The sequence below is a fragment of the Roseateles sp. FW305-36 genome, assembly GCF_058787015.1.
The window spans coordinates 1-56,399 of sequence record NZ_JBYSZK010000014.1 but is presented as its reverse complement, the minus strand read 5'-3'; the positions used below and the strand labels follow the sequence as shown (position 1 = coordinate 56,399).

At 68.0% G+C, this 56,399-nt stretch carries 53 protein-coding genes and 1 tRNA gene (1 of these 54 running past the window's edge); 49 read left to right on the top strand and 5 right to left on the bottom strand.

The features are described 5' to 3' along the window. A protein-coding gene (locus AC3WOE_RS22745; protein ID WP_492693672.1) for a hypothetical protein crosses the window boundary here: on the top strand, positions 1-304 show its 3' portion. The gene continues 284 nt to the left of window position 1, outside the view; the window shows 304 of its 588 coding nt (coding positions 285-588); the start codon falls outside the window, past its left edge; it ends in the stop codon at positions 302-304. On the opposite strand, the gene AC3WOE_RS22740 is transcribed toward AC3WOE_RS22745, so the two are convergent. Next, on the bottom strand, positions 301-1,071 hold the full coding sequence (locus tag AC3WOE_RS22740; RefSeq protein WP_492693671.1) for a PP2C family protein-serine/threonine phosphatase: 771 nt from the start codon (positions 1,069-1,071) through the stop codon (positions 301-303). The two genes, AC3WOE_RS22745 and AC3WOE_RS22740, sit on opposite strands and share 4 nt — an antisense overlap. A 63-nt stretch (positions 1,072-1,134) precedes the next feature. On the opposite strand from AC3WOE_RS22740, the gene AC3WOE_RS22735 reads away from it, so the two are divergent. Both AC3WOE_RS22735 and yoaA read left to right on the top strand, forming a co-directional pair. Next, the gene (locus AC3WOE_RS22735; protein ID WP_492693670.1) at positions 1,135-1,338 is read left to right on the top strand and encodes a YdcH family protein; all 204 of its coding nucleotides are present in this window, start codon (positions 1,135-1,137) and stop codon (positions 1,336-1,338) included. Then, positions 1,325-3,376, top strand: a complete 2,052-nt coding sequence (gene yoaA, locus AC3WOE_RS22730) for a DNA repair helicase YoaA (protein WP_492693669.1) — start codon at positions 1,325-1,327, stop codon at positions 3,374-3,376. The genes AC3WOE_RS22735 and yoaA overlap by 14 nt, the downstream gene beginning before the upstream one ends. A 158-nt stretch (positions 3,377-3,534) precedes the next feature. Here the strand turns inward: yoaA and AC3WOE_RS22725 are convergent, their stop codons facing one another. Further along, complete coding sequence (locus tag AC3WOE_RS22725) at positions 3,535-4,350, bottom strand: outer membrane protein assembly factor BamD (RefSeq protein WP_492693668.1); 816 nt, start codon at positions 4,348-4,350, stop codon at positions 3,535-3,537. Positions 4,351-4,393: 43 nt separating this feature from the next. Here AC3WOE_RS22725 and AC3WOE_RS22720 point away from each other — a divergent pair, with 43 nt between their 5' ends. The 20 genes from AC3WOE_RS22720 (at position 4,394) to AC3WOE_RS22625 (ending at position 24,609) form a co-directional block, all read left to right on the top strand. Further along, on the top strand, positions 4,394-5,392 hold the full coding sequence (locus tag AC3WOE_RS22720) for an RluA family pseudouridine synthase (protein WP_492693782.1): 999 nt from the start codon (positions 4,394-4,396) through the stop codon (positions 5,390-5,392). Positions 5,393-5,627: 235 nt separating this feature from the next. Continuing rightward, positions 5,628-6,359, top strand: coding sequence for an SMC-Scp complex subunit ScpB (gene scpB / locus AC3WOE_RS22715; RefSeq protein WP_492693667.1), 732 nt, complete (start codon positions 5,628-5,630; stop codon positions 6,357-6,359). Next, positions 6,356-8,365, top strand: coding sequence for a pseudouridine synthase (locus tag AC3WOE_RS22710; protein ID WP_492693666.1), 2,010 nt, complete (start codon positions 6,356-6,358; stop codon positions 8,363-8,365). The genes scpB and AC3WOE_RS22710 overlap by 4 nt, the downstream gene beginning before the upstream one ends. A gap of 81 nt (positions 8,366-8,446) precedes the next feature. Then, positions 8,447-8,875: a nucleoside-diphosphate kinase gene (gene ndk, locus AC3WOE_RS22705; RefSeq protein ID WP_119045420.1), complete on the top strand. Its 429-nt coding sequence runs from the start codon at positions 8,447-8,449 to the stop codon at positions 8,873-8,875. Positions 8,876-8,915: 40 nt separating this feature from the next. Continuing rightward, positions 8,916-10,025 (top strand): dual-specificity RNA methyltransferase RlmN, encoded by a 1,110-nt coding sequence (gene rlmN / locus AC3WOE_RS22700; RefSeq protein WP_492693665.1) that lies wholly within the window; start codon positions 8,916-8,918, stop codon positions 10,023-10,025. Positions 10,026-10,054: 29 nt separating this feature from the next. Further along, positions 10,055-10,831, top strand: coding sequence for a type IV pilus biogenesis/stability protein PilW (gene pilW, locus AC3WOE_RS22695; RefSeq protein ID WP_492693664.1), 777 nt, complete (start codon positions 10,055-10,057; stop codon positions 10,829-10,831). 31 nt (positions 10,832-10,862) lie between these two features. Then, positions 10,863-11,762, top strand: coding sequence for a helix-turn-helix domain-containing protein (locus AC3WOE_RS22690; RefSeq protein ID WP_492693663.1), 900 nt, complete (start codon positions 10,863-10,865; stop codon positions 11,760-11,762). Further along, entirely contained in the window at positions 11,762-13,024 is a 1,263-nt protein-coding gene (ispG, locus tag AC3WOE_RS22685; RefSeq protein ID WP_492693662.1) for a flavodoxin-dependent (E)-4-hydroxy-3-methylbut-2-enyl-diphosphate synthase, read from the top strand. Before AC3WOE_RS22690 ends, ispG begins: the two co-directional genes overlap by 1 nt. Next, positions 13,021-14,328, top strand: coding sequence for a histidine--tRNA ligase (gene hisS, locus AC3WOE_RS22680; RefSeq protein ID WP_492693661.1), 1,308 nt, complete (start codon positions 13,021-13,023; stop codon positions 14,326-14,328). The genes ispG and hisS overlap by 4 nt, the downstream gene beginning before the upstream one ends. 42 nt (positions 14,329-14,370) lie before the next feature. Continuing rightward, positions 14,371-15,042 carry a YfgM family protein gene (locus AC3WOE_RS22675; RefSeq protein WP_492693660.1) on the top strand — a complete coding sequence of 224 codons (672 nt, stop codon included), beginning with the start codon at positions 14,371-14,373 and terminating at the stop codon, positions 15,040-15,042. Further along, on the top strand, positions 15,039-16,184 hold the full coding sequence (bamB, locus tag AC3WOE_RS22670) for an outer membrane protein assembly factor BamB (RefSeq protein ID WP_492693659.1): 1,146 nt from the start codon (positions 15,039-15,041) through the stop codon (positions 16,182-16,184). The genes AC3WOE_RS22675 and bamB overlap by 4 nt, the downstream gene beginning before the upstream one ends. Then, positions 16,181-17,518: a ribosome biogenesis GTPase Der gene (der, locus tag AC3WOE_RS22665; RefSeq protein WP_492693658.1), complete on the top strand. Its 1,338-nt coding sequence runs from the start codon at positions 16,181-16,183 to the stop codon at positions 17,516-17,518. Before bamB ends, der begins: the two co-directional genes overlap by 4 nt. Positions 17,519-17,600: 82 nt before the next feature. Further along, the gene (hfq, locus tag AC3WOE_RS22660) at positions 17,601-17,843 is read left to right on the top strand and encodes an RNA chaperone Hfq (protein WP_056198163.1); all 243 of its coding nucleotides are present in this window, start codon (positions 17,601-17,603) and stop codon (positions 17,841-17,843) included. A gap of 10 nt (positions 17,844-17,853) precedes the next feature. Then, positions 17,854-19,095, top strand: a complete 1,242-nt coding sequence (gene hflX / locus AC3WOE_RS22655; protein ID WP_492693657.1) for a GTPase HflX — start codon at positions 17,854-17,856, stop codon at positions 19,093-19,095. After that, positions 19,092-20,339 carry an FtsH protease activity modulator HflK gene (hflK, locus tag AC3WOE_RS22650; RefSeq protein ID WP_492693656.1) on the top strand — a complete coding sequence of 416 codons (1,248 nt, stop codon included), beginning with the start codon at positions 19,092-19,094 and terminating at the stop codon, positions 20,337-20,339. The genes hflX and hflK overlap by 4 nt, the downstream gene beginning before the upstream one ends. A 15-nt stretch (positions 20,340-20,354) precedes the next feature. Continuing rightward, positions 20,355-21,260 (top strand): protease modulator HflC, encoded by a 906-nt coding sequence (gene hflC / locus AC3WOE_RS22645; RefSeq protein WP_492693655.1) that lies wholly within the window; start codon positions 20,355-20,357, stop codon positions 21,258-21,260. Next, on the top strand, positions 21,257-21,439 hold the full coding sequence (locus AC3WOE_RS22640) for a DUF2065 domain-containing protein (RefSeq protein ID WP_492693654.1): 183 nt from the start codon (positions 21,257-21,259) through the stop codon (positions 21,437-21,439). The genes hflC and AC3WOE_RS22640 overlap by 4 nt, the downstream gene beginning before the upstream one ends. A gap of 74 nt (positions 21,440-21,513) precedes the next feature. Then, positions 21,514-22,677: an ATP phosphoribosyltransferase regulatory subunit gene (locus AC3WOE_RS22635; protein WP_492693653.1), complete on the top strand. Its 1,164-nt coding sequence runs from the start codon at positions 21,514-21,516 to the stop codon at positions 22,675-22,677. 47 nt (positions 22,678-22,724) lie between these two features. Continuing rightward, positions 22,725-24,056: an adenylosuccinate synthase gene (locus AC3WOE_RS22630; protein WP_492693652.1), complete on the top strand. Its 1,332-nt coding sequence runs from the start codon at positions 22,725-22,727 to the stop codon at positions 24,054-24,056. A gap of 31 nt (positions 24,057-24,087) precedes the next feature. Beyond that, the gene (locus AC3WOE_RS22625; RefSeq protein WP_415656970.1) at positions 24,088-24,609 is read left to right on the top strand and encodes a phosphoribosyltransferase; all 522 of its coding nucleotides are present in this window, start codon (positions 24,088-24,090) and stop codon (positions 24,607-24,609) included. A 218-nt stretch (positions 24,610-24,827) separates the two neighbouring features. On the opposite strand, the gene AC3WOE_RS22620 is transcribed toward AC3WOE_RS22625, so the two are convergent. Further along, positions 24,828-24,912 (bottom strand) — tRNA-Leu (locus AC3WOE_RS22620). A 68-nt stretch (positions 24,913-24,980) separates the two neighbouring features. Between AC3WOE_RS22620 and rnr the strand changes: the two genes are divergently transcribed. After that, the gene (gene rnr, locus AC3WOE_RS22615) at positions 24,981-27,293 is read left to right on the top strand and encodes a ribonuclease R (protein WP_492693651.1); all 2,313 of its coding nucleotides are present in this window, start codon (positions 24,981-24,983) and stop codon (positions 27,291-27,293) included. A gap of 3 nt (positions 27,294-27,296) precedes the next feature. On the opposite strand, the gene AC3WOE_RS22610 is transcribed toward rnr, so the two are convergent. Together AC3WOE_RS22610 and AC3WOE_RS22605 are read right to left on the bottom strand one after the other, a co-directional pair. After that, positions 27,297-28,649: an NAD(P)H-hydrate dehydratase gene (locus AC3WOE_RS22610; RefSeq protein ID WP_492693650.1), complete on the bottom strand. Its 1,353-nt coding sequence runs from the start codon at positions 28,647-28,649 to the stop codon at positions 27,297-27,299. Positions 28,650-28,659: 10 nt separating this feature from the next. Then, on the bottom strand, positions 28,660-29,910 hold the full coding sequence (locus AC3WOE_RS22605) for an NAD(P)/FAD-dependent oxidoreductase (RefSeq protein ID WP_492693649.1): 1,251 nt from the start codon (positions 29,908-29,910) through the stop codon (positions 28,660-28,662). A gap of 322 nt (positions 29,911-30,232) precedes the next feature. Between AC3WOE_RS22605 and rpsB the strand changes: the two genes are divergently transcribed. The 25 genes from rpsB to AC3WOE_RS22480 all read left to right on the top strand — a co-directional run bounded on the left by rpsB (position 30,233) and on the right by AC3WOE_RS22480 (position 56,326). Beyond that, on the top strand, positions 30,233-30,979 hold the full coding sequence (rpsB, locus tag AC3WOE_RS22600) for a 30S ribosomal protein S2 (protein ID WP_492693648.1): 747 nt from the start codon (positions 30,233-30,235) through the stop codon (positions 30,977-30,979). A 68-nt stretch (positions 30,980-31,047) separates the two neighbouring features. Beyond that, on the top strand, positions 31,048-31,941 hold the full coding sequence (gene tsf, locus AC3WOE_RS22595) for a translation elongation factor Ts (RefSeq protein ID WP_492693647.1): 894 nt from the start codon (positions 31,048-31,050) through the stop codon (positions 31,939-31,941). An 82-nt stretch (positions 31,942-32,023) separates the two neighbouring features. Continuing rightward, a complete protein-coding gene (gene pyrH, locus AC3WOE_RS22590) occupies positions 32,024-32,734 on the top strand; it encodes a UMP kinase (protein WP_492693646.1) in 711 nt (236 codons plus the stop codon). 27 nt (positions 32,735-32,761) lie between these two features. Beyond that, complete coding sequence (gene frr / locus AC3WOE_RS22585; protein WP_492693645.1) at positions 32,762-33,322, top strand: ribosome recycling factor; 561 nt, start codon at positions 32,762-32,764, stop codon at positions 33,320-33,322. An 11-nt stretch (positions 33,323-33,333) separates the two neighbouring features. After that, complete coding sequence (uppS, locus tag AC3WOE_RS22580) at positions 33,334-34,056, top strand: polyprenyl diphosphate synthase (protein WP_492693781.1); 723 nt, start codon at positions 33,334-33,336, stop codon at positions 34,054-34,056. A 13-nt stretch (positions 34,057-34,069) separates the two neighbouring features. Then, positions 34,070-34,906, top strand: a complete 837-nt coding sequence (locus AC3WOE_RS22575) for a phosphatidate cytidylyltransferase (RefSeq protein WP_492693644.1) — start codon at positions 34,070-34,072, stop codon at positions 34,904-34,906. Then, entirely contained in the window at positions 34,903-36,069 is a 1,167-nt protein-coding gene (gene ispC / locus AC3WOE_RS22570) for a 1-deoxy-D-xylulose-5-phosphate reductoisomerase (RefSeq protein WP_492693643.1), read from the top strand. Before AC3WOE_RS22575 ends, ispC begins: the two co-directional genes overlap by 4 nt. Next, positions 36,066-37,436 carry an RIP metalloprotease RseP gene (rseP, locus tag AC3WOE_RS22565; protein WP_492693642.1) on the top strand — a complete coding sequence of 457 codons (1,371 nt, stop codon included), beginning with the start codon at positions 36,066-36,068 and terminating at the stop codon, positions 37,434-37,436. The genes ispC and rseP overlap by 4 nt, the downstream gene beginning before the upstream one ends. 20 nt (positions 37,437-37,456) lie before the next feature. Continuing rightward, positions 37,457-39,805, top strand: a complete 2,349-nt coding sequence (gene bamA / locus AC3WOE_RS22560; protein ID WP_492693641.1) for an outer membrane protein assembly factor BamA — start codon at positions 37,457-37,459, stop codon at positions 39,803-39,805. 2 nt (positions 39,806-39,807) lie between these two features. After that, positions 39,808-40,314 carry an OmpH/Skp family outer membrane protein gene (locus AC3WOE_RS22555; RefSeq protein WP_492693780.1) on the top strand — a complete coding sequence of 169 codons (507 nt, stop codon included), beginning with the start codon at positions 39,808-39,810 and terminating at the stop codon, positions 40,312-40,314. 12 nt (positions 40,315-40,326) lie between these two features. Next, positions 40,327-41,355, top strand: coding sequence for a UDP-3-O-(3-hydroxymyristoyl)glucosamine N-acyltransferase (gene lpxD, locus AC3WOE_RS22550; protein WP_492693640.1), 1,029 nt, complete (start codon positions 40,327-40,329; stop codon positions 41,353-41,355). Then, positions 41,352-41,831 carry a 3-hydroxyacyl-ACP dehydratase FabZ gene (fabZ, locus tag AC3WOE_RS22545; RefSeq protein WP_492693639.1) on the top strand — a complete coding sequence of 160 codons (480 nt, stop codon included), beginning with the start codon at positions 41,352-41,354 and terminating at the stop codon, positions 41,829-41,831. Before lpxD ends, fabZ begins: the two co-directional genes overlap by 4 nt. 127 nt (positions 41,832-41,958) lie before the next feature. Beyond that, positions 41,959-42,750 (top strand): acyl-ACP--UDP-N-acetylglucosamine O-acyltransferase, encoded by a 792-nt coding sequence (gene lpxA, locus AC3WOE_RS22540; RefSeq protein WP_492693638.1) that lies wholly within the window; start codon positions 41,959-41,961, stop codon positions 42,748-42,750. A gap of 4 nt (positions 42,751-42,754) precedes the next feature. Further along, entirely contained in the window at positions 42,755-43,879 is a 1,125-nt protein-coding gene (lpxB, locus tag AC3WOE_RS22535) for a lipid-A-disaccharide synthase (RefSeq protein ID WP_492693637.1), read from the top strand. After that, positions 43,851-44,492, top strand: a complete 642-nt coding sequence (rnhB, locus tag AC3WOE_RS22530; protein WP_492693636.1) for a ribonuclease HII — start codon at positions 43,851-43,853, stop codon at positions 44,490-44,492. Before lpxB ends, rnhB begins: the two co-directional genes overlap by 29 nt. Then, entirely contained in the window at positions 44,489-45,259 is a 771-nt protein-coding gene (locus AC3WOE_RS22525; RefSeq protein ID WP_492693635.1) for a TrmH family RNA methyltransferase, read from the top strand. Before rnhB ends, AC3WOE_RS22525 begins: the two co-directional genes overlap by 4 nt. Positions 45,260-45,403: 144 nt before the next feature. After that, a complete protein-coding gene (locus AC3WOE_RS22520) occupies positions 45,404-48,718 on the top strand; it encodes a DUF8696 domain-containing protein (protein WP_492693634.1) in 3,315 nt (1,104 codons plus the stop codon). Between the two features lie 86 nt (positions 48,719-48,804). Next, positions 48,805-48,987, top strand: coding sequence for a hemin uptake protein HemP (hemP, locus tag AC3WOE_RS22515; RefSeq protein WP_492693633.1), 183 nt, complete (start codon positions 48,805-48,807; stop codon positions 48,985-48,987). Positions 48,988-49,047: 60 nt separating this feature from the next. Then, on the top strand, positions 49,048-50,253 hold the full coding sequence (locus AC3WOE_RS22510; protein WP_492693632.1) for a DUF2325 domain-containing protein: 1,206 nt from the start codon (positions 49,048-49,050) through the stop codon (positions 50,251-50,253). Between the two features lie 195 nt (positions 50,254-50,448). Continuing rightward, a complete protein-coding gene (locus AC3WOE_RS22505; RefSeq protein WP_492693631.1) occupies positions 50,449-51,546 on the top strand; it encodes a hypothetical protein in 1,098 nt (365 codons plus the stop codon). Between the two features lie 63 nt (positions 51,547-51,609). Further along, positions 51,610-52,512 carry an SAM-dependent methyltransferase gene (locus AC3WOE_RS22500; RefSeq protein WP_492693630.1) on the top strand — a complete coding sequence of 301 codons (903 nt, stop codon included), beginning with the start codon at positions 51,610-51,612 and terminating at the stop codon, positions 52,510-52,512. A gap of 57 nt (positions 52,513-52,569) precedes the next feature. Then, entirely contained in the window at positions 52,570-53,148 is a 579-nt protein-coding gene (locus tag AC3WOE_RS22495; protein ID WP_492693629.1) for a class I SAM-dependent methyltransferase, read from the top strand. Between the two features lie 111 nt (positions 53,149-53,259). Continuing rightward, positions 53,260-54,519, top strand: a complete 1,260-nt coding sequence (gene glgC / locus AC3WOE_RS22490) for a glucose-1-phosphate adenylyltransferase (RefSeq protein WP_492693628.1) — start codon at positions 53,260-53,262, stop codon at positions 54,517-54,519. Further along, a complete protein-coding gene (glgA, locus tag AC3WOE_RS22485; protein ID WP_492693627.1) occupies positions 54,519-55,985 on the top strand; it encodes a glycogen synthase GlgA in 1,467 nt (488 codons plus the stop codon). The genes glgC and glgA overlap by 1 nt, the downstream gene beginning before the upstream one ends. 14 nt (positions 55,986-55,999) lie before the next feature. Then, entirely contained in the window at positions 56,000-56,326 is a 327-nt protein-coding gene (locus AC3WOE_RS22480) for a hypothetical protein (protein WP_492693626.1), read from the top strand. Positions 56,327-56,399 lie beyond the last annotated feature (73 nt).

Sequence of the window (56,399 nt, the reverse complement as noted above, 5' to 3'; positions counted from 1 at the left end):
GGGTGCAGCCCAGGACGAGGGGCAGAAGCGCGAGCGCCTGCTGACGGCAGCGCCCCCCGCACCGGCCGCGTCCGCGGCGGCCCGCACGCCCAAGGCCCTCAGCCCCGAAGCCGCCGAGCGGATCCGCCTGAAGGCCACGCAGAAGGCCGATACCGAAGCGGCCCGACGTCGCGAGCAGGCCGAGGCACGCCAGCAGCGCCAGCATCAGCTGGTGGTCGAGCACGAGGCCAAGTTGAAGAGCCGCACCAAGCCGGCGGCGCCGCCGCTGCCTCTGCCCAAGGCGTCGGCGGCGTCTTCGAACTAATCGAGGTTTTCGAGCTTGACGATGGCGATCGACAGGTTGTCGCCACCGCCACGCGCACGCTGGCGCGCCTTGCTGACCAGCAGCTCAGCCGCTTCGCGCGGCGGCAGGCTGTAGAGCACGCTGCCCAGCTCCTGGGCGGTGAAGTAGTGCCAGAGGCCGTCGCTGCAGCACATCAGCGTGTCGCCGACCTCCAGGCCTTCGAAGCGTTCCGACGTCGAGGTCGGGTCCTGCACGGTGCCCAGGCAGGCGGTCAGCAGATTGCTCTGCGGATGCGAGCTGGCTTCGGCCTCGGTCAGCTGGCCCTCGTCGACGAGGCGCTGCACATAGGAGTGATCCATGGAGCGCTTGACGAGGCGGGCGCCACGGAACCAGTAGATGCGCGAGTCGCCGGAATGGATCCAATGCGCGCAGCGGTCGCTGGTGATGACAAAACCGGCAATCGTGCTGTGCGGCTCCTCCTCGGCGGAGATGGCCGTCAGCTTGATCATCAGATGGGCTTCGGATGCGATCTGGCTGAGCAGCTCGGCCGGCAGTTCGTCCTCCGGCGAGTAGCGCTCGAAGAGCTGGTGCGCCGTCAGGATGACCTGGTCGGCCGCCTTGCGTCCGCCGCTCTTGCCGCCCATGCCGTCGGCCACGATGCCCATCACGCAGCCGGCCACGCGCGGGTGGGCGATGACGGCCACCTGGTCCTGCTGGTAGGCGCGGTCCCCGCGATGGGTGCCGGTGGCGGCGGTGAGTCGGAATCCGACGGCGGTGGGTGAGGACATGTCGAAAACTATACTGGGCAGCGCGCTTATAGCTCCGCCGCCCCCTGTTCCGGAAACCCTAGGATGGATGAACAACTTCACTCGTTGCCGCGGCGGCTGATCGAGTTGCGCATCGAGCATGCCGACCTCGACGCCATGATCGACCGCCTGGTCGAGCAGTCGCCCGTGGACGAATTGGCGCTGCAACGCCTGAAAAAGCGCCGTCTCGCCCTGCGCGACATGATTGCCCGGCTGGAAGCCACCAACGAACCCGATGACCTCGCCTGACCTCGACGATTGGCTGGACCAACTCGATCAGGCCACCCCTCCCGCACCGCCCGCCGCCGACGAACTCGAACAGGCCGTCCTGGCCGCCTTCGACGTCGACGGCCCGCTGGCGCGCCTGGACCCCGGTTACAAGCCGCGCGAGCCGCAGCTTGAGATGACCCGGGCCGTGTCCCGGGCCCTGAGCCGCCGCCAGGCCCTGGTCGTCGAGGCCGGCACGGGCGTCGGCAAGACCTTCGCCTATCTGGTGCCCGCCCTGCTGGCCGGCAGCCGGGCCCTGATCAGCACGGCCACCAAGAGCCTGCAGGACCAGCTCTTCATGCGCGACCTGCCGCGGCTGACGAAGGCGCTGAACACGCCGGTGCGCCTGGCCTTGCTGAAGGGGCGCGGCAGCTATCTCTGCCTGCACCGCATGAAGGAGGCGCGCGTTTCCGGCGAATTCCCGGACCGCCGCACGGCCCTGTCCCTGGCCCGTATCGAGCGCTGGGCCCTGGGCACGACGACGGGCGATTTCGCCGAGATCGATGGCCTGGACGAGCGCTCGCCCATCATTCCCATCGTCAGCTCCAGCCGCGAGAACTGCCTGGGCCAGGAATGCCCCGACTGGAAGGCCTGCTACGTCGTCAAGGCGCGCCGCGAGGCCATGGAGGCCGACGTCGTCGTCGTCAACCACCACCTGTTCTTCGCCGACATGACGCTGCGCGACACCGGCGTGGCCGAGTTGCTGCCCAGCGTCGAGATCGCCATCTTCGACGAGGCCCACCAGCTCGCCGAGGCCGGCGTGCAATTCCTCGGCACCCTGCTGGGCACGGCCTCGCTGATCGACTTCGCCCGCGACACCCTGGCCCAGGGCCTGGCCCATGCGCGCGGCGTGCACGACTGGCAGGCCCTGCATGCGGGCGTCGAGAAGGCGGCGCGTGAGCTGCGCCTGGCGGCCGCCGGGCCGCTGGCCACGGCCGGCCGCGAGCTGCGCGGCACGCTGAAGCTGGGCTGGAAGGAGAGGGCGAACCAGCCCGGCTTCGCCGCGGCCCTGGGGGGCGTCGAAACGGCCGTCTCGGCGGCTTTGGAGTCCCTGACCGCCGTGCGCGAGGCCTCGCCCGACTTTGCACGTCTTTGCGAACGCGCCCTGGAGCTGCGCGAGCTGGCCAAGGCTTTTGCCGCCGACCCCGACCCGGGCGATGTGCGCTGGATCGACATCAGCCCGCATTCGGCCCGCCTGGTCGAGTCGCCGCTGGACATCCGCGACGCCATGCAGCAGCAGCTGTCAGGTCCTCCCAAGGCCTGGGTGTTCACGTCGGCCACGCTGGGGGATGACGAGGGCCTGACCTGGTTCACCGAGCCGGCGGGTCTGACGGATGCCGAGGTGCTGCGTGTCGGCAGCCCCTTCGACTATCCGGCCCATGCGCGCCTGTACGTGCCGCGCGGCTTTCCCAAGCCCAGCGAACCCAGCCATCCGCCCAGCGTTGCGCTGCTGGCTTCACGGTTGGCCCAGGCCCTGGGCGGCCGGACCTTTGTGCTGACGACGACGCTGCGCAATCTGCAGACCGTGGCCGATGGCTTGCGCGAGCGCTTCGAGGAAGCGGGTGCCGCCATCGCCGTGCTGCAGCAGGGCGCCATGCCCAAGCGCATGCTCTTGCAGCGCTTTCTGGAGAACCCGGCGGCCGTGCTGGTCGGGTCGGCCAGCTTCTGGGAGGGCATCGACGTGCCGGGCGACGCGCTGCAATGCGTCGTCATCGACAAGCTGCCTTTTCCGCCACCCAACGACCCGCTGGTCGAGGCGCGCGTGCAGCGCCTGGAAGCCCAGGGCAGGAATGCCTTCTCCGAGTATTTCGTCGCCGAAGCGGCCATTGCGCTGAAGCAGGGTGCTGGTCGCCTGATCCGCACCGAGACCGATCGCGGCCTGCTGGTGGTGTGCGACCCGCGCATGGCCGGCATGAACTACGGCCGCCGCCTGCGCGCGGCGCTGCCGCCGATGACGCCGGTGGCCAATGAGGCCGAGGCGATCGAGTGGTTGCAGCTGCTCAATGAAGAACGGGCCTGACGGCCCGTTTGGTGTTTGGTTTTCGGGCCGAGCGCTGGGCCGCTCCCGAGCCGGCCCGCCTGGCGATGTGCTTGGGGCTCAATGTCACAAGCATCGCCGTCCCCTCGGGGGACCGACTGGACTTGCCCGCGTTCAGCGGCGCAAGGCCAGGCGAGGGGTCACCACAACTGCCACCAGGGCTTCTTGCGCTTGCCGCCGTTGCTGGCGTACTGGCTGTCGGGGAAGTTCTTGTCCAGCACGCGGCGGGCGTCGTCGCGCAGCTGGGTCAGGCCGAGCTTGTCATAGCTCTCGCCCATGATGAACAAGCCTTCCTCGATGCCGGGGGCGTACTGGAACTCCGCCACCGCGGCCTGGGCGCGGTTGGCCGCCGCCACATAGGCCTTGCGGTTGAAGTAGTAGCGCGCCACATGGATCTCGTAGGCGGCCAGCGTGTTGGTGATGAAGTTGATGCGAGTCTGCCCCTCGGCCGCGTACTTGGACTCGGGGAACTGCTCGACGAGCTGGCGGAAGGCCAGCAGGGCCTCGCGCGAGGCCTGCTGGTCACGCTCGGCAACGTCCTGGTTGGCCAGGCGGCCGAACAGGCCCAGGTCTTCGTTGAAGTTGACGACGCCCTTCATGTAGAGGGCGTAGTCCATCGCGGGGCTGGAGGGGTTGAGCTTGATGAAGCGGTCCAGCGTCGAGATCGCCTGGGCGCGCTCGGCCGTGCGGTAGTAGGCCCAGGCCAGGTCCAGCGTCGCCTGCTGGCCCATGGTGGTGCCGGCGGCGCGCCCCTCGATCTTCTCCAGGGACTTGATGGCGCGGTCATAACTGCCCGCGTTCAGGTCGTCCTTGGCGTCTGCATACAATTTGTCCAGTGCCGCCTGGGAGTTTGGATCCTCCTTGGCCGTGGAGCCGCAGCCGCTCAGGCCCAGCGCAAGGGCCATCAGCACAGCGCCGGCGACGATGCGGCCGGCCTTGAATTTCTCAACAAACATGTCTGAAGTCGACGGCGGTGCTGCCGGCTGGTCACGGGGAACAATGGACGCGGAGTATAGGGTGGGGGGTCAGGAAGACTTCGAACAGGATGCCGAAGACGATGGCGGCGCCGAAAGGCGCGCGGCCGAAGTCGATGCGGCGGGCCATGGCGAGCGCCTGGATCGCTGGCTGACGGGCATCGCGCCGGAGTTCTCGCGCAACCATCTGCAGTCCCTCATCGAACGCGGTTGCGTGACGCTGGACGGCAAGGTGCTGAGCAAGGCCGCGCACAAGTTGCGCGCCGGCCAGCACGTCGAGGTCGAGCTGCAGCCGACCGACGAGAGCCGGGCCTTCCGCGCCGAGGCCATGGCGCTGGACTTCATCTACGAGGACGAGCACCTGGCCGTCGTCAACAAGCCTGCCGGCCTGGTGGTGCATCCGGCCGCGGGCAACTGGTCGGGCACGCTGATGAATGGCCTGCTGGCCCATCACGCGCCGGCTGCCGGCCTGCCGCGCGGCGGCATCGTGCATCGCCTGGACAAGGACACCAGCGGCGTGATGGTGGTCGGCAAGACGCTGGAGGCCGTCACGGCCCTGAGTCGCGTCATCGGCGCCCGTGAGGTGCACCGCGAATACCTGGCCCTGGCCTGGGGGCGCATCGAGGAGGCCTTCACCGTCGACCAGGCCATGCGCCGCGACCCGGTGTCGCGCGTCAAGATGGCCATCGCTCCCGCCAACCTCGGCAAGCCGGCCCGCACCGACTTCTTCCCGCTCGGCGTGGGCGAGGTGAATGGCCGCCCGGTCAGTGCCGTGCATTGCGTGCTGCACACGGGGCGCACCCACCAGATCCGCGTGCACCTGACGCACTGCGGCCACCCCATGCTGGCCGACACCCTGTACGGCGGCACGCCGGCCCTGGGCCTGACGCGCCAGGCCCTGCACGCGGCGCGCCTGTCCTTCACCCATCCGATCACGGGCGAGGCCCTGGTGCTGACCGCGCCGCTGCCCGCGGACATGGCCGCTGCCTGGGCCGAAATCGGCGCCGCGGACCTGCCCGCCTGACGCGGCTACAATGCACCTCGGTTGTCGTGGCAGCCAGCGCGCCAAAATAGGCGCGACCCGCGCGGTTTGCAGTCCATCCGCCCGCCGGTCAACCACCCCGATCGCGTCCCGCTGGAAGGCTTGAGCCCCACCGTGACGCCCGGACAGACCCCGTCCGCTTCGCCTGATGAACGCTGTGAGCGCCCAGGCCCGGACGGATTGCCAGACTTGGCTTGATGAGGGCGCATTTGCGTTCATGAACACCCAGGATGCCAAGCGCGTCCTCGAGACCGCGCTGATCTGTGCCTCGCAGCCGCTGACGCTGCGCGAGATGCGCAGCCTGTTCGCCGACGAGCTCGGCGCCGATACCGTTCGCAGCCTGCTCGACGAGCTCAGCCGCGACTGGGAAGGCAAGGGCGTCGAGCTGACGGCGCTGGCCTCGGGCTGGCGCTTCCAGAGCCGCCCCGAGCTGCGCGAATACCTCGACCGTCTGCATCCCGAGAAGCCGCCGCGCTATTCCCGCGCGGTGCTCGAGACGCTGGCCATCATTGCCTACCGCCAGCCGGTCACGCGTGGCGACATCGAGGACATCCGCGGTGTCGTCGTCGCCAGCCAGATCGTCAAGCAGCTTGAAGACCGCGGCTGGATCGAGGCCATCGGCCACCGCGAAACGCCCGGCCGCCCGGCCTTGTACGCGACGACCAAGAACTTCCTCGACGACCTCGGCCTGGCCAGTCTGGAACAGCTGCCGGCCCTCGAAGTCGGCAGCGAGCCGCCGGCCTTCGAGGCCCTGCAAGGCCAGTTGCTGGACGCCGCCGACGAGGCGCCACCCGAACAGCCGGTTGCTGAAGAAGCTGCGGTCGCTGAAGAAGCCGCCGCCGAAGCGCCCGCGCCGTCGCTGAGCCTGTTCGGCGACGACGGCACGCCGGCCCTCCCCAATCCCGATCCCGACGATCCGCCCCCCCAAACCCAGCCCGAATCCGCATGAACGACGCTGCCGATCAAGACAAGTCCCTGCCTCCCGCCGCCGACGCCGAAGCGCCCGCCGCGCCCAAGCGCCGCCGCACGACGGCCAAGCCGGCTGCCGAGGCTGCTGCGCCCGAAGCCGCGCCCGAGGCCGCCGAGGCGCCCGCTGCGCCCAAGCGCACCCGTCGCAAGGCGGCTGATGCCGCCGTTGCCGTGACGGACGACGCTGCGCCGGCCGCCGAAGCCGCCGCACCGGCCGAGGAAGCCCCGGCACCGGCCCGCAAGCGCGCGCCGCGCAAGACGGCTGCGGCCGCGGAAGAGGCGGCGCCGGTCGCTGCCGCTGAAGCACCGGCCCCGGTCGAGGCCCCGGCTGCTGCGCCCGTCTTCTCGCTGGCCACCGAGGCATCTGCCGCTTCGGCCCCGCGCGACGGCGATGCGGACGAGGATGGGGATGACGAAGGCGAGGGTGGCGAAGACGGCGAGCGGGGCGGCCGCGGTCGCAACCGCCGGCGCAACCGCAAGGAGCGCGCTGAGCGCCAGGCCGCTGCGCAAGCCGCGGGTGGCAGCGGCGGTAGTGATCTGCCCGCTCCGGCCCTGGCGCCGGAACTCGTCGAGGCCGCGGGGGCGCGCTTCGCCGATGTGCTGTCGGGCAATCTGGATGCGGAATCGGAAGGTCCCGTCGGCGAGCTGCCGCAACTGCGGCCCGAGCCCGAGGAAACGGCCGAGGAGGGCGGCGAGGGCGAAAACAAGCGCGTGCTGGCGCCGGATGCCGACGCCCCCAAGCTGCAGAAGGTGCTGGCCCAGGCCGGCATCGGCTCGCGCCGCGACATCGAGGACTGGATCGCCGAGGGCAAGATCGAGGTGAACGGCGAAGTGGCCCATGTCGGCCAGCGCATCTCCTTCGGTGACCGCGTGCGCGTCAACGGCAAGGAGGTGCGCGTGCGCATCTCGCCGCCGAATCCGCGCATCCTGGCCTATCACAAGCCCACGGGCGAGGTCTCGACCTTCAACGACCCCGAGGGCCGCCCGACGGTCTTCCGCACCCTGCCGCGCGTGCAGGGCCAGAAGTGGCAGTCCGTCGGCCGCCTGGACATCAACACCGAAGGCCTGCTGCTGTTCACCAACTCCGGTGAACTGGCCAACCAGCTGATGCACCCGCGCTTCGGCGTGGAGCGCGAGTACGCGGCCCGCGTGCTGGGTGCGCTGACCGACGAGCAGCGCGCCAAGCTGCTGGAAGGCGTCAATGTCGATGGCCAGACGGCAGCTTTCATGAACATCGAGGACGGCGGCGGCGAAGGCGCCAACCGCTGGTACCGCGTCACCATCACCGAAGGCCGCAACCGCGAGGTGCGCAAGCTCTTCGAGGCCGTCGGCATGGTTGTCAGCCGCCTGATCCGCATCCGCTACGGCACCGTCGTGCTGCCGCGTGGCCTCAAGCGCGGTGTCTGGGTCGAACTGGGTGACGACGACGTGCGCGTCATCCGCCGCCTGGCGGGCCACACGTCCCACAGCGGCCAGGGTCAGCAGCAGCCAGGCCATGGCCAGGGTCAGCAGGGCAAGGGGCAGCAGCAGCAGGGCGGCAAGAACGACCGCAACAAGCGCCGCAACGATGACCGCCATGCCGGCGTCGGCCCGCGCCCGAGCCGTCCGCCGGAGCCGCAGCAGCCGCGCCCGCCCCGCGAGGAGCGTGTGCAGCGCCGGGACGACGACGACGAGGACGACGGCTTCATCCCCCATCACATCAACCCGCTGGAGCAGACCTTCGACCGCCGTCACGCGACCAGCGGCAAGCGCGGCCTGCCCCAGGGCTTTGGCGCCGGTGGCAGCCAGCAGCACGACAGGCCTGCCAAGGGCGGCGGCAACAAGGGCAACGGCCCGCGTGAACCCGACCCGATGCAGACCTCGATGGGATATATCGGCGGCGACGCCTATCTGCGCCGCGGCGGCGGCGGTGGCCGCGGCGGCAAGGGTGGCGGCGGTGGTGGTGGCGGCCGTTCCGGCGGCGGATTTGGCGGCCGGCATCGCTGAGCGTGGGGATTGACCCATTAGGGTCATCCCTGCCCGCTACAATCACAGGCTTTGTCCAATACGCCCCATCAGGAGAACCCCATGGCGATCGAAACCACCCTGTCCATCATCAAGCCCGATGCCGTGGCAAAGAACGTCATCGGCCAGATCTACGCCCGCTTCGAAGGCGCCGGCCTGAAGGTCGTGGCCGCCAAGATGGTGCATCTGTCGCGCGTCGAAGCCGAGCAGTTCTACGCCGTCCACAAGGCCCGCCCCTTCTTCAACGACCTGGTCAACTTCATGATCAGCGGCCCGGTGATGATCCAGGCCCTGCAAGGCGAAGGCGCCATCCTGAAGAACCGTGACCTGATGGGCGCCACCGATCCCAAGAAGGCCGAGAAGGGCACCATCCGCGCCGACTTCGCCGACAGCATCGACGCCAATGCCGTGCACGGCTCCGACGCTGCCGAAACGGCCGCCGTCGAAGTCGCCTTCTTCTTCCCCGGCATGAACGTCTACTCGGGTCGCTGATCCCCCAACGGGGTCGGTGACCCCGGCCCAGAAAGTTCGTATGGACGCGGTCAACCTGCTCGGTTTCGATCTGCCAGGCCTGGCCGCCTACTGCGAGCAACTGGGCGAAAAGAAGTTCCGTGCGACCCAGCTGTTCCGCTGGGTCCACCAGAAGGGCGCGACGGACTTCGACCAGATGTCCGACCTCGCCAAGTCGCTGCGCGAGAAGCTCGCCGGCCGTGCGGTCATCCGCGGCCTGGACGTCATCTCCGAGCATGTCTCGGCCGATGGCACCATCAAATGGCTGTTCGACGTCGGCGCCGGCAATGCCGTCGAGGCGGTCTTCATTCCTGAGGACGACCGCGGCACCCTGTGCATCTCCAGCCAGGCCGGCTGCGCCGTCGGCTGCCGCTTCTGCTCGACCGGCCACCAGGGCTTCAGCCGCAACCTGACGACGGCCGAGATCACGGCCCAGCTCTGGTTTGCCGAGCACAGCCTGCGCAAGCGCCAGAACACCGACGAACGCATCATCTCGAACGTCGTGATGATGGGCATGGGCGAGCCGCTGCAGAACTACGACCAGCTGGTGCCGGCCCTCAAGACCATGCTGGACGACCATGGCTATGGCCTCTCCCGCCGCCGCGTGACGGTGTCGACCTCGGGCGTCGTGCCCATGATCGACCGCCTGCGCGAGGACTGCCCCGTCGCCCTGGCCGTCAGTTTGCACGCACCGACCGACCCGCTGCGCGACCAGCTCGTGCCGCTGAACAAGAAATACCCCATCGCTGAGCTGCTGGCTGCCTGCAACCGCTACCTCGAGAAGGCGCCGCGCGACTTCATCACCTTCGAGTACTGCATGCTGCAGGAAGTGAACGACTCGCCCGAGCAGGCCCAGGAACTGGTGCGTCTGCTCAAGGGCAGGGTCAGCTGCAAGATCAACCTGATCCCCTTCAATCCCTTCCCGGCGTCCGGCCTGACGCGCAGCACCAATGCGCGCGTGCAGGCCTTTGCCGAGGTGCTGATCCAGGCCGGTATCGTCACGACCGTGCGCAAGACGCGCGGCGACGACATCGACGCTGCCTGCGGTCAGTTGGCCGGTGAGGTGCAGGACCGCACCCGCGCGCATATCCGCATGGTCAGGGCACCCGTCACGGTGGCCAAATCCACTTGATGCACTCGGTGCCTACCTTCGAGGATTTGATGAAGCGACTGCTGATCGTTCTGACCGCCACCCTCCTGGCCGCCTGCGCGGGCACCACTGCCCCCCCCGTCGACCGCGAGATCAAGACCGATTCCGACCAGACCGACATGGACCGCCGTGCCGGCATCCGGCTGGAGCTGGCCCAGGGCTATTTCTCGCGCGGCCAGTTCAACACGGCGCTGGACGAGCTCAAGCTGGCCCTGCAGGCCAAGCCCGACATGCGCGAGGCCGTCAATCTGCGCGGCCTGATCTACGGGGCCATGGGCGAGCACCAGCTGGCCGAGGAAGCCTTCCGCCGCGCCCTGGTCGTCTACCCCAACGATCCCGACACCCTGCACAACTATGGCTGGTTCATGTGCCAGCAGCAGCGCTGGCCCACGGCGGACTCGCTGTTCGACCAGGCGCTGGCCGTCTCCACCTACCGCGCGCCGGCCCGCACCCTGCTCGCCAAGGGCGTCTGCGAGGCGCGCTCGGGTCGCATGCTGGTGGCCGAGAAGACGCTGACGCGCGCCTTCGAGCTGGACCCGGCCAACCCGGCCATCGCGGTCAACCTGTCCGAGGTGCTGTTCCGCAACCGGGAGCTGGAGCGGGCCCGCTTCTACGTGAAGCGCGTCAACGACCAGCCCGAGCAGCTCAATGCGCAGAGCCTGTGGCTGCAGCTGCGCATCGAGCGCAAGCTGGGCAGGCCCGTCGACGACCTGGCGATGCAGATGCGCCGCAAGTTCCCGCAGGCACCGGAGACCCAGTCCCTGGACGCTGGCCGTTACGACGAATAAGCCGACGACGGCCCACAACAAGAACGAGACGATGCAACCCATCTCCGAGGGATCCCCCAGCCAGGCCGCCACCGCCGGCGCCTGGCTCAGGAATGTGCGCCAGCAGCGCGGCCTGCACATCGCCGCCCTGGCCGTCATGCTGAAGGTGCCCCAGGCCAAGCTCGAGGCCCTGGAGGCCGACCGCTTCGACGAACTGCCCGACGCCACCTTTGCCCGCGCCCTGGCCACCGCCATGTGCCGGGCCCTCAAGGTCGACCCGGCGCCGGTGCTGGCCATGCTGCCGCGCACCCGCGACCGCGAGTTCGACGTGCGCCCCGGGCTCAACCAGCCCTTCCGCGAGCGCGGTGCCGGTCCCATCGACGGTGGCGTTCTGGCCCTGGTGGCCAGGCCGGTGGTCTGGGCACCGGTGCTGCTGCTGGCTGCCGCCGCGGCCGTCTACTGGATTCCGGCCGGCTGGCTGGAGCGTTCGGCTGCCGCGCCGGCCGCGTCCGGCGTCATCGCCGCCGCCAGTGCGCCTGTCGCCGAGTTCGTGCCGGCGCCGGCAGCGTCGGAGCCCGTCGTGTCCACGCCGGCCCCCGTCGTGCAGGAGCCGGTGGCGTCCGCGCCGCTGCAGGTGCGCGATGTCGCCCCGCCGCCGGCCGCCGTGCCGGCCTCGGCGCCGGCAGTGAAGACGACGGTTGCCGCCACGACGAGCGCCAGCGCGCTGCGCGTGACGGCCACGGCCGACACCTGGATCGAGGTGGCCGATGCCAAGGGCCAGGTGCTGCTGTCGCGCGTGCTGCGTGCCGGCGAGCAGCAGGAATACAGCGGCGCGTCGCCCTACAAGGTGCGCGTCGGCAACGTGCGCGGCACGCAGGTCGAATGGCGCGGTGCCGCCGTCGACCTGACCGCGCGCGGCAAGGACAACGTCGCTCGACTGGAGTTGAATTGATGAGCGAATGGATCATTCCCGAGGCCGCTCCCGCAGCGCGCAAGAGCCGCCAGGCCCGCGTCGTCTGGGGCAATCGTGTCGTGACGGTCGGTGGTGACGCGCCGGTGCGCGTGCAGTCCATGACCAACACCGACACGGTGGACGCCATCGGCACCGCCATCCAGGTCAAGGAACTGGCCATTGCTGGCTCGGAGATGGTGCGCATCACCGTCAACACGCCCGAGGCCGCCGAGCAGGTGCCCTATATCCGCGAGCAGCTGGACCGTATGGGCATCGACGTGCCCCTGGTGGGTGACTTCCACTACAACGGTCACCGCCTGCTGACCGACTACCCGGCCATGGCCCAGGCTCTGTCCAAGTACCGCATCAACCCCGGCAATGTCGGCAAGGGCGAGAAGAAGGACAAGCAGTTCGCGCAAATGATCGAGGCGGCGATGAAGTACGACAAGGTCGTGCGCATCGGCGTCAACTGGGGCAGCCTCGACCAGGAACTGCTCGCCCAGTTCATGGACGAGAACGCCCGCCGCGCCCAGCCCTGGGACGCCAAGCCGGTCATGTACCAGGCCCTGGTCGAATCGGCGCTGACGTCGGCCACCTATGCCCGCGAGCTGGGCTTCAACCCCGACAACATCATCATCAGCTGCAAGGTCAGCGGCGTGCAGGACCTGATCTCGGTCTACCGCGAGCTGGCGCGCCGCTGCGACTACGCCCTGCACCTGGGCCTGACCGAGGCCGGCATGGGCACCAAGGGCACGGTGGCCTCGTCGGTGGCCCTGGGCATCCTGGCCCAGGAAGGCATCGGCGACACCATCCGCGTCAGCCTCACGCCCCAGCCGGGCGAGTCGCGCACCCAGGAAGTCGTCGTCGCGCTGGAGATCCTGCAGGCCCTGGGCCTGCGCCACTTCAACCCCAGCGTGACGGCCTGCCCGGGCTGCGGTCGCACCACCAGCACCACCTTCCAGGAACTGGCCAAGCAGATCGACGACTTCCTGCGCCTGCAGATGCCGGTCTGGCGCAACAAATATCCCGGCGTCGAGGAGATGAAGGTGGCCGTCATGGGCTGCATCGTCAACGGCCCCGGCGAGAGCAAGCATGCCGACATCGGCATCAGCCTGCCCGGCACCGGCGAGGCGCCGGCGGCGCCTGTCTTCATCGACGGCGAGAAGGCCGTGACCCTGCGCGGCGACAACATCGCCCAGGAGTTCCACGCCCTGGTCGAGAACTACATCGAGAAGCGCTTCGGCGCCACCGCGACCGCATGAGCGAAAACAAGAAGGTCCAGCCGCTTCAAGCGGTGAAGGGCATGAACGACATCCTGCCGCCGGAATCGGCGCGCTGGGAGTCGCTGGAAGCCACCATGCGCAGCGTGCTGGCCCGCTATGGCTACAGCAATGTGCGCGTGCCCATCGTCGAGCCCACGGCCCTGTTCGTGCGCGGCATCGGCGAGGTGACCGACATCGTCGAGAAGGAGATGTACGCCTTCGAGGACCGTGCCGACAAGCATGGCCAGGCCGAGCACTTGGCGCTGCGCCCCGAAGGCACGGCGGGCGTGGTGCGCGCCATGATCGAGCACAGCTATCTGCGCGACAGCCCGCGCCGCCTCTACTACGTCGGCGCCATGTTCCGCCGCGAGAAGCCGCAGAAGGGCCGCTACCGCCAGTTCCACCAGATGGGCATCGAGGCCCTGGGCTTCGCCGGCCCCGACGTGGACGCCGAAGTCATCCTGCTGGCCCGCACGCTGTGGCGTGAGCTGGGCCTGAAGGAGGGCGAGGACGTCACGCTGGAGATCAACTGCCTGGGCCAGCCTGACGAGCGTGCCGCGCATCGTGCGGCACTTATCGCCTACCTCGAGCAGCACCAGGATGTGCTGGACGAGGAAGCCAAGCGCCGCATGTACGCCAATCCGCTGCGCGTGCTGGACACCAAGAACCCGGCCATGCAGGCCATGGCCGAGGGTGCGCCCAAGCTGCTGGACTTCCTGGGCGAAGCCTCGCTCACCCACTTCAACGGCGTGAAGGCGCTGCTGGACGCCGTGGGCCTGGCCTATCGCATCAACCCGCGCCTGGTGCGCGGCCTCGACTACTACAACCTGACCGTGTTCGAGTGGGTGACCGACAAGCTCGGCGCCCAGGGCACGGTCTGCGCCGGCGGCCGCTACGACGGCCTGGTCGAGCAGCTGGGCGGCAAGCCCACGCCGGCCGTGGGCTTCGGCATGGGCCTGGAGCGCCTTCTGCTGCTGCTGGAGACGCTGAACCTGCAGCAGCCCGTTGCCGCGCCTGACGTCTATGCCGTCGTGCCCGAGCCGGGCGACTTGCCGCGCATCCTGCCCGCGCTGGAAGCCCTGCGCGCGGCCGGCGTGGCCGTGCAGATGCATGCCGGCGGCGGCTCGTTCAAGTCGCAGTTCAAGAAAGCCGACGCCTCCGGCGCCCGCTTCGCCCTGGTCTTCGGCGCCGACGAACTCGCCCGGGGCGAGGTCAGCCTCAAGCCCCTGCGCGAAGGCGGTGAACAGGTCAGCCGGCCGCTTGCCGACGTGGCTTCCTGGGCCGCCGACCTCCTCCCCGCATAATCCCGGGCCTCGCTCGCCCTTCCTTCCCTCGAAGTTTTCCCCATGGCTGCCCATCTCGACCTCGAAGAACAAGAACAACTTGAACAGCTCAAAGCGTTCTGGAAGCGCTGGGGCAATCTCATCACCTGGGTGATCACCGCCGTGCTGGCCGCCTTTGCCGCCTGGCAGGGCTGGAACTGGTACCAGCGCGACCAGGCCGCCAAGGCCGCCGCGATGTATGACGAATTCGATCGCGCCCTGGTGGCTCAGGACGTCGACAAGGCGGCCGTCGCCGCCGGCGACCTGAAGGCCCGCTTCGGCGGCACCGCCTACGCGGCCCAGGCCGGCTTGCAGATCGCCAAGCTGCAACAGGACAAGGGCAAGGCCGACGACGCCAGGCAGAGCCTGAGCTGGGTGGCCGAGCAGGGCGCCGAGGGCGCGCCCTACCGCGACATCGCCCGCCTGCGACTGGCCGGCCTGCAGCTCGACGCCAAGGCCTATGACGAGGCCGCCAAGACCCTGGACGCCATCAAGTCGACCGACTTCGCCGCCCTGGTGGCCGACCGCCGCGGCGACCTGGCCCTGCTGCAGGACAAGCGCGACGTCGCCAAGGCCGAGTACCAGAAGGCCCTGGCCGGCATGGACAAGACCCAGAACTACCGCGCCATCATCGAAGCCAAGCTGGCCACGCTGGGCGTGCCCACCGCCGTCGAGGCTGCTGGAGCCGCGCAATGAAGCGTCAGGTCCGGATCACGCTGATTTCGCTGCTGGCCGTCTCGCTGGCGGGCTGCTCCACGATCAGCTCGACGTGGAACAACTGGTTCGGCGACGAGAAGACCAAGCCCGCCGTCCTGGAGACGCTGTCGGGCCCGGCCAGTGGTCGCATCGTCTGGAGCAGCAAGGGCGCCGACATCACCTTCCCGCTCAGCATCGCGACGCCGGCTGACAGCTTCGTCGTCGCCAGCGGCGATGGCCAGGTCCGTGCCCTCTCGGCCGCCGATGGGCGCGAGCTCTGGCGTGGCGACGCCGGCAACAAGCTGCTGGCCGGCGTCGGCAGCGACGGCCGCTTCGCCGCCGTCGTCAACCGCGACAACGAGCTCATCGTGCTGGACAACGGCAAGGTGGCCTGGAAGAAGGCCTTGCCGACGCCCGTCGTCGCCGCACCGCTGGTAGCTGGCGAACGCGTCTTCGCGCTGACCCTGGACCGCCAGGTGCTGGCCTTCGATGCGCTGGACGGCCGCAAGATCTGGGAACTGAAGCGTCCCGGCGAGCCGCTGACGCTGGCCAAGGCCGGCGTGCTGCTGGCCTACAAGGACACCCTGGTCGTCGGCCAGGGCCCGCGCCTGGCAGGCGTCGACCCGGTCAAGGGCCAACTGCGCTGGGAGGCCAGCGTGGCCACGCCGCGTGGCACCAACGAAGTCGAACGTCTGGCCGACCTGGTCGGCCCGGCCATGCGCCAGGGCGACGTGATCTGCGCGCGCGCCTTCCAGTCCTCGGTGGGCTGCATCAACGCCGAGCGCGGCAGCGCGCTGTGGAACCGCGTCGTCGGCGGCACCAACGGCATCGGTGCCGACTCGCAGGTCGTCGTCGCCGGCGATGCTTCCGACCGCCTGTCGGCCTGGAAGCTGGCCAACGGCGACCTGGCCTGGTCGGCCGACCAGTTCCAGCGCCGCAAGCTCTCCGAGCCCGTCGTCATCGGCAAGCAGGTGCTGGTCGGTGACTTCGAGGGCCAGGTCCACCTGATCGACCGCGACACCGGCAAGACGCGCTCGCGTCTGGCCACCGATGGCACCCAGGTCGTCACCGTCGCCCTGCAGGGCGAGACGGCCCTGGTCGCCACCAAGAACGGCGGCCTGTTCGCAATCAAGGCCGAATGAAACCTGTCATCGCTCTGGTCGGCCGCCCCAATGTGGGCAAGTCGACGCTGTTCAACCGCCTGACCAAGTCGCGCGACGCCATCGTGGCCGACTTCGCCGGCCTGACGCGCGACCGCCACTACGGTGACGGCCGCCTGGGCGATCGCGAGTTCATCGTCATCGACACCGGCGGCTTCGAGCCCGACAGCAGCACCGGCATCGTCAAGGAGATGGCCAAGCAGACCAAGCAGGCCGTCGCCGAGGCCGATGCGGTCATCTTCGTCGTCGACATCCGCCTGGGTCTGTCGGCCCACGACAGCGACATCGCCCGCTATCTGCGCAGCGTCAACAAGCGCGTGCACCTGGCCGTCAACAAGGCCGAGGGCATGAGCGACTCGCCGCTGCTGGCCGAGTTCCACGAGCTGGGCATGGGCGAGCCGCATCCCATCTCGTCGGCCCACGGCCAGGGCATCCGCAGCCTGCTGGACGCGGTGCTGGAGCCCTTCGAGGACACCAGCGAGGAATTCGGCGCCGGACCGCAGCAGGACGGCGTCATCCGCCTGGCCGTCGCCGGCCGCCCCAATGTCGGCAAGAGCACGTTGATCAACACCTGGCTGGGCGAGGAGCGTCTCGTCGCCTTCGACATGCCGGGCACGACGCGCGATGCCATCGCCGTGGACTTCGAGCGCAACGGCCAGAAGTTCAAGCTCATCGACACCGCCGGCCTGCGCCGCAAGGGCAAGGTCTTCGAGGCCATCGAGAAGTTCTCGGTGGTCAAGACCCTGCAGGCCATCGCCGACGCCCACGTCGTGCTGCTGCTGCTGGACGCCACCCAGGGCGTGACCGACCAGGACGCCCACATCGCCGGCTACATCCTCGACAGCGGCCGCGCCGTCGTGCTGGCCTGCAACAAGTGGGATGCCGTCGACAGCTACCAGCGCGAGACGCTGAAGCGCCAGATCGAGCAGCGCCTGGCCTTCCTGAAGTTCGCGCCCATGCACCACATCTCGGCGCTGAAGCGCCAGGGCCTGTCGCAGCTCTGGAATGCCATGGCCGACGCCTATGCGTCCGCCTATCGCAAGATGACCACGCCGGTGCTGACCCGCCTCATCCAGGAGGCCGTCGAGCACCAGCAGCCCAAGCGCTCGGGCGTGTCGCGCCCCAAGATGCGTTACGCCCACCAGGGCGGCCAGAACCCGCCCATCGTCGTCATCCATGGCAATGCGCTGGACGGCGTCACCGAGGTCTACAAGCGTTATCTGGAGGGCCGCATCCGCGCCCACTACAAGCTGGTCGGAACGCCGCTGAAGATCGAGCTACGTTCTTCGAAGAATCCCTTCGACGAAAAGACCTAGGCTGACCTCCGGAGGGGCTGAGACGCTGTGTTAAGGTCTTACCCGTAGTCCCCCATCCCCCCGAATAACTCGGAGCATACCGATGAGCAACAAAGGCCAACTTTTGCAGGACCCTTTTTTGAACCTGCTGCGCAAGGAGCATGTGCCCGTCTCGATCTACCTCGTGAACGGCATCAAGCTCCAGGGCCACATCGAATCGTTTGACCAGTACGTCGTTCTGCTGCGCAACACCGTGACGCAGATGGTCTACAAGCACGCGATCTCCACCGTCGTGCCGGGCCGCGCCGTCAACTTCCACGCCGGCGACGCTCCCGCGGACGCCTGATCCCGCTTCCTTGTCCTCGACCTCTGCCCACGACGCGACGCCGCCCTCCGAGGCGGCGCGCGCCATTCTTGTGGGTGTCGATTTCGGTCGGCACTCCGCCAAGCAGGGCTTCGACGAAAGCCTCGACGAACTGGCGCTGCTGGCCGAATCGGCCGGCGACACGCCCGTCGCCAAGGTCATCGCACGGCGCACGGCGCCTGACGCGGCCCTGTTCGTCGGCTCCGGCAAGGCCGACGAGATCAAGCTCCTCGTGCAGGCCCACCAAGCCCACACGGTGCTGTTCGACCAGGCCATCTCGCCGGCCCAGCAGCGCAATCTCGAGCGGGTGCTGGGCGTGCCGGTGGCCGACCGCACGGCGCTGATCCTCGAGATCTTCGCCGCCCGCGCGCAAAGCCACGAGGGCAAGCTGCAGGTCGAGCTGGCGCGCCTGCAATACCTGGCCACGCGCCTGGTGCGGCGCTGGAGCCACCTGGAGCGCCAGAGCGGCGGCATCGGCATGCGCGGCGGCCCTGGCGAGGCCCAGATCGAGCTGGACCGTCGCATGATCGACGACCGCATCAAGAAGACCAAGGAGCGCCTCAAGCAGGTGCAGAAGCAGCGCAGCACGCAGCGCCGCTCGCGCTCCCGCAATGGCGTGTTCAAGGTCTCCCTGGTCGGCTACACGAACGCGGGCAAGAGCACGCTTTTCAATGCGCTGACCAAGGCACGCGCCTATGCGGCCAACCAGCTGTTTGCGACGCTGGACACGACGACGCGCTCCCTCTACCTCGAGCAGGCCGCGGCCAGCGTGTCGCTGTCCGACACGGTCGGCTTCATCCGCGACCTGCCGCACAAGCTGGTCGAGGCCTTCCGCGCCACGCTGCAGGAGGCGGCCGATGCCGACCTGCTGCTGCATGTCGTCGATGCCGCCAGCCCGGTGCTGGACGAGCAGATGGCCGAGGTCGAGCGCGTGCTGGCCGAAATCGGTGCCGCCGACGTGCCGCAGATCCTGGTCTACAACAAGCAGGACCTGCTGCCCGACGACCAGCGCCCGCGCGAGATCGTCGACGCCGTGCTGCGCGCCAACGGCAGCACCGAGCCGACGCCACGCGTCTTTGTCAGCGCCCTGGACGGCAGCGGCCTGGCGGAGCTGCGCCAGCTGATTGCGACGGCCATGCAGGCCCGGCCCTTGATTCCCGACGAACGGGACCCACGTTTCGACGTTGATCCGTCGGACATCGATTCTTTTTCCTCAGACCCTTCACAGGCATGAGCAGCACTCCCCACACCCAGCCCCGCAGCACGTGGGCCCAGCGTTTGATGACGCCGGTCGCACGCGCCGCGGGTCGGCTGCTGAACAACGGCCGCAATGACGGTCCCCCCGATCTCGACGAGCTCTGGCGCGACTTCAACCGCAAGCTCTCGGGCATGTTCGGTGGCAAGTCCGGTGGTCCTTCGGGTCCGAATGGCTCCGGTGGTTCGCCCGACATGAAGGGCGCCGGCATCGGCGTCGGCCTCATTGCCGGCGTCGTTGCCCTGGGCTGGCTGGCCAGCGGCTTCTTCATCGTGCAGGAAGGCCAGCAGGGCGTCGTGACGTCCTTCGGCAAGTACAGCAAGACCGTCGAAGCCGGCTTCCAGTGGCGCCTGCCTTATCCCTTCCAGGGCCACGAGATCCAGCCGGTCTCGCAGCTGCGCCAGGTCGAGGTCGGTCGCAGCTCGGTCGTCGCGGCCACCGGCCTGCGCGATTCGTCCATGCTGACCCAGGACGAGAACATCGTCGACATCCGCTTCACGGTGCAGTTCACCATCCGTGACCTGAAGGACTTCCTGTTCGAGAACCGCGATCCCGAGCAGGCCGTGCTGCTGGCGGCCGAGTCCGCCGTGCGCGAGATCGTCGGCAAGAACACCATGGACTCGGTGCTTTACGAGCAGCGCGACGCCATCGCGACCGATCTGGTGAAGTCCATCCAGGCTCAGCTGGACCGCCTCAAGGCCGGTATCCAGATCAAGAACGTCAACGTGCAGAGCGTGCAGCCGCCCGAGCAGGTGCAGGCCGCCTTCGAGGACGCGTTCAAGGCCAACGCCAACCGCGAGCAGCTGAAGAACGAGGCCCAGGCCTACGCCAACGACGTCATTCCGCGTGCCCGCGGCGACTCCGCCCGCCTGCGCGAGCAGGCCGAGGGCTACAAGGCGCGCGTCATCGCGACCGCCGAAGGCGATGCGCAGCGCTTCAAGAGCGTGCTGACCGAATACCAGAAGGCCCCGCAGGTCACGCGCGACCGCCTCTACATCGACGCCATGCAGCAGGTCTACACCAATGTCAGCAAGGTCATGGTGGACAGCAAGAGCGGCTCCAACCTGCTTTATCTGCCGCTGGACAAGCTGCTGCAGCAAAGTGGCAGTGGCAGCGTGACCGTGTCGGCACCGCAGCCGACCGCCGTGCCCGAGCCGCAGACGCTGCCCGCCGCCAACGACCCGCGCAGCCGTGACAACCAGCGCAGCCGCGACGGCCGCTGATCGAGGACCATCCGAATGAACCGTATTGCCGCCATCCTCGCCGGCGCCATCGTCGTCCTGATGCTGCTGTCGTCGATGCTCTTCATCGTCGACCAGCGCCAGTTCGCCGTCATCTATGCGCTGGGCGAGATCAAGGAAGTCGTCACGGAGCCGGGCTTGAAGTTCAAGCTGCCGCCGCCGGTGCAGAACGTCGTCATGCTGGACCGCCGCGTGCAGACGCTGGACAGTCCCGAGTCCCGCCCCATCTTCACCGCCGAGAAGAAGAGCCTGGTCATCGACTGGCTCATCAAGTGGCGCATCACCGAGCCGCGCCAGTTCATCCGCAACAACGGGTCGGACATCCGCAACGTCGAGAACCGCCTGGCTCCCATCGTGCAGGCCGCCTTCAACGAGGAAGTGACCAAGCGCACCGTCATCGGCGTGCTGTCCGCCGAGCGCGAAAAGATCATGAACGACGTGCGCAAGCGCCTGGCCGACGAGGCCAAGCAGTTCGGCATCGAGGTCGTCGACGTGCGCATCAAGCGCGTGGACTTCGCGTCCACCATCACCGACTCGGTGTATCGCCGCATGGAGTCCGAGCGCAAGCGCGTGGCCAACGAGACGCGCTCGACGGGTGCCGCCGAGGGCGAGAAGATCAAGGCCGATGCGGACCGCCAGCGCGAAATCATCGTGGCCGAGGCCTATCGCGATGCGCAGCTGATCAAGGGCGAGGGCGATGCCAAAGCCTCGGCCCTGTATGCCGAAGCCTTCGGCCGTGATCAGCAGTTCGCCCAGTTCTACCGTTCGCTGGAAGCCTATCGCGCCAGCTTCCGCAACAAGGGCGACGTGATGGTCGTCGACCCGAGCAGCGACTTCTTCAAGGCCATGAGAGGTCCGGGGAGCTCCGGCGCCGCGCCCGCCGCCGCGCCCGCGCGCAAGTGAACGAGCTGCTGACCGCGCTTGCGCTGGTCATGGTGATCGAGGGGCTGATGCCCCTGATCAGCCCGGCGCGCTGGCGTGAGGTCTTCAGCCGCATCCTGGCCATGAGCGACGGCCAGATCCGCTTCATCGGGCTGGCCAGCATCCTGATGGGCTTGTTTGGCTTGCTCTGGTTGCGCTGATCCGAACGCTCGCGGCGGCTGCAGCCGGGGAGGGCATAGGTACAATGCCGTTTTTAACCGCCTAGCCTGCGCCCATGTCCTCTGCTTGGCTGCTGCCCGAGCACATCGCCGACGTCCTGCCTTCGCAGGCGCGCCGCATCGAAGAGCTGCGTAGAGAGCTGCTCGACATGGCCCGCAGCTATGGCTGCGAGCTGGTCATCCCGCCGCTGCTGGAGCATCTGGATTCCCTGCTGTCCGGCGCGGGAAGCGGCTCCGAAATCAAGCTCTTCAAGCTGGTCGACCAGTTGTCGGGTCGCTCGCTCGGCCTGCGCGCCGACACGACGCCCCAGGTCGCCCGCATCGACGCCCATCTGCTGAACCGCCAGGGCGTGACCCGCCTGTGCTATTGCGGCCCCGTGGCCCACACGCGTCCCGACGGCCTCAACACCAGCCGCGAGCCGCTGCAGTTCGGCGTCGAGATCTATGGCCACGCCGGCCTGGAAGCCGACCTGGAAGTGCAGGACCTGGCCCTGGACGCGCTGCGCCGCGCCGGCCTGAGCAACGTCATGCTGGACCTGGGCGATGCTCGCCTGCTGCAGGGCGTGCTGGACGGCATCAAGCTGCCCGCCGACACGCTGGGCGCGCTGACCGCCGCCCTGGCCGCCAAGGACATGGGTGTGCTGGCCGAGATCACCACCGGCTTGCCGGCCGTCACGCGCGACGCGCTGTTGGCCCTGCCCAGCCTTTTCGGCGGCCGTGAAGTGCTGGCCGAGGCCGCCCGACGCCTGCCCGACCATCCCCTCGTCAAGGCGGCCCTGGCCGACCTGGATTGGCTGGCAGGTCATCTGGCCGCAGTCCACCCCGAGGTCAGCCTGGGTTTTGACCTGGCCGACCTGCAGGGCTATGCCTACTACACCGGCATCCGCTTCGCCGCCTATGCCTCGGGCTGCTCCGACGCGGTACTGCGCGGTGGCCGCTACGACGAGGTCGGCGCTGCCTTCGGCCGCCGTCGCCCCGCGGCGGGCTTCAGCCTGGACCTGAAGACGCTGGTGACGCTGGTGCCGGCAACCGGGCTGCGCGCCGCGGTGCGCGCGCCCTGGGGCGAGGACGCCTCGCTGCGCCAGGCCGTGCGCGCCTTGCGAGAGCAGGGCGAGACGGTGGTGTGCGTTTTGCCCGGGCATGAGCACGAGGCCGATGAATTCGACTGTGACCGCGAACTGGTTCGCGAGCACACTGAGTGGGTTGTCCGAACGCTGTAAGGCGCGGCGCCCGCTGATTTCCATTTCAAGCTAGACAGGCAATCAACATGAGCCAAACCGCGCGTGGACGCAATGTGGTCGTCGTCGGCACCCAGTGGGGTGACGAGGGCAAAGGCAAGGTCGTCGACTGGATGACGGATCACGCCCAGGGCGTCGTGCGTTTCCAGGGCGGCCACAACGCCGGCCACACCCTGGTCATCAAGGGCGTGAAGACCGCGCTGCAGCTGATCCCCAGCGGCATCATGCGCGACGGCGTGGCCTGCTACATCGGCAACGGCGTGGTGCTGGACCCGACCCATCTGCTGAGCGAGATCGAGCGCCTGGAGAAGGCCGGCGTCGAGGTGCGTTCGCGCCTCTTCATCAGCGAGGCCTGCCCGCTGATCCTGCCTTTCCACGTCGCCGTCGACAAGGCGCGCGAGGCCCTGCGCGAGACCAGCGGCAGCGGCAAGATCGGCACCACCGGCAAGGGCATCGGCCCGGCCTACGAAGACAAGGTCGCCCGCCGCGCCCTGCGCGCTCAGGACCTGAAGCATCCCGAGCGCTTCGCCAAGAAGCTGCGCGAACTGCTGGAGCTACACAACTTCGCGCTGCGCGGCTACCTCAAGGGCGAAGAGCTGGCCTTCGAGCCCATCTTCGAGCAGGCCATGAAGATGGCCGAGGCCATCAAGCCCATGCTGGCCGACGTCGGCTACATGATCCACAAGGCCAGCAAGGCCGGCGCCAACATCCTCTTCGAAGGCGCCCAGGGCACGCTGCTGGACATCGACCACGGCACCTACCCCTACGTCACGTCCAGCAACTGCGTCGCCGGCAATGCCGCCGCCGGTGCCGGCGTGGGCCCGCAGATGCTGCACTACATGCTGGGCATCACCAAGGCCTACACGACGCGTGTCGGCTCCGGGCCCTTCCCGACCGAGCTGGACTGGGAGCAGCCCGGCACCGTCGGCTATCACCTGTCGACCGTCGGCCAGGAGCGCGGCACCGTGACCGGCCGCGCCCGCCGCTGCGGCTGGCTGGATGCCGCCGCGCTGAAGCGCTCCATCATCATCAACGGCATCACCGGCCTGTGCCTGACCAAGCTCGACGTGCTGGACGGCCTGACCGAGATCAAGATGTGCGTGGGCTACCAGCTCGACGGCAAGCTGCTCGACATCCTGCCGCTGGACGGCGACGAGATCGAGGCTTGCGAGCCGGTCTTCGAGACTTTCCCGGGCTGGACCGAGACCACCTTCGGCGCCACGTCCTGGGACGCCCTGCCGGCCAATGCGCGCAACTACCTGAAGCGCGTGGAAGAGGTCATCGGTGCCCCCATCGACATGGTTTCCACCGGCCCCGACCGGGAGCACACCATCGTGCTGCGCCACCCTTATTCCGCCTGATCACCATCACACCACCGGAGACAACGCCACCATGTTGACCGACGACGGCAAACACCTCTACGTATCCTGGGACGAGTACCACCTGCTGACCGAGCGCCTGGCGCTCAAGGTGCACGCGTCCGGCTGGCAGTTCGACCAGATCCTCTGCCTGGCCCGTGGCGGCATGCGCCCGGGCGATGTGCTGTCGCGCGTCTTCGACAAGCCGCTGGGCATCATGTCCACGAGTTCCTACCGCGCCGAAGCCGGCACCATCCAGGGGCGCCTGGACATGGCCAAGTACATCACCATGCCCAAGGGCGAACTGGCCGGCCGCGTGCTGCTGGTGGACGATCTGGCCGACTCCGGCGTCACGCTGAAGGCCGTGGTGGAGCGCCTGCGCGGCATGCCGGCCATCACCGAGCTGCGCTCGGCAGTCATCTGGACCAAGAAGGTGTCGGCCTACACGCCGGACTACTATGTCGAGATGCTCGAGACCTCGCCGTGGATCCATCAGCCGTTCGAGGAATACGACGGCATGGGGCCGGAGCAACTGGCGAAGAAGTTCGTTGTTTGAGGGTGGGGCTAGTGGCGCGGATCGAAGGAGATCGGTTTGTGCCACCACTCGCTGAAGCGCCCATCGAGGGCGCATCAGCGGGGACTCGGTCACGTTCCGCGACCCCGGTTCGGAGTGCAGCTCCGAACCCTTCGAGCCCTCACGCGATGTCCACTGGACATCGCTTCCTGGTTCCCCAAACGGCAAAGGCCAGCACTTTCGTGCTGGCCTTTTCTGTTTGGTGCCCAGGAGAGGACTCGAACCTCCACGGAGTTACCCGCTAGTACCTGAAACTAGTGCGTCTACCAATTCCGCCACCTGGGCAAGGTGCTCAAAACTTCTAGCGAAGTCCTGAGCCGTTTCAGGAAAACAGAGACTATATCATCAAAAACTTGAAGAACACAACTGCATCGCCTACGGGCGACGGCGCGGGCCTGCTCGGCGAAGTCGAGGGCACGCTGCAAGGCCATCGTGACGGCCATGGATTCCTGATCCCCGACGACGGCTCCTCGGACATCTACCTGTCCTCGCAGGAGACCCACGCGGTCATGCACGGCGATCGCCTGCGCGTGCGCGTCATCCGCTTCGACAAGCGTGGCCGCCCCGAAGGCAAGGTGCTCGAGATCCTCGAGCGCAAGAAGCGCCCGCTGATCGGCCGCCTGCTGCTCGAGTCGGGCATCTGGCTGGTCGCGCCCGAAGACCGGCGCATGGGGCAGGACATCCTCATCCCCAAGAACGGCATCGCCAACGCGACCGCCGGCCAGGTGGTCGCGGTCGAGCTGACCGAGCCGCCATCGCTGTATTCGCAGCCGGTAGGCCGCGTGGTGGAGGTGTTAGGGGAAATCGACGACCCCGGCATGGAGATCGAGATCGCGGTGCGCAAGTACGACGTGCCGCACCGCTTCAGTCCCGACACCCTGACCCAGTCCGCCAAGCTGCCCGAGAAGCTGCGCGCCGCCGATCTGAAGCACCGCATCGACCTGCGCGACGTGCCCCTGGTCACCATCGACGGCGAGGATGCGCGCGACTTCGACGATGCCGTCTACTGCGAACCCTTCAAGCAGGGGCGCGGCAAGAAGGCCTTCGAGGGCTGGCGCCTGCTCGTCGCCATCGCCGACGTGTCGCACTACGTGAAGCCCGGCGAACCGCTGGACGCCGACGCCTACGAGCGCGCGACGTCCGTCTACTTCCCGCGCCGCGTCATCCCGATGCTGCCGGAGAAGCTGTCCAACGGCCTGTGCTCGCTGAACCCCTACGAAGACCGGCTCAGCATGGTCTGCGACATGCTGGTGTCCGCGGACGGCACGGTCACGGCCTACCAGTTCTATCCGGCGGTGATCTGCTCGCACGCGCGCTTCACCTACACCGAGGTCGCGGCCATCCTGGCCAACACCCACGGCCCCGAGGCGGCCAAGCGCCGCGAGCTGGTGCCGCATCTGCTGCATCTGCACGAGGTCTATCGTGCGCTGCTGGGCGAGCGCCACCGCCGCGGCGCCATCGACTTCGAGACGACCGAGACGCAGATCGTCTGCGACGACAACGGCCGCATCGAGAAGATCATCCCGCGCACGCGCAACGACGCCCACCGGCTGATCGAGGAGGCCATGCTGGCCGCCAACACCTGCTCGGCCGACTTCATCCAGGGCAGCAAGCACCACTCGCTCTACCGCGTGCACGAAGGCCCGACACCCGAGAAGCGCCAGACCCTGCAGAACTATCTGCGCTCGCTGGGCATCTCGGTGGGCATCTCCGACGACCCGTCGCCGCGCGAGTTCCAGCAGCTGGCCGAAGCCACCAAGGACCGCCCGGACGCGCAGCAGATCCACACCATGCTGCTGCGCTCCATGCAGCAGGCCATCTACACCGGCACCAACTCGGGTCACTTCGGCCTGGCCTATCCGGCCTACACCCACTTCACCAGCCCGATCCGGCGCTATCCCGATCTGCTGGTCCACCGCGTCATCAAGGGCCTGCTGGCCGGCAAGCGCTACACGCTGGATGCGTCCAAGATGAATGTGCCCCAGGCGCCCAAGCGCCCGGGCCGCCCGCCGCCGCCCAACCCGGCCGATGCCCGCAACGAGGCCGAACGCTGGGAAGTCGTCGGCGCGCACTGCAGCGCCAACGAGCGCCGCGCCGACGAGGCCAGCCGCGACGTCGAGGCCTGGCTCAAGTGTCGCTACATGCGCGACCGCCTCGGCGAGGAGTTCGCCGGCACCGTCAGCGCGGTCACCTCCTTCGGCCTCTTCGTGCAGCTGGATGCCCTCTACGTCGAGGGCCTGGTGCACATCACCGAACTGGGCGGCGAGTACTACCGCTTCGACGAGGTGCGCCAGGAGCTGCGCGGCGAGCGCACCGGCATCCGCTACGCGACCGGGGCGCGCGTGCAGGTGCAGGTCAGCCGCGTCGATCTCGATGGCCGTCGCATCGACTTCCGCCTGGTGCGCGACAGCGACGAGGCGCGCGGGCTGAGCCGGGGTGCCGCCCCGAAGGCGGCCGGCAAGTCCTCGGGCAAGCCGCCGGCCAAGAAGCGGGCGCCCAAGACCGCCGTAGAGGCGCTCGAAGAGGTGCGCCAGACCGATCGCGACGTGAAGCAGAGCCGCAAGGCCGTCGTTGCGGGCCTGCATCCGGTCAAGGCGGCGCGCAAGGCTGCCAACAAGGCGTCCAAGAAGACGGCCGCCAAGCCCGCGCCGCGCAAGCGCCGCTGAGCCTCAGCGCTGCGCGGCCAGGCGTTCGATGAGATCGCCGGCGCGCAGCACGCCGTCGACCTCGCCGGCACGGCCGTGGGCGTCCACGCCGGCGCAGGCAATGGCGTGAGCGCTGGCCGTGAGCTGCTGCGCCCACAGTCCGCCCAGCCAGCCGGCCAGCACGTCACCGCTGCCTGCTGTCGCCAGCGCCGGCCCGCCACTCGCGCAGAGGGCCGGACGCTCGCCGGGCGACGCGATGACGCTGCCCGAGCCCTTGAGCACGACGCTGGCATTCAAGCGCCCCGCCAGCTCATGCGCGGCAGCGAGCCGGTCGGCCTGCAGGCTGGCTGTGTCGCGGCCAAGCAGGCGGGCGGCTTCGAGGGGATGGGGCGTCAGCACGGTCGAGCCCGCCGGGCGAGCCTTGAGCAAGGCTTGCAGGGTCGCATCCTCGGCGATGGCATTGAGGGCGTCGGCGTCGATGACGAGGCGCGGCAAGCGCTGCAGCAGCTCGGGCAAGAGCCCGGCGATCGTCGGCCCGGCGCCGCAGCCGATGACGCCGACCGCCTGCGGCAACTCGTCCAGCCGGCCGCGCATCAGTTCGGGCCGTCCCGGATCGGCGGGTTCGCCGCCGGGCTGGCCCATCAGGTCCAGGTAGACGCGCCCGGCACCGCAGGTCAGGGCCGCGCGGGCCGCCAGGCGGGCGGCACCTTGCATGCCGGCCGCGCCGCCGACGACCAGGACCTGGCCGTGGCTGCCCTTGTGGCTGGTCGTACCGCGCTCTGGCGGGGCCGTGGGGCCGAGCAGCTCGGCCGTCGGTGCCTCGTCCGGCGTGATGCCGAGAGCGTCGAACCAGAGGCGGCCGGCATGGGCTCGGCCTTCGCCGGTGAAAAGGCCGGGCTTGAGCGTGAGCAGCGTCAGCGTGTGGTCGGCGCGCACGGCGCGTTCCCCTGCGGGCTGGCCCGTGTCGGCCAGCAAACCGCTGGGCAGATCCACGGCCAGCACCGGCGCGCCGCAGCCCTGCATCGCGGTCATGGTGGCCAGCATTTCCAGGGAGGGCCCGCGGTTCAGGCCCAGGCCCAGCAGGGCGTCGATGACGAGGGAAGCGCTGGCCGGCGCCTCATGGCTCACATGCACCGGCACGCCCGCCTCGGCCAAGCGTCGGGCCGCCACCAGCCCATCGCCGCCGTTGTTGCCCGGGCCGCAGGCGATCCAGACCGGCCCAGAGCCCTGGCGCAGTGCCAGCGCGAGCTTGGCGACCGCCAATCCGGCGCGTTCCATCAGGTCGGGTGAATGGAGCAGGGCGCGTGCCTCGATGCGCCGGCTGGCGGCGACGTCGAACAGCGGCAGGGTGGCGGTGGTGGGCAGCAGCGCGTGCATGCCCGCGAGCTTAGGCCAGTCTTTGCGGGCCGAGGGCGGCAATGTCGAGTGCCGGCGCTTGGGCCGCGATCAACTGCGCCAGCACCTGGGCGCTGCCGCAGGCCAGGCCCCAACCCTGGCCGCCTGGCGAGAGGTTGAGCCAGAGGCCGGCGCGGGCGCTGGCGCCGAGCAGGGGCAGGCCGTCGGCGCTCATGGCGCGCCGGCTCTGGCCCTGCTGCACCTGCTGGTGCAGTACCGAGCCGGGGAACCAGTGCTGCAGGCCGCGGTGCAGGGCCTCAAAGTCGGGTGCGACCTTGGCGCGGGAGTCGGTGACGGTGAGGCCGCCGGTCACGCGCACACGCTGGCCGGTGCGGGCGACGGTCAGGCCGCGCGAAGGATCCGCCCAACCTGCCTTGGGGCCGAGGTCAGGGTGGGCCTCCAGCAAGCGCAGCGGCGCGGTGACCGAGGCCTCGTGATGGGCCGACAGCGGCAGGCGCTGGCCGAGCAGGGCCGGGGCTTCCAGGCCGTTGCAGAGCACGACGGCATCGAAGTGTCCGTCCTGCGGGCCGAGCAACTGTGGCAGGGTGTCGCCGGCTTCGCGCTCGGCGCCGCGTGTGGGCGCCTCCATCGGCGGTGTGTACTCGTGGCGCAGCGTCAGGCCAGCGCCGTCGGCTGAAACAGCGCGCACGGTGGTGTGGAAGCGGAACTCCGCACCCAGGCGCTGGGCCTGCTGGCGCAGTTGCTGGGCGAAGAGCCGGGCATTGCCGGTGCCGCCGTGGGTCAAGGCCAGGGCGGCGGCCAACGGCGCATCGGCATTCAGGCCGGGCTCACGCAGCCGGGCCTCGCCGGCCTCGATGAGTTCCACCTGCAGCCCCAGGGACTTCCAGGTTTCCTGCAGGGCCTCGGCGGCGCCCACGCGCTTGGCGTCTGTCAGTGCGACGAGCAGGCCGCTGCTGGGCTCATCGTCCAGCCGGAGCTCGCGGCGCAGCTCAGCGGTGCGCGCGAGGCTCAGCTGGCTCAGGGCGGCCAGCTGGCTGGCGGCGTCGCCGCCCTTGCGGCCGGCGCGCCAGCGGCGCAGTCGAAAACCGAGGGGTGCCGGGGTGCCGGTTTCGGCCAGGCCAGGCAGGAAAGGGGAGAGCAGGGCACTGCCGGCGAAGCTGGCCTGTTCGGCCACGCTGCCGCCGCGCTCGAAGACCTGGACCTTGATGCCCAGCGCGGCCAGTTCATAGGCCGTCGTGACGCCGGCCAGGCCTGCGCCCACCACCGCGACGCTGCGGGTCAAGCGGACACCTTGTACGTGCTCAGGGAGGCAGCCGCAAAGGGCAGGCTGGCGACCGCGGGGGTGCAGCTGCGTCGGAAGGAAGCCATGGATTGTGTATACTCTGCGGGTTTTGCCGGAGGGAGTAGCTTTTCAAGCCGCTCAACCGAGGCAAAAACGGTTGTGAGGGGTGCAGCTGCCAACGGGTGTTGGCGCCACTCGTCGCAACAAATCGCAAACCGGCCCCAAAAGGTGTTGCGGCTTGCGGCAGTCTCGAAACGGTTGTTTCAAGGCGCTGCAACGCAATTCGGGCCGGATTTTAGACACAACCTTCGGAGTAAGACCCATGTCTGTCACGATGCGCGAGATGCTGGAAGCCGGCGTCCATTTCGGCCACCAAACCCGCTTCTGGAATCCCAAGATGGCCCCGTATATCTACGGCCATCGCAACAAGATCCACATCATCAACCTCGAGAAGACGCTGCCCGCGTTCAACGATGCGATGAAGTTCGTGCGCTCGCTCGCTGCCAAGCGCGGCACGATCCTGATGATCGGCACGAAGCGCCAAGCCCGTGAGTTCATCGCCGCCGAAGCCCAGCGCGCCGGCATGCCCTACGTCGACTCGCGTTGGCTGGGCGGCATGATGACCAACTTCAAGACGGTCAAGACCTCCCTCAAGAACCTGAAGGACATGCAAGCCCAGATCGACGCCGGCACCCAGCCCGCGATCAAGAAGGAAGCTCTGCTGTTCCAGCGCGACATCGCCAAGCTCGAGAAGAACATCGGCGGCATCCAGGACATGACCGCGCTGCCCGACGCCATCTTCGTCATCGACGTCGGCTATCACAAGATCGCCGTCGCCGAAGCCAAGAAGCTCGGCATTCCCGTCATCGGCGTGGTTGACACCAACCACTCGCCCATCGGCATCGACTACGTCATCCCCGGCAACGACGACTCCGCCAAGGCTGTCGCTCTGTACGCCCGCGCCGTCGCTGACGCCGTTCTGGAAGGCAAGGCCAATGCCACGAACGACGTGCTGGCTGCGGTTGCCCCCGCCGGCGACGAGTTCGTCGAGGTTTCCGAAGAGGCCTGAGCCTTTTCGACCCCGCATCTGAAAGGGGCCGCGAGGCCCCTTTTGCCAACCGAAATCTGGAGATAGAAATGGCTGCAATCACTGCAAGCATGGTGGGCGAACTGCGTGCCCGCACCGACGCCCCGATGATGGAGTGCAAGAAGGCGCTCACCGAGGCCGACGGCGACATGAGCCGCGCTGAAGAGATCCTGCGCGTCAAGCTGGGCAACAAGGCCGGCAAGGCCGCCTCCCGCGTCACCGCCGAAGGCGTGGTGTCGTCCGCCGTCGTCGGTGGCAATGGCGCCCTGATCGAAGTCAACTGCGAGACGGACTTCGTCTCCAAGAACGACGCCTTCCTGGCCTTCGTGAGCGCTCTGGCCGGCCTGGTGGCTGAGCAGAATCCCGCCGACGTGGCTGCCCTGTCGGCCCTGCCCCTGTCGCAGGAAGGCTTCGGCCCGACGGTGGAAGACGTGCGCAAGGGCCTGATCGGCAAGATCGGCGAGAACATGACGATCCGCCGCTTCCAGCGCTACGCTGGCAGCAAGCTGGCTTCCTACCTGCACGGCACCCGCATCGGCGTGATGGTCGAGTTCGAAGGTGACGACGTCGCCGCCAAGGACGTGGCCATGCACATCGCCGCCATGAAGCCGGCCGCCCTGTCGGGCGCCGACGTCTCGGCCGAGCTGGTCGAGAAGGAGCGCAAGATCGCCACCGAGAAGGCGGCCGAATCCGGCAAGCCGGCCGACATCGTCGCCAAGATGGTCGAAGGCTCGGTGCAGAAGTTCCTGAAGGAAGTCTCCCTGCTGGACCAGGTCTTCGTGAAGGCCGCCGACGGCAAGCAGACCGTGGGCGCCCACCTGAAGGCCGCCAACACGACGGTCAAGGGCTTCACGCTCTACGTCGTCGGCGAAGGCATCGAGAAGAAGGTCGACGACTTTGCGGCCGAAGTGGCTGCCCAGGTGGCGGCTGCCAAGGGTCAGTAAAGACTCTTGCGAAATGAAAGGGCGCCAAGTTGGCGCCCTTTAAACTTGCGGCCCACCATAGGCCCCCACGACTGAGGACACCATGCCCGCGTACAAGCGCATTCTGCTCAAACTCTCCGGCGAAGCCCTGATGGGCGACGACGCCTATGGCATCAACCGCGCGACCATCGTGCGCATGGTGCAGGAAATCCGTGAAGTGACGCAGATGGGCATCGAGGTGGCCGTCGTCATCGGCGGCGGCAACATCTTCCGCGGCGTCGCGGGCGGCTCGGTCGGCATGGACCGTGCCACGGCCGACTACATGGGCATGCTGGCCACGGTGATGAACTCCCTGGCCCTGGCCGACACCATGCGCCAGGAAGGCATGACGGCCCGCGTCATGTCCGCCATCGCCATCGAGCAGGTCGTCGAGCCCTATGTGCGCCCCAAGGCGCTGCAATACCTCGAAGAGGGCAAGGTCGTCGTCTTCGCTGCCGGCACCGGCAACCCCTTCTTCACGACCGACACGGCCGCGGCCCTGCGCGGTGCCGAGATCGGCGCCGAGATCGTGCTGAAGGCCACCAAGGTGGATGGCGTCTACACCGCCGACCCCAAGAAGAATCCCGAGGCGACGCGCTATTCGCGCATCACCTTCGATGAAGCCATCACGCGCAATCTGCAGGTGATGGATGGCGCCGCCTTTGCGCTGTGCCGCGACCAGAAGTTGCCGATCAAGGTCTTCAGCATCTTCAAGCCGGGCGCCCTCAGGCGCGTGGTGCAGGGCGAGGACGAGGGCACGCTGGTCCACGTCTGAAAGCGAACCAACGAGAGACGACAGATCATGAGCACTGCTGACATCAAGAAGAACGCCGAGGCCAAGATGGCCAAGTCGGTGGAAGCCCTGAAGAACGAACTGCACAAGATCCGCACTGGCCGTGCCCACCCGGGCATCCTGGACCAGGTCAACGTCGACTACTACGGCTCCATGGTGCCGATTTCGCAGGTGGCCAACGTGACGCTGCTGGATGCGCGCACCATCTCCGTCCAACCTTGGGAAAAGGGCATGGGCGCCAAGATCGAGAAGGCCATCCGCGAGAGCGACCTGGGCCTGAACCCGGCAGCCCAAGGCGACCTGATCCGCGTGCCGATGCCGCCGCTGACCGAAGAGCGCCGCAAGGACCTGACCAAGGTCGTGCGCAATATCGGCGAAGACGCCAAGGTGGCCGTGCGCAATCTGCGTCGCGACGGCAACGAGCAGGCCAAGAAGCTGCTCAAGGACAAGGAAATCGGCGAGGACGACGAGCGCCGCAGCCTGGACGACCTGCAAAAGCTCACCGACCGGGTGATCAACGAGATCGACAAGCTGATCTCGGGCAAGGAAGCCGAGATCCTCGCGGTTTGAGCGCCGTCCTCATGGCGCAAGACCGCCCCGCGCCGCCGCGCCATGTCGCCATCGTCATGGATGGCAACGGCCGCTGGGCCAAGAAGCGCTTTCTGCCGCGCTTCTTCGGCCACAAGGCCGGCGTGGACAGCCTGGTCAAGATCGTCCAGGCCTGCATCGATCGCGACATCGAGCACCTGACCGTCTTCGCCTTCTCCAGCGAGAACTGGAAGCGCCCCAGCGACGAGGTGTCGGGCCTGATGGGCCTGGTGCTGGCCGCGGTGAGCCGCTACCTGGCCAAGATGGGTGCGATGGGCGTGCGCATCCGCATCGTCGGCGACCGCGATGCGGTGTCCGACAAACTGCGCAATGCCTGGAATGAGGCCGAGAGCAGCACCCTGCACAACACCAAGCTGACCCTCAACGTCGCCTTCAACTACGGCGGCCGCTGGGACATCGTGCAAGCCTGCAAGAAGGCTATTCGAGCCGGCGTGTCAGCCGACGAGATGACCGAGGCCAAGCTGTCGGAATTCATGGCCATGAGCTATGCGCCCGACCCCGACCTCTTCATCCGCACGGGCGGCGAGGTGCGCATCAGCAACTTCCTGCTCTGGCAGGCCGCGTATACCGAATTCGTGTTCTCGGACTGCCTCTGGCCCGAGTTCGGCGAACGTGAACTGGATGCGGCCATCGCCGCCTTCCACGAGCGCGACCGCCGCTTCGGCGGCGTGAAAGATCCGGCCGCTGCGGCCTGAACAAGGCCAAGCCATGCTCAAGACCCGCGTCATCACCGCCGTCGTGCTGCTGGCCATCCTGCTGCCGGTGCTGTTCCAGACCTCGCCCTGGCCCTTCGCCTGGGTCACCGTCGTCATGATGGGAGCCGCCGGCTGGGAATGGGCGCGGCTCAACGGCCTGCCGGGCACCGGCGCCGTCGCGGCCGGTGTCGCCCTGGCCCTGGCCTGCGTCTGGACGCTGCTGATCGGTGGCCTCAATGCGCCGCCGTTCTGGGTCTGGTCCCTGGCCAGCCTGGTGTGGGTGCTGGGGGGCGCCTACGCGCTGCGCGCCGGGCCGACGGGTTGGCCGCGCATCGCCCGCGGCGGCCGCCTCGCCCTGGGCGCGTTGCTGCTGTGGGGCGCCTGGCTGGCCATCGTGCAGGCCAAGGTGCATGGCATCAACTTCATCCTGTCGGTGTTCTGCCTGGTCTGGATGGCTGACATCGCCGCTTATTTCTGCGGCCGCGCCTTCGGCAAGCGCAAGCTCGCGCCCAGCATCAGCCCGGGCAAGAGCTGGGAAGGCGTCTGGGGCGGCCTGGCGGGCGTCATTCTGCTCGGCGTGGTCTGGGTCCACGTCATCGACGTGAAGCTGGCGGTGGATTCGCCCAGCCTCTACACCCTGCTGGTGCAGCGCCATGGCATCGTGTCCCTGCTGGCCCTGGTGTTCCTCGGCGCGATGAGCGTCGTCGGCGACCTCTTCGAATCCCTGGTCAAGCGGGCCGTCGGCGCCAAGGACAGCAGCAATCTGCTGCCTGGCCATGGCGGCGTGCTGGACCGCATCGATGCGCTGCTGCCGGTCTTCCCGCTGGCGCTGGCGCTGATCTCGCTATGAACCGCCAACGCGTCTGCGTGCTGGGCTCCACGGGCTCCATCGGTGTCAACACGCTGGATGTCATCGCCCGCCATCCAGAGCGGTATGAAGCCGTGGCCTTGAGCGCGATGAGCCGGGTGGACGATCTGCTCAAGCAATGCCTGGCCGTGAAGCCGCGCTTTGCGGTCATGCCCGAACGCGAAGCCGCTGCCCGCCTGCGCGAGCTGCTGCGCGAGGCTGGCAGCGCCACCGAAGTGCTGGACGGCGCCCAGGCGCTGGCTGACGTCGCCGCCCATCCGGACGTCGACACCGTCATGGCGGCCATCGTCGGCGCTGCCGGCTTGGCGCCGGCCATCGCGGCCGCGCGCGCCGGCAAGCGCCTGCTGCTGGCCAACAAGGAGGCCATCGTCGTCGGCGGCGCCCTGTTCATGCATGCGGTGGAGGAGGGCGGCGCCACGCTGCTGCCCATCGACAGCGAGCACTCGGCCATCTTCCAGTGCCTGCCCGAAGACCGCGCCACCTGGCATGAGCGCATCGACCACATCGTGCTGACGGCCTCCGGCGGCCCCTTCCGCAGCCGCGACCCCCAGACGCTGGCCGACGTGACGCCCGACCAGGCCTGCGCCCACCCCAACTGGGTCATGGGCCGCAAGATCTCGGTCGACTCTGCGACCATGATGAACAAGGCCCTGGAGGTCATCGAGGCGCGCTGGCTGTTCGGCCTGACGCCCGAGCAGATCAAGGTCATCATCCACCCGCAGAGCATCATCCATTCGATGGTGGTCTGCCGCGACCAGTCGGTGCTGGCCCAGCTCGGTACGCCGGACATGCGCGTGCCCATCGCCTACGGCCTGTCCTTCCCCGAGCGCATCACCTCGGGTGCCAGCCGGTTGGATCTGCTGACCACGCCCAGCCTCACTTTCGAGGAGGCCGACGCCATCCGCTTCCCCGGCCTGCACCTGTCCTGGCAGGCCCTGCGCGCGCCGGAAGGCAGCACCACGGTGCTGAATGCGGCCAACGAGGTGGCGGTGGACGCCTTCCTGAACGGCCGCCTGCGCTTTGATCGCATCCACGCGGTCAACTCGCAATGCCTGGCGGACGTTCAGCCGGGCGACTGCGCCAGCATCGAGGCGCTGCTGGACCTGGACGCCCGTACCCGCGAGCATGCACTGCGACTGCTATGAGCCTTTCGGACATCCCGGCCTTTCTCGTTGCGCTCGCGCTGCTGATCGCCATCCATGAATGGGGTCACTACCGCGTGGCGCGGGCCTGCGGCGTCAAGGTGCTGCGTTTCTCCATCGGCTTCGGCCGCGTGCTGTGGCGCCGTGTCGGCCGCAACGGCACCGAGTTCACGCTGAGCGCCCTGCCGCTGGGCGGCTATGTGCGCATGCTGGATGAGCGCGACGGGCCCGTGGCGCCGGCCGAGCGCGAGCAAGCCTTCACCCAGCGCCCGCTGCGCCAGCGCGCCGCCATCGTCGCGGCGGGGCCGGCGGCCAACTGGCTGCTGGCGGTGCTGCTGTTCGCCGTCGTCGCCTGGGTCGGCAGCGAAGTGCCCAAGGCCGTGCTCGGCACGCCGCCGGTCGGCTCCCTGGCCGAACGCGCCGGCCTGCATGCCGGCGACTGGGTGCGCGCCACGTCGCCTGACAACCAGCAGTGGCAGGACGTCGACTCCCTGTCCGATCTGCAGTCGGCTGTCGCACGCGCTCAGGCCTTGGGCGAGTCCCTGCATCTGACGGTCAGCGATGCCCAGGGCCATGGTTCGCGCAGCGTCCATCTCGAGACCGAGCGCCTCGCGGGCCGGGCGCCCGATGCCAGGCTGTTCCAGGACATCGGCCTGCTGCCGCTGGCCGAGCCCGTGATCAGCCAGGTCACCGCCGGCGGCCCGGGCGCCGCGGCGGGTCTGATGGCCGGCGACCGGGTGCTGTCCGTCGATGGCCAGCCGGTCGCCGATTCCGCCGCCCTGCGCGACACCATCCGCCGCGCCCACGACGACAAGCAGCCGCGCACCATGGTCTGGCGCGTCGAGCGTGCGGGCCAGGTCGTCGAACTGAAGCCGACGCCGCGCGTCGTGGACGATCACGGCCGCCAGGTGGCGAAGATGGACATCCTGCCCAGTGGCAGGTTCGAGCGCGTCTTCGTCAGCTATGGCTTCGCCGACGGCCTGTGGCGGGGCGTGGGCCAGAGCTGGGACATGGCAGCCACGACGGTGCGCCTGCTCGGCCGCATGCTGGTGGGCGAGGCTTCGGTAAAGAACCTTGGCGGGCCTCTGGCGATCGCCGATGCCGCAGGACAATCCGCCCGCGCCGGGCTTGTGCCCTATCTCGAATTCCTGGCCCGGATCTCCCTGGGTCTCGCCGTGTTGAACCTGCTGCCGCTGCCGATGCTCGATGGAGGGCACCTCATGTATCATCTTTTTGAGGGTCTGAGCGGCCGCCCCGTCTCCGAATGGTGGCAACGGCAACTGCAGCGCGCTGGTGCGCTGATCCTGGTGCTGATGATGGCCTTGGCCTTTACCAACGACATTGCCTCCCGCCTGACGGGCTGGCACTGACACTGAAACTCCCGGTTCCCATGTCCTTTTCTTTCAGTTCGGGAGCGAAGCGTCGCCCCTCACTCCTGGCTTTGGCTCTCGCGGGGCTGTTCCAAGCGGGTGCAGCCTGGGCGGTCGACCCCTTCGTGCTGAAGGACATCCGTGTCGAAGGCCTGCAGCGTACCGACCCCGGTACCGTGTTCGCCTCGCTGCCCTTCCGCATCGGCGACACCTACAACGATGAAAAAGGCGCCGCCGCCCTGCGCGCCCTGTTCGCCACCGGTCTGTTCAAGGACGTGCGCATCAGCATCGAGGGCACGGCCGTCGTCGTCATCATCGACGAGCGCCCCATCATCGCCAACGTCAACTTCGTCGGCCTGAAGGAGTTCGACACCGAGGCCCTGACCAAGTCGCTGAAGGACGTCGGCATCGGCGAAGGCAAGCCCTTCGACAAGGCCCTGGCCGACCGCGCCGAGCAGGAACTCAAGCGCCAGTACCTCACGCGCAGCCTGTATGGCGCCGAGGTCACGACGACCATCACGCCTATCGAGCGCAACCGCGTCAACGTCAGCTTCAACGTGACCGAGGGCGAGCCGGCCAAGATCGCCGAGATCCGCATCCTGGGCACCAAGGTGTTCTCCGAGAGCACGCTGCTGGGCCTGCTGGAGCAGACGAGCAGCGGCTGGCTGACCTGGTACACCAAGACCGACCGCTATTCGCGCGCCAAGCTCAACGCGGACCTGGAAACCATCCGCAGCTACTACCTGAACCGCGGCTACCTCGAGTTCGCCGTCACCTCCACCCAGGTGACCATCTCGCCGGACAAGCAGAGCATCAGCATCGCCATCACGGTCAGCGAAGGCCAGCCCTACACCGTCACGGGCGTCAAGCTCGAGGGCGACTACCTGGGCCGCCAGGAAGACTTCAAGCATCTCGTCTTCCTGAAGCCCGGCGAGGCCTACCAGGGTGAGCAGGTGGCCAACACCACGCGTGCCTTCAGTGACCTGTTCGGCACCTATGGCTATGCCTTCGCCCGCGTCGACAGCAAGCCCGACATCGACCGCGCCACCGGCCAGGTCGTCGTCACCTTCGTCGCCGAGCCGCAGCGCCGCGTCTATGTGCGCAAGGTTATCTTGTCGGGCAACTCGCGCACACGCGACGAGGTCATCCGCCGCGAGTTCCGCCAGTTCGAGGCCGCCTGGTACGACGGCCAGAAGATCAAGGCCTCGCGCGACCGCGTCGAGCGCCTGGGCTACTTCAAGGACAAGGAAGTCACCATCGACACCCAGGAGGTGCCGGGCGCCCAGGACCAGGTCGACGTGATCCTGACCGTCGTCGAGCGCCCCACCGGCGCCATCACGGTCGGTGCCGGTTATTCCAGCCAGACCAAGCTGTCCTTCACCGGCTCCATCCGCCAGGACAACGTCTTCGGTTCGGGCAACTACCTCGGCATCGACGTGGCCACGGCCCGCACCGGCCGCCAACTGCAGGTCAGCACGGTCGACCCCTACTTCACGGTCGACGGCGTGTCGCGCTCGGTGGATGTCTTCTATCGCACCACCCGCCCGATCAACACGCTGGGCGAGGAATACCAGTACGTCACCAAGGGCGGGGCGCTGCGCTTTGGCGTGCCCTTCTCCGAAATCGACACCGTCTTCTTCGGCCTGGGCTACGAGCAGACCGACATCACGACGTCCAAGGGCCTGCCCAACAGCTATCTGCTGTTCGTCAACCAGTTCGGCCAGCGCAGCAATTCCATCCCCTTCACCATCGGCTGGCAGCGTGACAGCCGAGACAGCGTGATCTCGCCGCTGAAGGGCCGCTACCAGCGCGTCAACGTCGAGACCAGCGCCATCGGGGACGCCAAGTTCGCCCGCATCAACTTGCAGTACCAGCAGTACTTCGAGGTCACGAACAAGATCACGCTGGGCGTCAACAGCGAACTCGGCTGGGGCGTGGGCCTGGGCGGCAAGCCCTATCCCATCTTCAAGAACTTCTACGGTGGCGGCCTGGGCTCGGTGCGCGTCTTCGAGGCCGGCTCGCTCGGCCCGGTGGACCCGACGGGTTCCTACATCGGCGGCAATCGCCGCTTCAACACCAACGCCGAGCTCTACCTGCCGGTGCCGGGCAGCGGCAACGACAAGAGCTTCCGCATCTTCGGCTTCACCGACATCGGTGGGGTGTGGGGACCTGATGCCAAGCTCAACTGGAACACGCTGACCAACGGCAAGGACAACGAGGGCCGCGACATGTTGCGCGTGTCGGCCGGTATCGGCCTGTCCTGGATTTCGCCGATGGGCCCGCTGCGCCTGAGTTACGGCAAGCCGATCCGCAAGGCGCGGACGGATAGAATCGAAAAATTCCAATTCCAGATCGGGACTGCATTCTGATGATGAGCAAGCTCTTGCAATCGATGGCCCTGGCCGCATCGATGATGGTGGCCACCACGGTGGTGCAAGCCCAGGAACTGAAGATCGGCTACGTCAACAGCGAGCGCGTGCTGCGCGAGGCCAACCTGGCCAAGGCAGCGCAGATCAAGCTGGAGACGGAGTTCGGCAAGCGCGAGAAGGATCTGCGCGATCTGGAAACCAAGCTGCGCGGCGCTGCCGAGAAGCTGGAGAAGGATGCCCCCACGCTGTCCGAAGCCGAGCGCAACCGCCGCCAGCGCGACGTCGTCGAGCAGGAACGCGATCTGCAGCGCAAGCGCCGCGAATGGCAGGAAGACCTGAACCAGCGCAAGAACGAAGAGCTGTCGGCCGTGGTCGAGCGCGCCAACCGCGTCATCAAGCAGATCTTCGAGACCGAGAAGTACGACCTGATCCTGCAGGACGCCATCCACTTCAGCGCCCGCGTCGACATCACCAAGAAGGTGATCGACGCGCTGAACGCGCAGAAGTAAGCCGAGCCCGTCATGAGCTCGACGCACGTCGCGCTCTCCGACCTCATCGCCGCCTTGGGCGGCGATTTGCTTGGGTGGCCAGAAACCCGTATCGCCCGCATCGCGCCGCTGGATGAGGCGGATGGCGAGAGCATCAGCTTCCTCGCCAACCCGCGCTACCAGGCCCAGCTCGCGACGACGGCCGCTGCCTGCGTCATCGTGTCGCCGGCCATGGCCGAAGCGGCTTCGGCCCGTGGCGCGGCGATCGTCACGCCCGACCCCTATCTCTACTTCGCCCGCCTGACGCAGTGGTGGGCTGCGCGTACGCGTCCCGTGCCCCAGGCCGGCGTGCATGCCAGTGCCATCGTGTCGCCCGAGGCCAGGCTGGGCCAGGGTGTCGAGATCGGCCCGTTGGCCGTCATCGAGGCCGGTGCCGTCATCGGTGACCACGCCCGCATCGGTGCCCACAGCGTCGTCGAGCGCGGCGCCGTGGTCGGTGCCCACACGCGGCTCGCGCCGCGCGTCGTGCTCGGCTATGGCTGCCGCATCGGCGCGCGAGGCCTGGTGCATAGCGGTGCTGTCATCGGGGCCGACGGCTTCGGCTTCGCGCCGAGCAAGAGCGGCTACGTGAAGATCGAGCAGCTCGGCAACGTGAGCATCGGCGACGACGTCGAGATCGGCGCCAACACCTGCATCGACCGCGGGGCCTTGGCCGACACGGTCATCGAAGACGGCGTCAAGCTCGACAACCAGATCCAGATTGCCCACAACGTGCACATCGGCCGCAACACCGCCATGGCGGGCTGTGCAGCCGTCGCCGGCTCGACGCGCATCGGCGCCAACTGCACCATCGGCGGCGCTGCGAACATCATCGGCCACCTGGTCATCGTCGATGGAGTGCACATCTCCGCCGCGACAACCGTGACCCGCAGCATCAGCGAACCCGGCGTCTACAGCGGCCCCTATCCCTTCGAAGAGAATTCGAGCTGGCAAAAGAACGCGGCCACGCTGCGACAGCTCAGCACCCTGCGCGAACGCGTGCGTGCGCTGGAGAAGAAATGAACGACAACACGACCCCGAATCCCGTCCCGACGACGATGGACATCCATCAAATCCTGCAGCGTCTGCCGCACCGCTATCCCATCCTGCTGGTGGACCGCGTCGTGGAACTCGTCAAGGGCGAGCGCATCCGCGCCATCAAGAACGTCTCCATCAACGAGCCCTTCTTCCTCGGCCATTTCCCGCACCGCCCGGTCATGCCGGGCGTGCTCATCCTCGAAGCCCTGGCCCAGGCCGCCACGCTGCTGGCCATCGAGAGCGTGGGCATCACGCTGGACGAGAAATCGGTCGTCTACTTCGCCGGCATCGATGGCGCGCGCTTCAAGCGCCCGGTCGAGCCGGGTGACCAATTGGTGCTGGAAGTGACGCTGGGCCGCGCCAAGGCCGGCATCTACAAGTTCAATGCGCGGGCCCTGGTGGGTGAGCAGGTCGCGGCCGAGGCCGAGCTGATGTGCACCATGCGCCGCATCGAAGGATGACCCACCCCCGTAGCGCCTCCGGCGCTCCCCCTCAAGGGGGCGCACCCAGTGGCCTGGCAAAGCCAGTTCCACGGGTGCCGCTGGAGGAGTCGAGCACGCGCCTTGCGCGCGCTTCTCTGGAGCAGGCATGGCTTTGATTCATCCAACAGCGTTGATTGATCCGTCCGCCGAGCTGGACTCGTCGGTCACGGTCGGCGCCTATTCGCTGATCGGCCCGCACGTGAAGATTGGCGCGGGCACCAAGGTCGGGCCGCATGTCGTCATCGAAGGCCACACCACCATCGGCCGCGACAACAATTTCTTCCAGTTCAGCTCCATCGGCGCGGCCAACCAGGACAAGAAGTACGCCGGCGAGCCGACGACCCTGGTCATCGGCGACCGCAACACGATTCGCGAGTTCTGCACGCTGAACATCGGCACGGTCCAGGACCGCGGTGAGACGACGGTGGGCCACGACAACTGGATCATGGCCTACTGCCATATCGCCCACGACACCGTCATCGGCAACCAGAACGTGCTGGCCAACGGCGTGACCTTCGCCGGCCATGTGGTGGTGGGCGACCACGTCACCATCGGCGGCCTGACCGGCATCCTGCAGCGCATGCGCATCGGCGACCACGCCATGATCGGCTTCCAGGCCCATGTGTCCCAGGACGTGCCGCCCTTCATGACGGTGGACGGCAATCCGCTGGCCGCGCGCGCCGTCAATGTCGTCGGCCTGAAGCGCCGCGACTTCAGCGCCGAGCGCATCGCCGTCATCCGGCAGATCTACAAGCTGCTCTACCGCAGCGGCCACACGCTGGACGAGGCCAAGGCGGCCATCGCGGCGTTGCGCGGTACGGAAGCGGGCGCGGCCGATGGCGACATCGACGTGATGCTGAACTTCCTCGCCGCCTCCACCCGCGGCATCGTCCGCTGAACTGATGCAGACCGCGCCCCGCCTCGGCATGGTGGCCGGCGAGGCCAGCGGTGATCTGCTGGCCGGCCTGCTGCTGCAAGGCCTGCGTGCGCGCTGGCCGGGGCTGAGCAGCCAAGGCATTGGCGGCCCCAAGATGATCGCCCAGGGCTTCGAGACCTGGTGGCCGCACAGCAAGCTGTCCATCTTCGGCTACGTCGACGCGCTGATGAACATCCGCGAGCTGCTGTCCATCCGCAAGCAGCTCGGCACCCGTCTCATCTCGAACCGGCCGGACGTCTTCATCGGGGTCGATGCGCCCGACTTCAACTTCGGCCTGGAGACACGGCTGCGCGAGGCCGGCATCAAGACCGTCCACTTCGTCTGCCCGTCCATCTGGGCCTGGCGGCCCGAGCGCGTCGTGAAGATCAAGGCGGCGGCCGACCATGTGCTCTGCCTCTTCCCCTTCGAGCCCGAGATCCTGCACAAGGCCGGCATCGGTGCGACCTATGTCGGCCATCCGCTGGCCGACGCCATCCCGATGGAGGCGCCTCGCGCCGCGGCCCGCGAGGCTCTGCAGCTGCCGGAGGACGACACCGTCATCGCGCTGCTGCCCGGCAGCCGCAAGAGCGAGATCAACTACATCGCGCCGGCGCTGATCGGCGCGGCGCGGCTGATGGCGCGACCGGGCCGGCGCTTCATCATGCCTGTCGTGCCCGGCTTGCGTGGCCTCGTCGAGCCGCTGATCCAGGGTGCAGACATCCAGCTCATCGACGGCCAGTCCCATACCGCCCTGGCCGCCTGCGACCTGACGCTGCTGGCCAGCGGTACGGCCACGCTGGAAGCGGCGCTGTTCAAGCGCCCCATGGTCATTGCCTACCGCATGAACGCGCTGAACTGGTGGCGCATGAAGGGCCGCGGCCTGCAGCCCTGGGTGGGCCTGCCCAACATCCTGGCGCGGGAATTCCTGGTGCCCGAATTGATCCAGGACGCCTGCACGCCCGAGAACCTGGCCCGTGAGGCCGAGGCCTGGCTCGCCGACGCCCCGCGCCGCGAGGTCGTGCACAAGCGCTTTGTCCAACTCCATGAGCTGCTGCGGCAAGACACCGCGCAGCGCGCCAGCGATGCCATCGCGACGCTCATCGGCGCCTGAGCAGGGCTCCCTCGACTGGACGCCGCCCGGCCTCGTCGCCGGCGTGGACGAGGCCGGCCGCGGGCCGCTGGCCGGCCCGGTGTTCGCGGCCGCCGTCATCCTCGACGACCTGCAGCCCATCAAGGGCCTGGCCGACTCCAAGGTGCTGACTGCGCCTAAGCGCGCCAGGCTCTATGACGAGATTCGCGCCAAGGCGCTGTGCTGCTGCATCGCGCACGCGACGACCGAGGAGATCGACGAGATCAACATCCTGCAGGCCACCATGCTGGCCATGCAGCGGGCCGTGAACGGCCTGCGCCTCAAGCCCGCCCTGGTGCGCATCGACGGCAACCGCCTGCCCGTGCTGCCCATGGCCGCCGAAGCCATCGTGAAGGGCGACGCCACCGTGCAGGCCATCTCGGCCGCCAGCATCCTCGCCAAGGTCGCGCGCGACCTGTTCTGCGCGGAAATGCATGCCAGCCATCCGCAATACGGCTTTGCCACGCACAAGGGCTATGGCACGCCCGAGCACCTGGCCGCGCTGAAGGCGCATGGCGCCAGCCCCTGGCACCGCCGCAGCTTCGCCCCGGTGAGAGAAGTCTGCATCGGCATGACGACCAATCCGCTGGCATGAAGCTCGATCACATCACCTCCCGCGACAACCCGGCGCTGGTGCGCCTGCGCAAGCTGACGGCCGATGCCGGCGGCTATCGCAAGACCGGCAGCATCTGGATCGAAGGCGACCATCTGCTGCGCGCGGCCTTGCAGCGGGGCTGGAAGCCGTCGCTCGTCGTCCTGACGGAAGCGGCGATGCAGGACGCGGCGCTGGCCGCGCTGGCCGAGACAGCCCCGCGCGCCCTGGTCGTGCCGGCGGCGCTGTTCAAGGGGCTGAGCGGCCTGGAGTCACCGGCGCAGATCGGCGCCGAACTGACCCTGCCCGAAGCGCCGGTGATCGACGCGAAGGCCGCCAGCGTCGTGCTGGACCGCCTGCAGGATGCCGGCAACGTCGGCGCCATCCTGCGCAGCGCGGCCGCCTTCGGCGTGCGCCAGGTGCTGGCCATCAAGGGCACGGCCGCGCTGTGGTCGCCCAAGGTCGTCAGGGCCGGGCAGGGCGCCCATTTCGGCCTGCGCCTCATCGAAGGCCTGGCAGCGACCGACCTCGAGACGCTCGCCGTGCCCCTGGTCGCGACCAGTTCCCACCAAAGCCAGCCGCTGCACCGCGTCGCCCTGCCCAGCCCCTGTGCCTGGGTCATGGGTCACGAAGGGCAGGGCGTTTCGGATGAACTGATGGCCCGTTGCGCGCTGCGCGTGGGCATCCCGCAGCCGGGCGGCGAGGAGTCGCTCAACGTGGCGGCGGCCGCGGCCATCTGCCTGTACGAGAGCGAGCGCCGCAAGGGCTGATCTGAAGTCCCCGGATTGAGGGGGCTAACGCTCCGGTCGCCCTGGCCCTGCCCCTGTTTCGCAAATAATCCGCCCGCCTCGATCCAGGGGCGACGCCAACGGGCCGGCAGTGCCCTCGGGCGGACAAGACGAACAGGGAGTTCCATGATTTTCAGTTTCGCTATCGGGCGCTTCGAGGCCCGAGCCCTTTCCGTGGGCGGCCTGCGGGGCTGGTTGGCCGTTGTGCTGGCCACGCTGGTCCTGTCCGCATGCGGCGGCGGCGGCGGAAGCGGCGGCGGTGATTCGGTCACACAGCCCAGCCTGGCCATCACCCAGCAACCCGCCGACCAACGTGTCACGTCTGGCAGCGGGGCGACCTTCCGCGTCGCTGCCAATGGTGCGGCCAGCTTCCAGTGGCAGCGCCTGGGGGCTGACTCGCAGTGGGCAGACATCGCCGGCGCCACGGGGGCCGACCTGGTGCTGACCGGACTGACCGAGGCCGACAGCGGCCGCCAGTACCGAGCCCAGGTCAAGGCCGGCACGGTGGTGCTGACGAGTTCGGCGGCCACCCTCAGCGTCACGCCGCCCGCGCCGGCCGGCGTTGCCGTGCAGCCGAGCGATGTGCAGGCGCGGGTGGGCCAGGCGCCGAGCTTCAGCGTCACCGCCAGCGGCACCAATGTCGCTTACCAATGGCAGAGCAGCGTTGACGGCATTGCCTGGACCGATGTCGCCGGCGCCGCCACCGAGACGCTGACCCTGCCCACCGCCACGCTGGCCGACAGCGGCAAGCTCTACCGCGTCGTGGTACGCAACAACCTGGCAAGCGTGACTTCGCGGGCCGTGACGCTGAGCGTGCTGCCAGCGTTGGCCAAGCCGCAGTTCACGGCGCAGCCGCAGGACCGCAGCGTCAATGCGGGACAGAGCGCCACCTTCACGGCCACCGCCAGCGGCGAGCCGACGCCCACCCTGCAGTGGGAGACCAGCCTCGATGGCCAGAGCTGGGCGAGCGTGGCGGGCGCCACGACGGCGACGCTGGTCGTGGCCAATGTTGTCAAGGCGGACGATGGCCGCCGCTACCGTGCGGTGGCCACGAATACCCAGGGCAGTGAAACCAGCGCCATCGCGCGGCTGACGATCGCCCCGGCGGTCCTCCCGACCCTTGTGCGCGAGCCCCAGCCGGTGGAGGTGCTGCAGTCCAAGTCAGCGGCCTTCGAGGTGCAGGCCAGTGGCAACCCGACGCCGACCTACCAATGGCAGGTGAGCCTGGACGACGGCAAGACCTTCGCCAACATCAATGGCGCCACCGGCATGCGGCTGGAACTCCAGACGACGGTCGATGCCGACGACGGCAAGCTGTTCCGTGTTGTCGCGAGCAACCTGGCAGGCGACCTCGTGTCGTCCGCGGCGCGGCTGACGCTGCTGCGTCTTCCGGTCGTGATCCTCCAGCCCAAGGACGTGGTCTCCGGCGTGAGCCGGCCTGCCGTCACGTTGACCGTGGCCGGCACCGGCAAGCCGGCGCCCACGGTGCAATGGCAGGCCAGCAAGGATGAGGGTGCGAGCTACCAGGACATCGGCGGCGCCACGGCCGCCAGCTACACCTGGTCGCCCACCAACGCCGATGACCGCCAGTTGTTGCGCGCCAAGCTCAGCAATTCCGTCGGCGTTGCCTACAGCAGCGCTGCACGCATCAAGAAGGCGCGCTGGACGGCCGTGTCACCGAGCTTCGTCAACAGCGCGATGAAGTCGATCCGCTGGCTGGACACGCGGGTCGCGGTCGCGGTGGGCAAGCGCGGCATCGTCATCCGCACGGCGGATGCCGGTACGACCTGGCAGTTCGTTCAGGAGCCCATGCCCGGCCAGCCGGAGTATTCGAAACTGGCGGTGCTCGACGCGAACACGGTGCTGGCTGCCGGTGACAACGGCACGCTGATCCGCTCCGAAGACGCCGGCCTCACCTGGCGAAGCATTCCGATTCCGATCACCAAGAACCTGGCTGCGCTGAGCTTTCGCAATGCCAGCATTGGCGTCATGGTGTCGCCCGGTGACGGCGCCTTCCGCAGCGTCGATGGCGGCCTGACCTGGACACGCATTCCGTCGTCCGACCCGGCCAAGCCCTTCGAGAAAGTCAGGGGCGTCACGCTGCGCGGCCTGGTGGGTCTCGCGGCTGGCGAGAGCGCCTGGTTCCGCAGCGCCGACGGCGGCGCAAGCTGGACGGCGCTGAACGCACCGGTGTCCTTCTTCCCCACCCTTTATGCCACCTATTTCACCTTCGTCGACGACCAGACGGTGATGGCCAGTGGCGGCAGGTTCGCGCGCAGCACCGATGGCGGCGTGACCTGGAATCATTGGGCGCTGCCGCCGGCCGGTACTTCGACTTCGGAGCTGAAGTTCAGCGCGGACGGCCAGACGGGTTTCTCCCTGTCGGGTGATATCCGTTCCACCGACCGCGGCCAGACCTGGATCAGCCAGGGCTACAGCTACATCTCGTCCATTGATGCGGACCTGTCGTCCAGCGGCGTGTTCCTGGGCGTGGGCTCCGGTGGCCAGTTGCGCCAGAGCACCGACAACGGCGCCACCTGGAGCACGCCCTATGGCAGCCAGGGCCTGGACCGCGTCTCGATCCAGGCGCTGGAGTTCCCCGGCAACGACGTCCATGGCATCGCCTTCGGCAGCATCGCGCAGACGACGGTGCTCTTCCAGACCGACGATGGAGGCCGCAGCTGGCGGCCGCTGCAGCAGTTCGCCGCGACCGGCAGCGACGCCGAAACCACGGCGACCTTCCTGGATTCGCAGGTCGGCATGGCGGCGCGGACCAATGGCCCGCTGTTGCGCACGACGGATGGCGGCCGCAGCTGGACGCAGATGCCCACCTACCCGGTCACCGGCAACAACGGTGTGGCGCTGGCGGACAGCAGCACGGTGCTGATGAGTTTCCCGAGGGGCGTGATCCGCTCGACGGATGGCGGCAGCCACTGGGCGCAGACCCTGGCCATCACGCCCGGCCCAGCCGAGCTGGGCATGCGGACGGTGAGTGCGCATGGCAATGTGGTGCTGGCACCCGACGCCAACGGCCAGATGTACCGCAGCATCGACGGCGGCGCGATCTGGCGGGTCTTCACCTACCCGGGCGGCACTCCCGTCAGCATGACCTGGGTCGGCAATTCGACGGTCTTCATGCTGCAGAACTTCGGCAGGCTGATCCGCAGCGATGACGCCGGCATCACCTGGCGCACGGTGCTCTCGGCGCCGACACCGCAGGAGTGGTTCATGACCGTCCGCTTCTCCGCGGACGGGCAGCTGGGCATCGTCACCAGCATCCTCGGCATCTACCGCAGCAGCGACGGCGGCCAGACCTGGAACCGCGATCTGGATTTCTGGGACACCTACTTCTGGCAGACCGTGGGCTTCGCCGGCTCGCGCCAGCCGGTCGTGGCGGGCGAGAGCGGCATGCTGCTCGTCGGCAGCGGCTACCAGGACTGACGGCGACCAGGGGGGCCTTGCCGAGGGGCAAGGCGCATCCCCAGTTGCGGCTTGCAATCGAGAATGATTCTCATTACAGTGGTTGCATGCTCGCCAGCCCTCCATCACCCCAGCCGCCGGCATGTGCTTCGGCCGCCGCTGCAGGCGCCGCCCGCCAGATCGACAGCGCCACGCTACTCGGCCCGCGCGGAGAGGTGTTCATCGTCCACCAGCAGCAGGTCTACCGCCTGCGCGTGACGTCCCTGGGCAAGCTCATCCTGACCAAGTAAGTCCCACAGCCACCGCGCCCGCCAGCCGTCGCCCGCCAGCGCCTACCCCTGGAGCCTCCCATGGCCGACCTTTGCTGCGCCGTGCACGCTGCTGCGCCTCCCTCGACCGGTTCACGTCGCCGCCGCCTGTGGGAACTGGGCAGCCATGCCCACTGTCCCGTCATCGGCGTGTGCCTGCCTTTGGAGCGCGTGCGCGTGCTGACCCGCAAGCTGCTCGTGCTGCAAGGTGACGAAGACGACTACACCCTGCACTGCAGCCTCGTCACGGCGGTCGCGCGCCGCAATGCGGTGGCCGAGGCGCTGCAGAAGGACCTCGAGCAGCGCTTCTCGCTCGATGTGCGGCAGGCTGCGCAAGCCAAATGCCGCGAGTCGCTGATGGTCTGGTGGCGCGCTCGCGCGGGCCGGGGCGAGATTGCCGGTGCCTTGTGGGCCACGCTGACGCATGCCCGTTGCGATGAATGGCTGGAGATGCGCGTGCTCGGCCAGGTCCACATGCTGCAGCATCAGGTCGGCGCCGCGCAACGCGTGGACCTGGTGCGCCATCGCGAGTTGGCGGCGGAGCACCAGGCCTTGGCGCGCGACTATGCCGAGGTGCAGCAGCGCGTGACCGCCTGGAGCCTGGAGCGCGGTCGCGAGCAGCAGGCCTGGGACCGGGAGCGCATGCGGCAGCGCGCCGCCCACATCGCGCTGCAGACCCAACTGGCCCAGGCCCAGGAGCAGCTGGCGCATTGGCGTGCGGTCCAGCCCGATCTTCCGGAGCGCGAGCAGCTGCGCGAGCGGCTGGCCGAGCAGATCGAGCGCAATCAGACGCTGCAGCGGGAGCTCAATCGCATTGCCGCGCGCGCACCCCTGGACTCGAGCGAGCCCGCAGCGCCACCGCTGGGCGGCGAGCCCGAAGGGAAGGCCGTGCCGATCAAGCTGGAGCGCCGCGTCGTCCTTTGCGTGGGCGGCCGCGGTGGCAGCGTGCCGCAGTACCGCCAGGCGGTGGAAGGGTGTGGCGCGCAGTTCCTGCATCACGACGGTGGCAACGAGCACAAGCCGGCCCAGCTCGAGCCCCAGCTCGCCGCGGCCGACCTCGTCATCTGCCAGACCGGCTGCATCAGCCACGACGCCTACTGGCGGGTGAAGGACCATTGCAAAAGGCACAACAAGCGCTGCGTCTACGTGGAGTCGCCCAGCGCCAGCAGCCTCAGGCGGGCGCTGGTGGTGCTGGACGGCGCAGACGCCTTGAAGAGCCTGGGCCCAAAGGCATTGCAGAGCGACTGATGTCTGGAGGCTGCGCTTGTTGGCAGACGCGAGGCCTGACTGCAGGCTGTCGTCGGCCTGTCTTGGTGTGCAACCTGTTGGTGCATTAGCACCTGTCATCCCTAGACCGGAGGAGAGCGTCGCCTTTCGCGGCCTTGCAGAGCAGAAGGCTGTGGACTAGCTTCCCTTCAAACCTTGGCTTTGAGCGGGGCCCCGATGGCAGTCCAAAAGCGTGGCAATGCTGATGAAGGCGACGTTACGCCCCCTGCTCCCTCCTCCACCGAGGCAGCAGCTGCGGCGGGTGCGACCGATGCCTCGGCACCCGACGAATTCCGTGCCTTCATGGTTGCGCTGGCGACCGACCCGGCACGGCTTGGCGCGTACGTCAAGGATCCGGACGGTGCGATGCAAGCCGCGGGCATCAGCGATGTCGACCAAGCGATCCTGAAAGGCGGTCAGCCCTGGGCGATTCATGCCCGCCTCAGTGGGCAACGCTTTTCGTTCACACCTCCGACGCCGGCCGCAGTTCTCGTGGTCGACATGGTGAAGCCGCCCGGCGCACCCGAAGGTGCCGACGCCGGCCAGCCGGTCGTGCGTGCTGCGCCTGGGCATGCCAACTTAGCCAATCAAGGGAGTCCGGCCATGTTCCCGAACACACCTTTGCAGATCTTCCCGCAGGTCCATCCGCAGGTCGTGGTGCATCCACAGATTTTTCCGCAGGTGCATCCGCAGCTCGTCATCCACCCGCAGATCTTCCCGCAGGTACACCCGCAGCTCGTCATCCACCCGCAGATCTTCCCGCAGGTACACCCGCAGCTCGTGATCCACCCGCAGATCTTCCCGCAGGTGCACCCGCAGCTCGTAATCCATCCGCAGATCTTCCCGCAGGTGCATCCACAACTCGTGATCCACCCACAGGTCCATCCGCAGATCTTTCCGCAGGTGCACCCACAGATCTTTCCGCAGGTCCACCCACAGATATTTCCGCAGGTGCGTTCGCAGTTCGAGATGAATCCGCAAGCTCTGCCGCATCTGCCGCCACAGCCGCCGTTCGTGATCCACCCGCAGATCTTCCCGCAGGTACACCCGCAGCTCGTGATCCACCCGCAGATCTTCCCGCAGGTGCATCCGCAGCTCGTGATCCACCCGCAGATCTTCCCGCAGGTGCATCCGCAGCTCGTGATCCACCCGCAGATCTTTCCGCAGGTACACCCGCAGCTCGTGATCCACCCGCAGATCTTCCCGCAGGTGCATCCGCAGCTCGTGATCCATCCGCAGATCTTTCCGCAGTTCGTCCCCGGACCCCAGGGTTAGCAATGGCGACCGCCGCCGACGCAGTTTGCATTCGCAAGTTGCCGGACTTTCGTGGAGTTGTCGATGAGCGAATCGGATACAAACGGCAAATCTGATCCAGCGTCTGCACATGCTGCCGGGTCCGTGCCCCACAGCCATGCAGGCAACGGCAAGAGCAAGGGATCGCTCGTCGTCGTGGGCACGGGCATCCGCACCGTGGGCCATCTGACGATGGAGGCGGTGGCCTGGATCAAGCAGGCCGACAAGGTGCTGCATGTGGTGGGCGACCCGGTGGCCGAGCTGATGCTGAAGGAGCTCAATCCTCAAGGGGCCGAGTCGATGACCGGCATGTACGCCGAGGGCAAGCCGCGCATCGAAACCTACAACCAGATGGTCGAGCGCACGCTGGATTGCGTACGCGCCGGCATGCTCACCTGCATGGCCTGCTACGGCCACCCGGGCGTCTTCGTCTATCCGTCGCACGAGTCGATCCGGCGGGCGCGCGCCGAAGGCTATAGCGCTCGGATGCTGCCGGGCATCTCTTCGGAGGATTGCCTCTTCGCGGATCTGGGCGTCGATCCCGGCATCAATGGCTGTCAGTCCTATGAGGCGACTGATTTCCTGCTCAATGGGCGTGTCATCGATCCCACCAGTTCCGTGGTCCTGTGGCAGATCGGGGTCGTGGGCGATGCCACCTTCAAGGCGGTCGGATATGACCTGTCGGCGATGCCCTTGCTCGTCGAGCGGCTGCTGAAGATCTATCCGGCGACGCATCCGATGTATCTCTATGAGGCGGCCGTGTTCCACGGCTGCGAGCCGGTGATCCGCCAGATCACGGCGGCGGAGCTCGCTCAGGGACCGCTGTCGGCGGGCTACACGCTCTACATTCCGCCTGCCTACCAGAGCAGCAGCGATCCCATGACCTACTACCGCATGAATGCGATGATCGCCGCAAGCAAAGGGGCCTACGGAACCGCCATCGGATAGGGAAGCACTCCAGGCTTCTTGCGGCCGCGCCGCCGGCTCGGCCTGGCGAGTTCGAGCATGCCTTTGAACCCCTATCTCGAGTTCTTTCGGGCTTTGCCGCCTTCATGTCGACGTGACCCGTCGAGGCCGACGTCTGCTGCCGAATTGACGGCGCCCGACTGGTTGATCTTCAAGGCGGCCATCGCCAGGCACTTCGCTTGGGCCGTGCCCACTGACGAGGCCATCGCCGCGATCCGCAAGCACGCGAGCAGCGTTGTGGAAGTCGGTGCCGGGAGTGGCTACTGGGCCTGGCTGATGCGCCAGGCGGGCATGGCTGTCGTGGCGATCGAGGCCGCTCCGCCGACCTTCACATGGAGTGAAGTGCTGGTAGGCGACGAGCGCATGGTACGGAGCCATGCGGACAAGGCATTGTTCCTCTGCTGGCCGCCCTGGGCGACCGACATGGCCAGCAGCGCTCTCGCTGCGTATGCCGGCACAACGGTCGTGTACGTGGGCGAGTGGATGGCTGGCAATGCCGATGCGCGGTTCTTTGCGTTGCTGACGGCTGGGTTCGAGTGCATCGACGGAGTCGAGATCCCCCAATGGGCGCAGCGCGATGATCGGCTGTGGATATTCCGCAGAAAGCCTGAGCCTTGACTCGCAGGGGCGCTCCAGCCGTCGAAATGCTCCGCTGAGGGGAAGTCCGCACCAGTGTGGCAAATTCGCTGGCGTACGCTGCAAGCGTTTGCACTCTCGCGGAGATCGGCCATGCCCCCCGTCGCCTCGCCCCATCAGCTCGCGCGCCGCGCCATCGCCCTCGTGCTCGCCGGCGGTCGCGGTTCGCGCCTCAAGCAGCTGACCGATTCGCGGGCCAAGCCCGCCGTCTACTTCGGCGGCAAGTTCCGCATCATCGACTTCGCGCTCAGCAACTGCGTCAACAGCGGCATCCGCCGCATCGGCGTCGTCACGCAATACAAGAGCCACTCGCTGCTGCGCCACATCCAGCGCGGCTGGAGCTTTCTGCGCGCCGAGCTGAACGAGACCGTCGACCTGATGCCGGCCCAGCAGCGCGTCGACGAAGAGAGCTGGTACCGCGGCACGGCGGACGCCGTCTTCCAGAACCTGGACATCATCCAGAGCACGGGTGCCGACTACATCGTCGTGCTGGCCGGCGACCACATCTACAAGATGGACTACTCGTCCATGCTGGTCGACCATGTGGCCACGGGCGCCGGCTGCACGGTCGGCTGCATCGAGGTGCCCAGGGGCGAAGCCAGCGCCTTCGGCGTGATGGCGGTGGACGACGATCGCCGCATCACCGCGTTCAAGGAAAAGCCGGCCGACCCGCCCTGCATCCCCGGCCGCGAAGGCGTCTGTCTGGCCAGCATGGGCATCTACATCTTCAACGCCGACTATCTTTACAGACTGCTGGCCGAGGATCTGGCCGACCCCAACTCCAGTCACGACTTCGGCAAGGACGTGATCCCCAAGGTGGTCGGCGAGCAGCTCGCCGTGGCTCATCCCTTCGGCATGAGCTGCATCAGCAACCCGAATGGCGCGCCGCCCTACTGGCGCGACGTCGGCACGCTGGATGCCTTCTGGGCCGCCAACCTCGACCTGGCCTCCATCAGCCCCGAGCTCGACATCTACGACACCGACTGGCCGATCTGGACCTACCAGCGCCAGCTGCCGCCGGCCAAGTTCATCCCCGACCACAACGGCATGCACGGCATGACGGTCAACACCATCGTCAGCGCGGGCTGCATCGTGTCGGGCTCGCATGTCGTGCAGTCGGTGCTGTTCAACAACGTGCGCATCCGCTCCTTCTGCAACATCCACCAGTGCGTGCTGCTGCCAGGCGTCGAGATCGGGCGGCACTGCCGGCTGACCAAGGTCATCGTCGACCGCGGCTGCGAGATCCCTGACGGCCTGGTCGTCGGCGAGGACGCGAAGCTGGACGCCGAGCGTTTCGAGCGCACCGAGAACGGTGTCGTGCTGATCACCAAGCAGATGCTGGCCAAACTGTGATGCGGGTGCTGCAAGTCAGCGCGGAGCTGTTCCCGCTGCTGAAGACGGGTGGCCTCGCCGATGTGGCCGGCGCCTTGCCGGCGGCGTTGGCCGCGGCCGGTGCGGAGCCGCGGCTGCTGGTGCCGGGTTTTCCGGCCATCCGCGAATCGCTGACGAATGAATGCGCCGTCGCGCCCGTGGCCCTGCCGTGGAGCGAGGGCAGGGCGGCGCTGCTGCGCGGCCAGTTGCCGGGCTTTGCCATGCCCGTCTATGTGCTGGATGCGCCCGGCCTCTTCGATCGGCCCGGCAATCCTTATGGCGATTCGGTCGGCGTGGCCTATGCCGACAACCACAGGCGCTTCGCATTGCTGGGCCTGGCGGCCGCACGGCTGGCCGAAGGCGTCGACCCGGCCTGGCGGCCGCAGATCGTGCATGCCCACGACTGGCACGCCGGCCTGGCCTGCGCCCATATCGCCGCCAGCCGCTCGCGCCGCCGCACCGACGCGCGGACAGTCTTCACGGTGCACAACCTCGCGTATCAGGGGCTCTTTCCTGCCGACCAGTTCTGCGACCTGGGCCTGCCGCCTTCGCACTACGCGGTCGAGGGCGTGGAGTTCTATGGCCAGGTGAGCTTCATGAAGGCCGGCCTGCATTTCGCCGACGCGATCACGACGGTCAGCCCGACTTATGCGAACGAGATGCAGACGCCCGAGCAGGGCTGTGGCCTCGACGGCTTGCTGCGGCATCGCGCCGACGTGCTGCATGGCATCCTGAACGGCGTCGATTACGGCGTCTGGTCTCCCGCGCAGGATGCCGCAATCGCTGCTCACTATGACTCCGGGGATTCGAGCGGCAAGGCCGCGTGCAAGGCTGCCTTGCAACGCGAGTGCGGCCTGGACCTGAAGCCCGAGGCGCCGCTGTTCGGCATCGTCAGCCGCCTGACGGAACAGAAGGGCCTGCCGCTGGTGCTGGAGGCGCTCGACGACCTGATCGATGCCGGCGGCCAGCTCGTCGTGCTCGGTGCCGGCGATGCCCGTCTCGAGGCCGAGTTCGGCGCGGCCGCTGCCCGGCATCCTGGCCAGATCGCACGCCGCACCGGCATGGATGAAGGCTTGGCCCATCGCATCTATGCCGGCAGCGACGTGGTGCTGGTGCCCAGCCGCTTTGAGCCCTGCGGCCTGACCCAGCTCTATGGCCTCAGCTATGGCGCGCTGCCCCTGGTGCACCGCGTCGGCGGCCTGGCCGACACCATCGTCGACACGACGCTCGAAGATCTTGCAGCCGGCGCGGCGACCGGTTTTGTCTTCAATGCCTTCAATGCCGACGCCTATCGCCGTGCACTGCGCCGCGCCTTCGCGCTGTGGAGCCGCCAGGAGTATTGGACTCGCGTGCGCCAGGCGGCGATGCGACAGCGCTTTGGCTGGGATGACGCCGCCGTGCGCTATCTGGCCGTCTACCGTGACGTGATTCCGGCCGGCGGGTTCTGAGTCATCATGCCGCCATGAGCCAAGCCGTTCCCGATCGCATCCAGGACATCCTCGACGCGCGCGTCACCAGCTTCGCGCAGGCCGCGCAGCAGCACTTCAAGACCAACGATCTCGTCGTGCTGCTGGACTTCCGCGACAGCCCGGCCCAGCTCGAAGCGGTGGCGCGCGAGGACCTCGTGGCGGCCGAGGACCTGTCGCTGGATCTCAAGCTGAAGCTGGCCAGGCCAGCGTCCGAGCTCAAGGAAGAGCACGGCTCTCCCGACCAGTCCTTCTGGTTCATCGTCATCTTCGACGATGAGGATGCCGAGTGCGGCGCGGTGAATGCGGCGATGCTGTCCTAGATGTGAAGAGTCAACACGTTCTTTCGAGATAGCGAGAGACGTGACATGGGCGGCTTGAGGTCAATGCCGTGAT

Bases quoted from the DNA above. Each gene is read 5' to 3' on its own strand.
- AC3WOE_RS22725 (WP_492693668.1), bottom strand. From the start codon at position 4,350: ATGTTTGTTGAGAAATTCAAGGCCGGCCGCATCGTCGCCGGCGCTGTG.
- lpxA (WP_492693638.1), top strand. From the start codon at position 41,959: ATGGCTTTGATTCATCCAACAGCGTTGATTGATCCGTCCGCCGAGCTG.
- pyrH (WP_492693646.1), top strand. From the start codon at position 32,024: ATGCCCGCGTACAAGCGCATTCTGCTCAAACTCTCCGGCGAAGCCCTG.
- frr (WP_492693645.1), top strand. From the start codon at position 32,762: ATGAGCACTGCTGACATCAAGAAGAACGCCGAGGCCAAGATGGCCAAG.
- AC3WOE_RS22740 (WP_492693671.1), bottom strand. From the start codon at position 1,071: ATGTCCTCACCCACCGCCGTCGGATTCCGACTCACCGCCGCCACCGGC.
- AC3WOE_RS22690 (WP_492693663.1), top strand. From the start codon at position 10,863: ATGCAACCCATCTCCGAGGGATCCCCCAGCCAGGCCGCCACCGCCGGC.
- hfq (WP_056198163.1), top strand. From the start codon at position 17,601: ATGAGCAACAAAGGCCAACTTTTGCAGGACCCTTTTTTGAACCTGCTG.
- pilW (WP_492693664.1), top strand. From the start codon at position 10,055: ATGAAGCGACTGCTGATCGTTCTGACCGCCACCCTCCTGGCCGCCTGC.
- AC3WOE_RS22710 (WP_492693666.1), top strand. From the start codon at position 6,356: ATGAACGACGCTGCCGATCAAGACAAGTCCCTGCCTCCCGCCGCCGAC.
- glgC (WP_492693628.1), top strand. From the start codon at position 53,260: ATGCCCCCCGTCGCCTCGCCCCATCAGCTCGCGCGCCGCGCCATCGCC.
- rseP (WP_492693642.1), top strand. From the start codon at position 36,066: ATGAGCCTTTCGGACATCCCGGCCTTTCTCGTTGCGCTCGCGCTGCTG.
- AC3WOE_RS22480 (WP_492693626.1), top strand. From the start codon at position 56,000: ATGAGCCAAGCCGTTCCCGATCGCATCCAGGACATCCTCGACGCGCGC.
- lpxB (WP_492693637.1), top strand. From the start codon at position 42,755: ATGCAGACCGCGCCCCGCCTCGGCATGGTGGCCGGCGAGGCCAGCGGT.
- AC3WOE_RS22630 (WP_492693652.1), top strand. From the start codon at position 22,725: ATGAGCCAAACCGCGCGTGGACGCAATGTGGTCGTCGTCGGCACCCAG.
- AC3WOE_RS22555 (WP_492693780.1), top strand. From the start codon at position 39,808: ATGAGCAAGCTCTTGCAATCGATGGCCCTGGCCGCATCGATGATGGTG.
- glgA (WP_492693627.1), top strand. From the start codon at position 54,519: ATGCGGGTGCTGCAAGTCAGCGCGGAGCTGTTCCCGCTGCTGAAGACG.
- uppS (WP_492693781.1), top strand. From the start codon at position 33,334: ATGGCGCAAGACCGCCCCGCGCCGCCGCGCCATGTCGCCATCGTCATG.
- yoaA (WP_492693669.1), top strand. From the start codon at position 1,325: ATGACCTCGCCTGACCTCGACGATTGGCTGGACCAACTCGATCAGGCC.
- bamA (WP_492693641.1), top strand. From the start codon at position 37,457: ATGTCCTTTTCTTTCAGTTCGGGAGCGAAGCGTCGCCCCTCACTCCTG.
- rnhB (WP_492693636.1), top strand. From the start codon at position 43,851: ATGCCATCGCGACGCTCATCGGCGCCTGAGCAGGGCTCCCTCGACTGG.
- fabZ (WP_492693639.1), top strand. From the start codon at position 41,352: ATGAACGACAACACGACCCCGAATCCCGTCCCGACGACGATGGACATC.
- AC3WOE_RS22610 (WP_492693650.1), bottom strand. From the start codon at position 28,649: ATGCACGCGCTGCTGCCCACCACCGCCACCCTGCCGCTGTTCGACGTC.
- AC3WOE_RS22575 (WP_492693644.1), top strand. From the start codon at position 34,070: ATGCTCAAGACCCGCGTCATCACCGCCGTCGTGCTGCTGGCCATCCTG.
- AC3WOE_RS22625 (WP_415656970.1), top strand. From the start codon at position 24,088: ATGTTGACCGACGACGGCAAACACCTCTACGTATCCTGGGACGAGTAC.
- rlmN (WP_492693665.1), top strand. From the start codon at position 8,916: ATGGACGCGGTCAACCTGCTCGGTTTCGATCTGCCAGGCCTGGCCGCC.
- der (WP_492693658.1), top strand. From the start codon at position 16,181: ATGAAACCTGTCATCGCTCTGGTCGGCCGCCCCAATGTGGGCAAGTCG.
- AC3WOE_RS22520 (WP_492693634.1), top strand. From the start codon at position 45,404: ATGATTTTCAGTTTCGCTATCGGGCGCTTCGAGGCCCGAGCCCTTTCC.
- lpxD (WP_492693640.1), top strand. From the start codon at position 40,327: ATGAGCTCGACGCACGTCGCGCTCTCCGACCTCATCGCCGCCTTGGGC.
- AC3WOE_RS22510 (WP_492693632.1), top strand. From the start codon at position 49,048: ATGGCCGACCTTTGCTGCGCCGTGCACGCTGCTGCGCCTCCCTCGACC.
- AC3WOE_RS22500 (WP_492693630.1), top strand. From the start codon at position 51,610: ATGAGCGAATCGGATACAAACGGCAAATCTGATCCAGCGTCTGCACAT.
- rpsB (WP_492693648.1), top strand. From the start codon at position 30,233: ATGTCTGTCACGATGCGCGAGATGCTGGAAGCCGGCGTCCATTTCGGC.
- scpB (WP_492693667.1), top strand. From the start codon at position 5,628: ATGAACACCCAGGATGCCAAGCGCGTCCTCGAGACCGCGCTGATCTGT.
- hflC (WP_492693655.1), top strand. From the start codon at position 20,355: ATGAACCGTATTGCCGCCATCCTCGCCGGCGCCATCGTCGTCCTGATG.
- tsf (WP_492693647.1), top strand. From the start codon at position 31,048: ATGGCTGCAATCACTGCAAGCATGGTGGGCGAACTGCGTGCCCGCACC.
- ispC (WP_492693643.1), top strand. From the start codon at position 34,903: ATGAACCGCCAACGCGTCTGCGTGCTGGGCTCCACGGGCTCCATCGGT.
- bamB (WP_492693659.1), top strand. From the start codon at position 15,039: ATGAAGCGTCAGGTCCGGATCACGCTGATTTCGCTGCTGGCCGTCTCG.
- hisS (WP_492693661.1), top strand. From the start codon at position 13,021: ATGAGCGAAAACAAGAAGGTCCAGCCGCTTCAAGCGGTGAAGGGCATG.
- hemP (WP_492693633.1), top strand. From the start codon at position 48,805: ATGCTCGCCAGCCCTCCATCACCCCAGCCGCCGGCATGTGCTTCGGCC.
- AC3WOE_RS22720 (WP_492693782.1), top strand. From the start codon at position 4,394: ATGGACGCGGAGTATAGGGTGGGGGGTCAGGAAGACTTCGAACAGGAT.
- AC3WOE_RS22635 (WP_492693653.1), top strand. From the start codon at position 21,514: ATGTCCTCTGCTTGGCTGCTGCCCGAGCACATCGCCGACGTCCTGCCT.
- AC3WOE_RS22525 (WP_492693635.1), top strand. From the start codon at position 44,489: ATGAAGCTCGATCACATCACCTCCCGCGACAACCCGGCGCTGGTGCGC.
- ispG (WP_492693662.1), top strand. From the start codon at position 11,762: ATGAGCGAATGGATCATTCCCGAGGCCGCTCCCGCAGCGCGCAAGAGC.
- AC3WOE_RS22735 (WP_492693670.1), top strand. From the start codon at position 1,135: ATGGATGAACAACTTCACTCGTTGCCGCGGCGGCTGATCGAGTTGCGC.
- ndk (WP_119045420.1), top strand. From the start codon at position 8,447: ATGGCGATCGAAACCACCCTGTCCATCATCAAGCCCGATGCCGTGGCA.
- AC3WOE_RS22675 (WP_492693660.1), top strand. From the start codon at position 14,371: ATGGCTGCCCATCTCGACCTCGAAGAACAAGAACAACTTGAACAGCTC.
- AC3WOE_RS22495 (WP_492693629.1), top strand. From the start codon at position 52,570: ATGCCTTTGAACCCCTATCTCGAGTTCTTTCGGGCTTTGCCGCCTTCA.
- AC3WOE_RS22505 (WP_492693631.1), top strand. From the start codon at position 50,449: ATGGCAGTCCAAAAGCGTGGCAATGCTGATGAAGGCGACGTTACGCCC.
- hflK (WP_492693656.1), top strand. From the start codon at position 19,092: ATGAGCAGCACTCCCCACACCCAGCCCCGCAGCACGTGGGCCCAGCGT.